Source organism: Rhizobium sp. Root708, assembly GCF_001429725.1.
Lineage (GTDB): Bacteria > Pseudomonadota > Alphaproteobacteria > Rhizobiales > Rhizobiaceae > Rhizobium.
On record NZ_LMHV01000012.1, the window covers coordinates 391526 to 446196 of the forward strand.

General features: G+C 60.4%; 63 protein-coding genes and 2 tRNA genes (1 of these 65 cut by a window edge). 44 read left to right on the forward strand and 21 right to left on the reverse strand.

The window, feature by feature from the left end; genetic code table 11:
• On the reverse strand, window positions 1-247 hold the 5' portion of the coding sequence (locus ASE04_RS12345) for a hypothetical protein (RefSeq protein WP_056817467.1). 14 nt of this gene lie to the left of the window's left edge; only the first 247 of its 261 coding nucleotides appear in the window; its start codon is at window positions 245-247; its stop codon lies beyond the left edge, outside the window.
• A gap of 222 nt (window positions 248-469) precedes the next feature.
• A tRNA-Thr gene (locus ASE04_RS12350) sits at window positions 470-544 on the reverse strand.
• Window positions 545-694: 150 nt separating this feature from the next.
• Between ASE04_RS12350 and ASE04_RS12355 the strand changes: the two genes are divergently transcribed.
• From ASE04_RS12355 to ASE04_RS12410, 12 genes are all read left to right on the forward strand, one after another.
• Complete coding sequence (locus ASE04_RS12355; protein ID WP_056817470.1) at window positions 695-889, forward strand: hypothetical protein; 195 nt, start codon at window positions 695-697, stop codon at window positions 887-889.
• Window positions 890-992: 103 nt separating this feature from the next.
• Window positions 993-2285, forward strand: coding sequence for a UDP-N-acetylglucosamine 1-carboxyvinyltransferase (gene murA, locus ASE04_RS12360; RefSeq protein ID WP_056817473.1), 1293 nt, complete (start codon window positions 993-995; stop codon window positions 2283-2285).
• 116 nt (window positions 2286-2401) lie between these two features.
• Window positions 2402-2839, forward strand: coding sequence for a DUF2948 family protein (locus ASE04_RS12365; protein WP_056817477.1), 438 nt, complete (start codon window positions 2402-2404; stop codon window positions 2837-2839).
• 36 nt (window positions 2840-2875) lie between these two features.
• Window positions 2876-4174 carry a histidinol dehydrogenase gene (gene hisD, locus ASE04_RS12370; RefSeq protein ID WP_056817480.1) on the forward strand — a complete coding sequence of 433 codons (1299 nt, stop codon included), beginning with the start codon at window positions 2876-2878 and terminating at the stop codon, window positions 4172-4174.
• Window positions 4175-4177: 3 nt separating this feature from the next.
• Window positions 4178-4651, forward strand: coding sequence for a UPF0262 family protein (locus tag ASE04_RS12375; protein WP_056817484.1), 474 nt, complete (start codon window positions 4178-4180; stop codon window positions 4649-4651).
• The gene (locus ASE04_RS12380) at window positions 4648-5133 is read left to right on the forward strand and encodes an arsenate-mycothiol transferase ArsC (RefSeq protein WP_200960710.1); all 486 of its coding nucleotides are present in this window, start codon (window positions 4648-4650) and stop codon (window positions 5131-5133) included. Before ASE04_RS12375 ends, ASE04_RS12380 begins: the two co-directional genes overlap by 4 nt.
• Before the next feature lie 118 nt (window positions 5134-5251).
• Window positions 5252-5470 (forward strand): translation initiation factor IF-1, encoded by a 219-nt coding sequence (infA, locus tag ASE04_RS12385; protein WP_003545338.1) that lies wholly within the window; start codon window positions 5252-5254, stop codon window positions 5468-5470.
• Between the two features lie 55 nt (window positions 5471-5525).
• Window positions 5526-6146 carry a Maf-like protein gene (locus ASE04_RS12390; RefSeq protein WP_056817489.1) on the forward strand — a complete coding sequence of 207 codons (621 nt, stop codon included), beginning with the start codon at window positions 5526-5528 and terminating at the stop codon, window positions 6144-6146.
• Window positions 6147-6178: 32 nt separating this feature from the next.
• A complete protein-coding gene (gene yacG, locus ASE04_RS12395; protein WP_056817492.1) occupies window positions 6179-6388 on the forward strand; it encodes a DNA gyrase inhibitor YacG in 210 nt (69 codons plus the stop codon).
• A gap of 181 nt (window positions 6389-6569) precedes the next feature.
• Window positions 6570-6645: transfer RNA gene (locus tag ASE04_RS12400), tRNA-Phe, on the forward strand.
• A gap of 166 nt (window positions 6646-6811) precedes the next feature.
• Window positions 6812-7072 (forward strand): hypothetical protein, encoded by a 261-nt coding sequence (locus ASE04_RS12405; protein WP_056817495.1) that lies wholly within the window; start codon window positions 6812-6814, stop codon window positions 7070-7072.
• Window positions 7073-7198: 126 nt separating this feature from the next.
• Complete coding sequence (locus ASE04_RS12410) at window positions 7199-7456, forward strand: hypothetical protein (RefSeq protein WP_056817498.1); 258 nt, start codon at window positions 7199-7201, stop codon at window positions 7454-7456.
• Between the two features lie 6 nt (window positions 7457-7462).
• Here ASE04_RS12410 and ASE04_RS12415 read toward each other — a convergent pair whose 3' ends face one another.
• Window positions 7463-7711, reverse strand: coding sequence for a hypothetical protein (locus ASE04_RS12415; protein ID WP_056817500.1), 249 nt, complete (start codon window positions 7709-7711; stop codon window positions 7463-7465).
• Between the two features lie 183 nt (window positions 7712-7894).
• Between ASE04_RS12415 and ASE04_RS12420 the strand changes: the two genes are divergently transcribed.
• Window positions 7895-8299 carry a hypothetical protein gene (locus ASE04_RS12420; protein ID WP_056817502.1) on the forward strand — a complete coding sequence of 135 codons (405 nt, stop codon included), beginning with the start codon at window positions 7895-7897 and terminating at the stop codon, window positions 8297-8299.
• A 59-nt stretch (window positions 8300-8358) separates the two neighbouring features.
• Here ASE04_RS12420 and ASE04_RS12425 read toward each other — a convergent pair whose 3' ends face one another.
• Window positions 8359-8565 carry a hypothetical protein gene (locus tag ASE04_RS12425; RefSeq protein ID WP_056817504.1) on the reverse strand — a complete coding sequence of 69 codons (207 nt, stop codon included), beginning with the start codon at window positions 8563-8565 and terminating at the stop codon, window positions 8359-8361.
• Window positions 8566-8789: 224 nt separating this feature from the next.
• On the opposite strand from ASE04_RS12425, the gene ASE04_RS12430 reads away from it, so the two are divergent.
• Both ASE04_RS12430 and ASE04_RS12435 read left to right on the forward strand, forming a co-directional pair.
• Window positions 8790-9218 carry an OsmC family protein gene (locus ASE04_RS12430; RefSeq protein WP_056817507.1) on the forward strand — a complete coding sequence of 143 codons (429 nt, stop codon included), beginning with the start codon at window positions 8790-8792 and terminating at the stop codon, window positions 9216-9218.
• Window positions 9219-9363: 145 nt separating this feature from the next.
• Window positions 9364-10263: a DMT family transporter gene (locus ASE04_RS12435; protein ID WP_056817511.1), complete on the forward strand. Its 900-nt coding sequence runs from the start codon at window positions 9364-9366 to the stop codon at window positions 10261-10263.
• Window positions 10264-10268: 5 nt separating this feature from the next.
• On the opposite strand, the gene ASE04_RS12440 is transcribed toward ASE04_RS12435, so the two are convergent.
• The 7 genes from ASE04_RS12440 to ASE04_RS12475 all read right to left on the reverse strand — a co-directional run bounded on the left by ASE04_RS12440 (window position 10269) and on the right by ASE04_RS12475 (window position 20074).
• Window positions 10269-11291: a polysaccharide pyruvyl transferase family protein gene (locus tag ASE04_RS12440; RefSeq protein WP_056817513.1), complete on the reverse strand. Its 1023-nt coding sequence runs from the start codon at window positions 11289-11291 to the stop codon at window positions 10269-10271.
• 49 nt (window positions 11292-11340) lie between these two features.
• Window positions 11341-12831: a lipopolysaccharide biosynthesis protein gene (locus tag ASE04_RS12445; RefSeq protein ID WP_056817516.1), complete on the reverse strand. Its 1491-nt coding sequence runs from the start codon at window positions 12829-12831 to the stop codon at window positions 11341-11343.
• 58 nt (window positions 12832-12889) lie between these two features.
• Window positions 12890-13807: a glycosyltransferase family 2 protein gene (locus ASE04_RS12450; protein WP_056817519.1), complete on the reverse strand. Its 918-nt coding sequence runs from the start codon at window positions 13805-13807 to the stop codon at window positions 12890-12892.
• 473 nt (window positions 13808-14280) lie between these two features.
• The gene (locus tag ASE04_RS12460; protein WP_443216859.1) at window positions 14281-15837 is read right to left on the reverse strand and encodes a VOC family protein; all 1557 of its coding nucleotides are present in this window, start codon (window positions 15835-15837) and stop codon (window positions 14281-14283) included.
• Window positions 15838-15899: 62 nt separating this feature from the next.
• Window positions 15900-17513: a response regulator gene (locus ASE04_RS12465; protein ID WP_056817530.1), complete on the reverse strand. Its 1614-nt coding sequence runs from the start codon at window positions 17511-17513 to the stop codon at window positions 15900-15902.
• A 4-nt stretch (window positions 17514-17517) separates the two neighbouring features.
• A complete protein-coding gene (locus tag ASE04_RS12470) occupies window positions 17518-17940 on the reverse strand; it encodes a response regulator (protein WP_056817532.1) in 423 nt (140 codons plus the stop codon).
• Entirely contained in the window at window positions 17927-20074 is a 2148-nt protein-coding gene (locus tag ASE04_RS12475) for a PAS domain S-box protein (protein WP_443216860.1), read from the reverse strand. The genes ASE04_RS12470 and ASE04_RS12475 overlap by 14 nt, the downstream gene beginning before the upstream one ends.
• A gap of 179 nt (window positions 20075-20253) precedes the next feature.
• Here ASE04_RS12475 and ASE04_RS12480 point away from each other — a divergent pair, with 179 nt between their 5' ends.
• The 3 genes from ASE04_RS12480 (at window position 20254) to ASE04_RS12490 (ending at window position 22164) form a co-directional block, all read left to right on the forward strand.
• Window positions 20254-20622 carry a response regulator gene (locus tag ASE04_RS12480; protein ID WP_056817539.1) on the forward strand — a complete coding sequence of 123 codons (369 nt, stop codon included), beginning with the start codon at window positions 20254-20256 and terminating at the stop codon, window positions 20620-20622.
• A 386-nt stretch (window positions 20623-21008) separates the two neighbouring features.
• Window positions 21009-21713 (forward strand): response regulator transcription factor, encoded by a 705-nt coding sequence (locus ASE04_RS12485; RefSeq protein ID WP_056817544.1) that lies wholly within the window; start codon window positions 21009-21011, stop codon window positions 21711-21713.
• Window positions 21714-21726: 13 nt separating this feature from the next.
• Window positions 21727-22164, forward strand: coding sequence for a response regulator (locus tag ASE04_RS12490; protein WP_056817546.1), 438 nt, complete (start codon window positions 21727-21729; stop codon window positions 22162-22164).
• Here the strand turns inward: ASE04_RS12490 and ASE04_RS12495 are convergent.
• The 4 genes from ASE04_RS12495 to ASE04_RS12510 form a co-directional block, all read right to left on the reverse strand.
• Window positions 22161-22850, reverse strand: coding sequence for a sensor histidine kinase (locus ASE04_RS12495; protein ID WP_056817548.1), 690 nt, complete (start codon window positions 22848-22850; stop codon window positions 22161-22163). The two genes, ASE04_RS12490 and ASE04_RS12495, sit on opposite strands and share 4 nt — an antisense overlap.
• A 93-nt stretch (window positions 22851-22943) precedes the next feature.
• The gene (secD, locus tag ASE04_RS12500; protein WP_056817550.1) at window positions 22944-25496 is read right to left on the reverse strand and encodes a protein translocase subunit SecD; all 2553 of its coding nucleotides are present in this window, start codon (window positions 25494-25496) and stop codon (window positions 22944-22946) included.
• Window positions 25497-25588: 92 nt separating this feature from the next.
• On the reverse strand, window positions 25589-25972 hold the full coding sequence (locus ASE04_RS12505) for a hypothetical protein (RefSeq protein WP_056817552.1): 384 nt from the start codon (window positions 25970-25972) through the stop codon (window positions 25589-25591).
• 214 nt (window positions 25973-26186) lie between these two features.
• A complete protein-coding gene (locus ASE04_RS12510) occupies window positions 26187-27608 on the reverse strand; it encodes a glycosyltransferase family 39 protein (protein ID WP_056817554.1) in 1422 nt (473 codons plus the stop codon).
• 645 nt (window positions 27609-28253) lie between these two features.
• Here ASE04_RS12510 and ASE04_RS12515 point away from each other — a divergent pair.
• The 13 genes from ASE04_RS12515 to visR all read left to right on the forward strand — a co-directional run bounded on the left by ASE04_RS12515 (window position 28254) and on the right by visR (window position 40244).
• Window positions 28254-29864, forward strand: a complete 1611-nt coding sequence (locus tag ASE04_RS12515; protein WP_056817556.1) for a globin-coupled sensor protein — start codon at window positions 28254-28256, stop codon at window positions 29862-29864.
• 63 nt (window positions 29865-29927) lie between these two features.
• Complete coding sequence (locus tag ASE04_RS12520; RefSeq protein WP_056817559.1) at window positions 29928-30224, forward strand: STAS domain-containing protein; 297 nt, start codon at window positions 29928-29930, stop codon at window positions 30222-30224.
• On the forward strand, window positions 30221-30586 hold the full coding sequence (gene cheY1, locus ASE04_RS12525) for a chemotaxis response regulator CheY1 (protein WP_003545492.1): 366 nt from the start codon (window positions 30221-30223) through the stop codon (window positions 30584-30586). The genes ASE04_RS12520 and cheY1 overlap by 4 nt, the downstream gene beginning before the upstream one ends.
• Before the next feature lie 17 nt (window positions 30587-30603).
• Complete coding sequence (locus ASE04_RS12530) at window positions 30604-32871, forward strand: chemotaxis protein CheA (RefSeq protein WP_056817561.1); 2268 nt, start codon at window positions 30604-30606, stop codon at window positions 32869-32871.
• A 4-nt stretch (window positions 32872-32875) separates the two neighbouring features.
• Window positions 32876-33343, forward strand: a complete 468-nt coding sequence (locus tag ASE04_RS12535; protein WP_056817563.1) for a chemotaxis protein CheW — start codon at window positions 32876-32878, stop codon at window positions 33341-33343.
• Entirely contained in the window at window positions 33340-34251 is a 912-nt protein-coding gene (gene cheR, locus ASE04_RS12540) for a protein-glutamate O-methyltransferase CheR (protein ID WP_056817565.1), read from the forward strand. Before ASE04_RS12535 ends, cheR begins: the two co-directional genes overlap by 4 nt.
• Window positions 34248-35291 (forward strand): protein-glutamate O-methylesterase CheB, encoded by a 1044-nt coding sequence (gene cheB, locus ASE04_RS12545; protein WP_056817567.1) that lies wholly within the window; start codon window positions 34248-34250, stop codon window positions 35289-35291. Before cheR ends, cheB begins: the two co-directional genes overlap by 4 nt.
• Window positions 35291-35680 (forward strand): response regulator, encoded by a 390-nt coding sequence (locus ASE04_RS12550; RefSeq protein ID WP_056817569.1) that lies wholly within the window; start codon window positions 35291-35293, stop codon window positions 35678-35680. Before cheB ends, ASE04_RS12550 begins: the two co-directional genes overlap by 1 nt.
• On the forward strand, window positions 35677-36231 hold the full coding sequence (gene cheD, locus ASE04_RS12555) for a chemoreceptor glutamine deamidase CheD (RefSeq protein ID WP_056817571.1): 555 nt from the start codon (window positions 35677-35679) through the stop codon (window positions 36229-36231). The genes ASE04_RS12550 and cheD overlap by 4 nt, the downstream gene beginning before the upstream one ends.
• Window positions 36232-36243: 12 nt before the next feature.
• Window positions 36244-36636: a chemotaxis protein CheT gene (gene cheT / locus ASE04_RS12560; RefSeq protein WP_056817573.1), complete on the forward strand. Its 393-nt coding sequence runs from the start codon at window positions 36244-36246 to the stop codon at window positions 36634-36636.
• A 105-nt stretch (window positions 36637-36741) separates the two neighbouring features.
• Window positions 36742-38430, forward strand: a complete 1689-nt coding sequence (fliF, locus tag ASE04_RS12565) for a flagellar basal-body MS-ring/collar protein FliF (protein ID WP_056817575.1) — start codon at window positions 36742-36744, stop codon at window positions 38428-38430.
• Between the two features lie 308 nt (window positions 38431-38738).
• Window positions 38739-39485 (forward strand): transcriptional regulator VisN, encoded by a 747-nt coding sequence (visN, locus tag ASE04_RS12570; RefSeq protein WP_056817577.1) that lies wholly within the window; start codon window positions 38739-38741, stop codon window positions 39483-39485.
• Between the two features lie 12 nt (window positions 39486-39497).
• On the forward strand, window positions 39498-40244 hold the full coding sequence (gene visR, locus ASE04_RS12575; RefSeq protein WP_056817579.1) for a transcriptional regulator VisR: 747 nt from the start codon (window positions 39498-39500) through the stop codon (window positions 40242-40244).
• Between the two features lie 27 nt (window positions 40245-40271).
• Here the strand turns inward: visR and ASE04_RS12580 are convergent, their stop codons facing one another.
• The 6 genes from ASE04_RS12580 to motA all read right to left on the reverse strand — a co-directional run bounded on the left by ASE04_RS12580 (window position 40272) and on the right by motA (window position 45430).
• Entirely contained in the window at window positions 40272-40712 is a 441-nt protein-coding gene (locus ASE04_RS12580) for a hypothetical protein (protein WP_056817581.1), read from the reverse strand.
• Window positions 40713-40716: 4 nt separating this feature from the next.
• Complete coding sequence (gene flhB / locus ASE04_RS12585; RefSeq protein ID WP_056817584.1) at window positions 40717-41796, reverse strand: flagellar biosynthesis protein FlhB; 1080 nt, start codon at window positions 41794-41796, stop codon at window positions 40717-40719.
• A gap of 126 nt (window positions 41797-41922) precedes the next feature.
• Entirely contained in the window at window positions 41923-42963 is a 1041-nt protein-coding gene (gene fliG, locus ASE04_RS12590) for a flagellar motor switch protein FliG (RefSeq protein ID WP_056817587.1), read from the reverse strand.
• A gap of 29 nt (window positions 42964-42992) precedes the next feature.
• Entirely contained in the window at window positions 42993-43547 is a 555-nt protein-coding gene (gene fliN, locus ASE04_RS12595) for a flagellar motor switch protein FliN (protein WP_056817592.1), read from the reverse strand.
• 62 nt (window positions 43548-43609) lie between these two features.
• Window positions 43610-44551: a FliM/FliN family flagellar motor switch protein gene (locus ASE04_RS12600; RefSeq protein WP_056817598.1), complete on the reverse strand. Its 942-nt coding sequence runs from the start codon at window positions 44549-44551 to the stop codon at window positions 43610-43612.
• A gap of 6 nt (window positions 44552-44557) precedes the next feature.
• On the reverse strand, window positions 44558-45430 hold the full coding sequence (gene motA, locus ASE04_RS12605; protein ID WP_056817600.1) for a flagellar motor stator protein MotA: 873 nt from the start codon (window positions 45428-45430) through the stop codon (window positions 44558-44560).
• A 251-nt stretch (window positions 45431-45681) separates the two neighbouring features.
• Between motA and flgF the strand changes: the two genes are divergently transcribed.
• The 13 genes from flgF to fliP all read left to right on the forward strand — a co-directional run bounded on the left by flgF (window position 45682) and on the right by fliP (window position 54631).
• Entirely contained in the window at window positions 45682-46416 is a 735-nt protein-coding gene (gene flgF, locus ASE04_RS12610; protein WP_056817713.1) for a flagellar basal-body rod protein FlgF, read from the forward strand.
• Window positions 46417-46433: 17 nt separating this feature from the next.
• The gene (fliI, locus tag ASE04_RS12615; RefSeq protein WP_056817602.1) at window positions 46434-47825 is read left to right on the forward strand and encodes a flagellar protein export ATPase FliI; all 1392 of its coding nucleotides are present in this window, start codon (window positions 46434-46436) and stop codon (window positions 47823-47825) included.
• An 11-nt stretch (window positions 47826-47836) separates the two neighbouring features.
• A complete protein-coding gene (locus ASE04_RS12620; RefSeq protein ID WP_056817604.1) occupies window positions 47837-48388 on the forward strand; it encodes a hypothetical protein in 552 nt (183 codons plus the stop codon).
• A gap of 159 nt (window positions 48389-48547) precedes the next feature.
• Window positions 48548-48940, forward strand: coding sequence for a flagellar basal body rod protein FlgB (flgB, locus tag ASE04_RS12625; protein WP_056817608.1), 393 nt, complete (start codon window positions 48548-48550; stop codon window positions 48938-48940).
• Between the two features lie 2 nt (window positions 48941-48942).
• Window positions 48943-49359, forward strand: coding sequence for a flagellar basal body rod protein FlgC (gene flgC / locus ASE04_RS12630; RefSeq protein ID WP_056817614.1), 417 nt, complete (start codon window positions 48943-48945; stop codon window positions 49357-49359).
• On the forward strand, window positions 49359-49685 hold the full coding sequence (locus tag ASE04_RS12635; RefSeq protein WP_056817715.1) for a flagellar hook-basal body complex protein FliE: 327 nt from the start codon (window positions 49359-49361) through the stop codon (window positions 49683-49685). The genes flgC and ASE04_RS12635 overlap by 1 nt, the downstream gene beginning before the upstream one ends.
• 19 nt (window positions 49686-49704) lie before the next feature.
• Window positions 49705-50493 (forward strand): flagellar basal-body rod protein FlgG, encoded by a 789-nt coding sequence (gene flgG / locus ASE04_RS12640; protein ID WP_056817617.1) that lies wholly within the window; start codon window positions 49705-49707, stop codon window positions 50491-50493.
• 17 nt (window positions 50494-50510) lie between these two features.
• A complete protein-coding gene (gene flgA / locus ASE04_RS12645) occupies window positions 50511-50993 on the forward strand; it encodes a flagellar basal body P-ring formation chaperone FlgA (RefSeq protein ID WP_056817619.1) in 483 nt (160 codons plus the stop codon).
• Window positions 50990-52111 carry a flagellar basal body P-ring protein FlgI gene (locus tag ASE04_RS12650; protein ID WP_056817621.1) on the forward strand — a complete coding sequence of 374 codons (1122 nt, stop codon included), beginning with the start codon at window positions 50990-50992 and terminating at the stop codon, window positions 52109-52111. Before flgA ends, ASE04_RS12650 begins: the two co-directional genes overlap by 4 nt.
• A complete protein-coding gene (locus ASE04_RS12655; protein ID WP_056817717.1) occupies window positions 52111-52659 on the forward strand; it encodes a MotE family protein in 549 nt (182 codons plus the stop codon). The genes ASE04_RS12650 and ASE04_RS12655 overlap by 1 nt, the downstream gene beginning before the upstream one ends.
• Window positions 52656-53372: a flagellar basal body L-ring protein FlgH gene (gene flgH, locus ASE04_RS12660; RefSeq protein WP_056817623.1), complete on the forward strand. Its 717-nt coding sequence runs from the start codon at window positions 52656-52658 to the stop codon at window positions 53370-53372. Before ASE04_RS12655 ends, flgH begins: the two co-directional genes overlap by 4 nt.
• Before the next feature lie 9 nt (window positions 53373-53381).
• Window positions 53382-53897 (forward strand): flagellar basal body-associated FliL family protein, encoded by a 516-nt coding sequence (locus tag ASE04_RS12665; RefSeq protein WP_056817625.1) that lies wholly within the window; start codon window positions 53382-53384, stop codon window positions 53895-53897.
• On the forward strand, window positions 53894-54631 hold the full coding sequence (gene fliP / locus ASE04_RS12670; protein ID WP_056817627.1) for a flagellar type III secretion system pore protein FliP: 738 nt from the start codon (window positions 53894-53896) through the stop codon (window positions 54629-54631). Before ASE04_RS12665 ends, fliP begins: the two co-directional genes overlap by 4 nt.
• Window positions 54632-54671: the final 40 nt, after the last annotated feature.

Genomic DNA, 54671 nt, shown 5'->3' on the forward strand with positions numbered 1-54671 from the left:
GCGTGGTTCTGGTCACGACGCGTCCGTGCTCGTGATAGCGCACGGTCTTGGTCCGGCAGTCGTAACGAACCGGGTGATGGCGATACCGGTCGCGCGAATGATAGTATCTGTCCGAGTGGCCGTAGTACGGGCGATGATGGTAGCCAGGTTCGCCGACGGTAACGCTGAAGCTGTCGGCAAAAGATGGCGCCGCGGTCGCTGCAAGCGAGCCGATGGCGATGACGGCTGCGGTAATTAGCTTTCTCATTTTGCACTCCGTTATGTAGCCTTGGTTCAACGCATATGTTGCGTGATTGTTTCAGGCTAGACGGAGGGCCATGAACCTAAGCTGATGGTCTCGTTCATGAAACGGTCATTTTAGGAGGTAGGAAAATGATAGCGTGCCTGCGTTTTGCGCGCGAAATCTGCGCTGGGCATAGCGACAGCCAGCCCGGGAGGGCTGTCATCGCGTCATTTTTTTCAAGAAAACTGGTGCTGCCGAGTGGGATTGAACCACCGACCTCACCCTTACCAAGGGTGTGCTCTACCACTGAGCTACGGCAGCAGGTGCGACGCGCAACCGAAGCGGCTGCATTGCGTGAACGGGGCGGCTATTGCCACAGCTTTCGCATGAGTGCAAGCTGCAATTTCCATTCGCGTGCAGAATAAACGTATCCCACTTTTGGTTCCGCGCGAATTCGGCTAAGTCTCCCGCATGAGCGAAGATACTGAAAACAGCCAGCACAGCCGCAAAGCCGAGATCGAACGCCAGGCGAAACTGCGCCGCGAACGGGCCGCCGAAAAACTTCGGGAAAACCTCTCCCGCCGAAAACAGCAGACCCGCGCCCGCCGTTCAGGGCAGGCGGACGAGACGAATGGACTTCCTGCCGCAAAAATGGACGAATCGTAATGTTCGGTTCACGGCGAATTGAAGCCACCGCTAATTTCGTCTAAACACCCGCATCCTTTTAAAGACAGTCTTTCGGAAAGGCGGGCATCGCCCGTAAGTGCACATGGATCGTATCAGAATTGTCGGCGGTAATGAGCTTAACGGCATCATTCCGATTTCCGGCGCCAAGAATGCCGCCCTGCCGCTGATGATTGCGTCGCTGCTGACCAGCGATACCCTGACGCTCGAAAACGTGCCGCATCTGGCCGACGTCGAGCAGCTGCTGCGCATTCTCGGCAATCACGGCGTCGACGTGTCGGTCAATGGCCGTCGCGAACGCCAGGAAGACAGCTACTCGCGCACCATCCACTTCACCTGCCGCACCATCGTCGATACCACAGCTCCCTATGAGCTGGTTTCGAAGATGCGCGCTTCCTTCTGGGTTATCGGGCCGCTGCTCGCCCGCGAAGGCCAGTGCCGTGTGTCGCTTCCGGGCGGCTGCGCGATCGGCACGCGCCCTGTCGATCTGTTCCTTGAAGGTCTGGCCGCGCTCGGCGCCAACCTCGAGATCGACGCCGGCTACGTCAATGCGACGGCGCCGAAGGGTGGCCTGATCGGCGCCCGCTACACCTTCCCGAAGGTTTCGGTCGGCGCAACGCACGTCATGCTGATGGCGGCGACGCTTGCTCGCGGCACCACTGTCATCGGCAACGCCGCCCGGGAGCCTGAAGTGGTCGACCTCGCCAACTGCCTGATTGCCATGGGCGCGAAGATCACGGGCGCAGGCACGAGCACGATCACGATCGAAGGCGTTACAACACTGTCGGGCGCACGCCACCGCGTTCTGCCGGATCGTATCGAGACCGGCACCTACGCAATGGCCGTTGCCATGACCGGCGGCGACGTCGTCCTCGAGAATACCGATATGGCTCTTCTCGACACCGCGCTGGAAACGCTGCGCCGTGCCGGCGCGGAGATTTCGGCGACCAACAACGGCATGCGCATCCGTCGCAACGGCGCCGGCATCAAGCCGGTCGATGTCGTCACCGATCCATTCCCGGGCTTCCCGACCGACCTGCAGGCACAGTTCATGGCGCTGATGACCCGCTCGACGGGCGTGTCGCACATCACCGAAACGATCTTCGAAAACCGGTTCATGCACGTTCAGGAACTGGCACGCCTCGGCGCGAAGATCTCGCTTTCGGGCCAGACGGCCAAGATCGAGGGCGTCTCGCGGCTGAAGGGTGCGCCTGTGATGGCCACCGATCTGCGCGCCTCGGTCTCGCTCGTCATCGCCGGCCTTGCTGCCGAAGGCGAGACGACGGTGTCACGCGTCTATCATCTCGACCGCGGCTTTGAGCGTCTCGAAGAGAAGCTCACCCGTTGCGGCGCGATCGTCGAACGCGTCAGCGAGTAAGCGAAGCCGTTCCTTCGCCTTTGATCTTGGTTGCGCATTGTGTTTGCGCGCCTTATGTCCCTTGTCTGACGGCATCGCCAATCCGGCGATGCCCTTGCGAAGGGGATGCAGCCTGAATGACCGACCTGAAGCTTGTTGCGCTCGATAGCGAAGATCTGGCCGTCGTTTCTGCGCACATGCAGGACAGCGTTTTCAAGGTTGCCGACATCGCCTGGTCGCCACGGGAAGAGCAGTTCTCGATCGCGGCCAATCGCTTCGTCTGGGAAGATGCCGGAACGAAACGGAAGGGCTTCGAACGTCGCCGCGCGGCTCTTGCCTTCAAGCGCGTCCTCGCCGTTCGCTCCGTCGGCATCGACCGCGAGAGCCGTGACGAAGTGCTGTCGCTGCTCGCCATCAGGTTCGAGCAGAAGGGCGAGGGGCCCGATGGCACGATCGAACTCGCCCTTGCCGGCAGCGCAACGATCGCCCTCGACGTCGAATGCATTGAAGTTCAGCTTGCGGATATCGGCGGAGCGTGGGAAACCGGCTCCAAGCCGCGCCACCCGGGCGCGTAATCCGCATCGATCGTCATACGAAAAGGAATATCGGCGTTGGCACTCTGGCTTGATCAGCAATCCGAAGGCTTCGAGCGGCAGTTTGCCGCCTTCCTGACGACGAAGCGGGAAGTCTCGGAAGATGTGAATACGGTCGTGCGCGCCATCATCGAGGATGTCCGCCAGCGCGGCGACGCCGCCCTTGCCGAATACTCGAAGAAGTTCGACGGCATCGATTTCGCGATCACGCCGATGCGTGTCAGCGAAGCGGAGATCGACGCCGCGGTGGAGGCGGTGCCCGCCGAAGTTCTCGGCGCCCTCAAGGTGGCCGCCGTGCGCATCGAATCCCACCATCGCCGGCAGCTGCCGAAGGATGATATTTACGAGGACGACCTGGGTGTCGGGCTCGGCTCGCGCTGGACGGCGATCGAGGCTGTCGGGCTCTATGTGCCCGGCGGCACCGCGAGCTACCCGAGCTCGGTCTTGATGAATGCCGTGCCGGCCAAGGTCGCGGGCGTCGATCGCATCGTAATCGCCGTGCCGGCGACCGGTGGCATGGTCAACCCGGCGGTGCTCGCGGCGGCAAAGCTTGCGGGTGTCACCGAAATCTATCGCATCGGCGGTGCCCAGGCGATCGCCGCGCTGGCCTATGGCACGGAAACCATCACCCCGGTCGCCAAGATCACCGGCCCCGGCAACGCCTATGTAGCGGCTGCCAAGCGCCACGTCTTCGGCACTGTCGGCATCGACATGATCGCCGGACCGTCGGAGGTCCTGGTCATTGCCGACAAGGACAACAATCCGGACTGGATTGCCGCCGACCTGCTCGCCCAGGCGGAGCATGATGCCGGCGCGCAATCCATCCTGATGACCGACGATGCCGAGTTCGGCCGGTTGGTGGAAGCCGCTGTCGAACGGCAGCTGAAGACCCTCAACCGCGCGGACACGGCGGCGGCGAGCTGGCGTGATTTCGGCGCGGTTATCCTCGTCAGCAACTTCAAGGACGCCATCCCGCTCGTCAATCGCATCGCGCCCGAGCATCTGGAGCTGGCTGTCGCCGATCCGGACGCGCTTCTCGACCGCGTCCGCAATGCCGGCGCGATCTTTGTCGGCGCGCATACGCCGGAGGTGATCGGCGATTACGTCGGAGGTTCGAACCATGTGCTGCCGACGGCGCGCTCGGCTCGTTTTTCGTCCGGCCTTTCCGTTCTCGATTTCGTCAAGCGCACCTCGATCCTGCGCCTTGGTCCCGAACAGCTTCGCACGCTCGGGCCGGCCGCGATCGCGCTTGCCGTCTCCGAAGGCCTCGACGCGCATGCGCGTTCGGTCGCGATCCGTCTCAATCTGGAAAGGTGAGGGATGGCGGCGGGCGATTACCGGCTTTGCGACGTCGTTCTTGACGACACCATCGGCCGATCGACGCCCGATGTCGAGCATGAGCGAGCCGTCGCCATCTTCGACCTTATCGAGGAAAACAGTTTCACGCCGCTAGGCCACGCCGGCGGCCCCTACCGTCTGAACATCTCCCTGGCGAACGCCAAGCTGGTCTTCTCCATCACGACCGAGGGCGGCGAGGCGGTCGCGACGCATATTCTCTCGCTGACGCCGTTCCGCCGGATCGTGAAGGACTACTTCATGATCTGCGAAAGCTATTACGAGGCGATCCGCTCGGCGTCGCCGAGCCGCATCGAAGCGATCGATATGGGCCGGCGCGGCATTCACAACGAGGGTTCGCAGACCCTGAAGGATCGGCTGAACGGCAAGATCGACGTGGATTTCGATACCGCCCGGCGGCTGTTCACGCTGGTCTGCGTGCTTTACTGGCGCGGATGACAACGATGGAACCGGAAGCCGAAAAACGCGAGGGGATACGACCGGGCGCGGTTCTCTTCATGTGCGGCATGAATGCCATCCGCTCGCCGATGGCCGAAGCCCTGGCGCGTCATCTTTTGCCGGGAAATACCTATATACGCTCGGCGGGTGTCCGCGCCGGCGAGCGTGATCCTTTCGTCGATGCGGTGCTGGATGAGATCGGGCTGTCGCTCGGGCGCCATCATCCGCACACGCTGGAGGAGCTCGAGGATGACTACTTCGATCTCATCATCACGCTGTCGCCGCAGGCCCATCACGCGGCGCTCGAATTGACGCGCTCGAACGCGGTCGACGTGGTCTACTGGCCGACGATGGATCCGACTGTTGCGCAAGGCACGCGCGAGCAGATTCTGGACAGCTACCGAGAGGTTCGCGACCATCTGCGCGAACTCATCGAGAGCCGGCTACTCAGCAGAAATGGTATTGCCGCGCAATCGGCGTGAAACAAATAACGTAAAGCCGCTCAACGAGGTTCACAAACCCCTGCTGATTGTGTAGTTTCCGCCCAAATTTTGGCGCGGCTACCGCCGCCAATTCAACCTGTAGGAAGAAAACCCTTATATGCCTAAAGAAGAAGTCCTCGAATTCCCGGGTATCGTCACTGAACTTCTGCCCAATGCGACGTTCCGCGTGAAGCTCGAAAACGAGCACGAGATCATCGCCCACACGGCAGGCCGCATGCGCAAGAACCGCATCCGTGTTCTGGCGGGCGACAAGGTGCTCGTGGAAATGACGCCTTACGACCTTACCAAGGGCCGCATCACCTACCGTTTCAAGTAAACGCGGACCGAAAGCTCAGGGCTTTCGTCTTCATTCGCCCGGTGGTCGAGGTTTCATGGCGCTCAAATACAAGCTCATTTTGGCTTCCGGCTCGCCCCGTCGGGTCGATCTGCTGAACCAGGCGGGCGTCGAACCATCGCGCCTGATGCCGATGGATATCGACGAGGCGCCGAAGAAATCCGAGCATCCGCGTTCTCTCGCGCGTCGCCTTTCGACCGAAAAGGCCGAAGCTGCGCTCGCGGCGATCAAGGGCGACATGACCTGGAAGGGCAGCTATATCCTGGCGGCCGACACGGTCGTTGCCGTCGGGCGGCGTATCCTCGGCAAGGCTGAGTTCGCGGACGAAGCGTCCGCATCGCTGTATCTGCTCTCGGGACGCAGTCACTGGGTTTACACGGGCGTCTGCCTGATAACGCCGGATCGCAAGATCAGACAGAAGATCGTCGAGACCAAGGTGCGGTTCAAGCGACTGTCGGGTTTCGAGATCGAGAACTACCTGGCCTCCGGCCAATGGCGCGGCAAGGCCGGCGCTTACGGTATCCAGGGACTGGCCGGCACGTTCGTGCAGAAGATGGTAGGTTCCTATACCAATGTCGTCGGTTTGCCACTTTACGAAACCATTTTGCTTCTGACCGGCGAGGGCTTCGACGTCCACAGCCGGTGGCCCGAGGCTTGAAGCCGGCGGGTCGAAAACCCGAAGGATGAACCATGCCCGATGAAAACAGACCGAGCGCCAAGATCGAACCGCTGCGCAAGGCGCGCCCGTGCCCGGAGTGCAGCACGCCCTCGCAGCGCGAGCACTATCCTTTCTGCTCGAACCGTTGCCGAGAACTCGATCTTTCGCGCTGGCTGAAAGGTTCTTACGCGATACCTGTTGCTGAAGATGAGACGAAAGCCGAGTACCCCGACGAGAACTGATCGCCTTTCCCACGCGGGAAGCCGTTCAATTTGTTGAATAATTTGGAAAATTCACAGGCCTGTCAAAAAACTCTCATTTGGCGCTTGCCATGGCCGAACAAGATGTTATAACCCCGCTCGCTTCCGGGGAAAACCAAGCCCCCGCAGCTCTCAAGTACGAGGGGTGTGCCGAAGCAGGAATGCCCAGATAGCTCAGTTGGTAGAGCAGCGGATTGAAAATCCGCGTGTCCGTGGTTCAAATCCGCGTCTGGGCACCACTCCTAAAATCCGATTATCTGACTGGTTTCGCATCTTCCGGCATTCTCATTGTGAGTCTTGTCGCGGTTCACATGATTTGCTGTCGCGGCTTCTGGACTCTGACGGGTTACAGCCTGTAGGGCTTGGACATGGTTCATCTGGCGGCGGATTCGGAGCGGCAAGGACATGGCTAAGAAGCAGAAAATCGAGCATTCGGAACTGTCCGGTGAGTTCACAGATGACGATGTCACCGTGCTGGTCGATATCTCTCGCCCGGCCGGAACCAATGGCGACTGGAAGCTCGAAGTGGTGACGCAGGACGAGGATCTGATCGAGTGGGAAGAGGGTTTCGCGACCGATCGCGAAGCCTTCGATGAGTTTCTGGCCACAGTCGAACGCGAAGGCATCAGGACCTTTCTGGAAGACGCAGATCCGTCGGTCCACTAACTTCTCCCGGTGAAATGTCGCTCTATAGACAAAAAATGTCGTATATGATAAATCGCGAAAATAATACGAAACTAAAGTGAGCGACTTCGAAGATTAGTGCGCGAAAAACGCGCCGGGAACAGCCAAATGAAAGCGTCGGAATACAGAGCCGCTATTGCAGTGGTCGGACTGACTGCTGCTAGGGTGGAGAAGTTGTTCGGTGTGGATCAGCTGACCAGCCGCCGTTGGGCGTCGGGTGAACTGGAGGTTCCACGCGTTGTTTCGCTCTGCCTGCTTCTCATGGCATCTCACAACACATCGGTTGCTCAGGCGCAGATCTTGGCGGATGGCGAGGATGCGTCCCTGGTCGGCTATCTCGCCGCCGGTCACGAGCACGCCGCCTGAATCGTCTCAGGCGGCTGACGTCTTCGCCATCTGTCTCAGAACGTCCAGGAGAGCCTTGGCGTCGTCATTGGCGGCCAATGCGTGCAGGCGTTCCTCCGCGAGGCAGACGATCGCTTCCAGGCACTCCCGTTCGCCCCAGGTGGCAGCCATCGATGCCGCCACGAGATCCTGAAACGCGAATTGAATGGCATCCTGGCAGCGGACATCCCGGTCCGGATCGTCATGGGTGACAAACGGCTTGTAGATGTCTCTCATCTCATGCCCCGCATATTGGCTGTGGCAGCATTATAACAGCTTGGTCTTAATAAAGTCCTGACGGAATGCGGGATGTGTCATCAAAACGCACAGTAAGAGCGGCATCGGTGGATAACCGGTCTCCATTCTCATCGGGTCGATACGATGGTAATACTGTCGCTCCCAAAGAGGAGGGGAAAATCTATGCCACGGATCGCGCAGCTATATTTCAAGACGGCAATCCTGTTTCTTATCGTCGGGATAGGGATGGGTTTGAACATGGCCATTTCACAGGATCACAGCGTCATCGGAGCGCACGCCCACTGTAATCTGCTCGGCTGGGTAACAATGGCGATCTTCGGGGGGTATCACGCGCTCAATCCGCGCAAGGCCGAGCGACGCCTGGCCATGATCCAGTACTATGTCTATACGGCCGGCCTCGTGCTGATGATCCCGAGCCTCTATCTGTTCCTGCTGGGGAACATGGCGATGGAACCTGTCGTGGCGGTCGCATCCATAATAACGTTCATCGGCGTCCTGCTGTTCGCCGTCATCATCTTCACGGGCGAACAGGTCGCCGTGACACCGTCTGCGCATTCCTATCGCTGAAACGAATGCCGACGTATAAGGCCCGGCGGGCCCGCTTACGCGGGTCGGTCGGTTTTTGCCTAGTGGATCACCTGGATCCTGATCTGCTCCTTGGTGGCATAGTAGTGACAATCGCTCGCCGCATCGCCAACGAAAATCACGTCGCCGTCGGAATCGAACAAACCCCAGCAGGGTTCGTCGTCGACATAGACCTTTCGGATGTAACCGAAGGGCTCGGCATCAATGATGATGGTGGGTGCAACAGCAACGGTCTCGAGTGCTCGCATGGATAACTCCAATGAGTCATTTCTGTTTTAGTGCATGTTCATATTGCATCTCGAAGCTGACCCGGAGCTATCCCGAAAAATAGGGATGGGAAACTGACCTTGACGATCGGGCCTCTACGCGAAGCGATTCGAGGCGCAAAACAGTCGCGGATGCTGGCCAAAGTGCGTTGCAGCGGCGGTCGGAAGCCCCTATCTAGCGTATAGATTGTCGTAAAGGGTTCTCCATGGCCGATTTGAAGGTTCGCACTCGTCCCGTTGGCGCAACGGCTGTTCTCGGACGCACGGGTTTTCCACATGTTACATCGGCGACGAAGGGCGAAATCGATATCGTCACCGGCCCGTCGCAGCCGGGATTCAACCCCCTCGATCTCCTCTATTCGTCCTTGGCTGCCTGCCTGGTCTTGAGCGCGCGCATGGCTGCAAGCCAGTTCGGCGTTCTCGACAAGATCACCGAGATCACTGCTGACGTCACAGGCGAGAAGGCGACCGAAGGTCTCTCCCGGGTACAGAAGTTCAACATCGCCTTCGCCATCAACGGCGATCTCGATGAAGAGATGCGGTCGAAAATCGCCCATGCGGCGGAAGACGAAATCTGCACGGTCAGCAACACGATCCGCGGCAATCCCGAATTTTCCACCGTCGTCTCGGGCTAGCCACTGAAAGACTGATGTCTTTCGGTCGCGCGTTGCGGAATAGCGTCGCGCCTGTCGCTCCTCGGCTATCATCGCACGGACGTATCTGCTACTCGGCTGCAACTGGCGCCGCTGCGATCGAGGCGGCGCGGAAAGCACCGAAAGCATGTCTGAAGCCGTTTCCGCAGCATCCCCGTCGTCGCCATCCAACCGCTTCGCTCTTGCCGCCCTCATTCTCGGCGGCGCGGCGATTGGCGGTTCGCCGATCTTCGTGCGTCTATCGGAGGTCGGGCCGATGGCGACCGCCTTCTGGCGTGTCGCGCTTGCGCTCATTCCGATCTTTGCATTCTCGCTGATCAGAGGCGGCAAGGATGCGGGACCGAAGCCGCAAAACCTCGCCGATTACGGTCTGCTCGTGCTTCCCGGCGTCATTCTCGCGATGGATCTCGCCGCCTGGCACCTCTCCATCACCATGACATCGGTTGCCAACGCCACGCTGCTTGCCAATCTGGCGCCCGTGTTCGTGACGGTGATCGGGTTGCTGTTCTTCCGCGCCTCGGTCAGCCGGATTTTCGTTTTCGGGCTTGCTCTCGCCCTTGCCGGCGTCGTCATCCTGAAAGGCGGGCCATCCGCTCTCGGAAACGGCGATCTGAGAGGCGATGGGGTCGCGATCATCGCCGCGGTTTTCTACGCAGGTTACATTCTCTCGATCGGCAGGCTGCGCAGCCGTTTCGACACAATCCGCATCATGCTCTGGAGCACGGCGTCCGCGGCAGTCTGCGTATTTCCGTTCGGTTTCTTCTTCGAAGATCACATGCTGCCGGCGACGGCCTACGGCTGGTCCATCGTTTTTGGCCTGGCGTTCATAAGCCACGCCAGCGGCCAGGTGGCCATCGCCTACGCGCTGGCCTACCTGCCGGCTGCATTCTCGTCGCTGACGCTGTTGCTGCAGCCGGTCGTCGCCGCCATCCTTGCGTGGATCCTGCTCAGCGAGCCGATCGGCCTCATGCAGGCGCTCGGCGGCGTCGTCGTTCTCGCCGGGATCATGATCGCCCGGCGAGGCTGATTGGATCAGGCGACTGCTGCCCGCGTCTGCATGCGCCGTGCGTCGAGAATGGCCAGCGCCTCGTCGACGGTCGATGCCAGTTCCGCTTTCTCCGTGTTGCAGGTATTCCAGGCTTCGATGAAGCTGCTGGTCTTGCCGTAGCTGTTGTCCAGCACGCAATGGTCGGCGCCGATCAGCACGCACATGATGTGCCCGTGCATGCGGTCGGTAATGACCTGCCGCGCCGAGCCCAAGAGCGCCACGCCGCGATCGAAGCGCTGCTGCGCGCGCTCGCGATAGGCGAGCTCCGTCATGCGCGCGCGGCCGCCGATCTTGCCTGAAAGCAGCCCTTTCAGAATGGCCGCGTGCTTGGTCTGCTTCTGGAAATCGGCGGGCTCATCCGGCCAATCCGATTTCACCGTCCCCGGGCGCTGCGTCGCCGCCGTCAGGTCCTGCGGCGTGCCGACTTCCTGGTCTTCGCGCAGGTTCAAGAGCAGCTCATGCTGCGGCACCGGCTTTGCGACCGGTCCGATGCAGAAGGCCATGTCGGGGCACAAGCGCGTCTCGCACTGGAACCAGCGCTGCGCGAAGGCAAGGCTCTTCTTGTCGCGTACCAGAAGCGTGAACTGGCCGTGCTTCTCGATCGCCCGCGCCGTGCTGTCGACGTGTTCCTGATCCTTGAAGTGGATGGTCTGCGGCAGCTGCACGATCGGCCGTCCCTTGTGGCGCTCCAGCATGCCTTCGCGGAACTGGCGGTAGCCCGCCCAGATATCACCGAAATTGCCGCCGCCATGCAGGAAGATCCGGCCGTCGCCAATGGCGCCGAGCATGCGGTCCTCGTCGAAGGTCGGGATTTCGGTCACATAGGACGGGCGCGAGCGCTTCTTGTCGAAGTATGCAAGCTCGCCCAGCCAGATCGCGCTGTCGCCGATATTGTAGTGGTTCGGAAAATCGAGAAGAGCATAACGCTCCGAGGGGTCGAATACATCAGATAGGTTCTTCTCGATCACGCCTTGCAGGCGGTTGATGATCGTCAGGTTGGATTCCATTGAAGGCTCCTTGTTTTAGGGACAAGAGGTCCGAAAGTAATGCGCGGGCTCAAGCCTGCGCGTGTTTGCGAAACGGATTGAGCGACATTGCAAGCGCGATGTAGGGGCGGATGACCGACCGGCCGAAGATCGGCAGGAAGGCGAGATAGATCACCGCGCCAAGCCCGATGCTGAGGCCGAGCGACAGCCAGCGGTTCTGGATATGCTCGACGATGACAGGGTGAGCGAACCAGACGCCGGCCGCCATCAGCAGAGAGCCGCACAGCGGCAGCGCCACGGCCTTCAGCGTGCTCATCGCATCGATATTGGCGAAACGCGCCAGCACATATTGCTGGTACGGCAGCGTCAACCAGGCCCGCAGCGTATAGCCCGCCGCAACGGCAACGACACCGTAGGGCACGAGCAGCCAGGTCAGCACCAGCGTCGCGGCAAGCTGAAGGGCAGCCACCGAGAGGATCGATTCCGCGCGGTTGACAGCGGACAGCGCCGACGAGGCGAAGAAGTTCATCACGAACGGCACGGCCATCAGCACGAGAACCGTGGCGATGTCGCCGGCATTGCCCCACTTGTCGCCAAACAGCATGGCGATCATGTCGTTGGACAGAGCGCCGAAGCCGAGCAGCAGCGGAATGGTGCCGAGTGCCGCCGCGCCGACGATCTTGTTGTAGGCGTTGCGGAAGGCGACACGGTCGTTCTGCAGCCGCGACAGCGTTACCAGCGCGACACTGCCGATCGGCGCGAGAACTGCCTGTCCGATCAGCTCGATCAGGCGCCAGGCGATGCGGTACCGGCCGACTTCGACCGGGCCGTACCAGCGTGAAATGAAGATATCCTGCACGCGGGCGAGCAGCATCCACATCAGCTGCGTGACGACAAGGCTGATGCTGAACAGGAAGACCGAGCGGAACAGCGGCACGTTGAAGCGGAACTTCGGCATCCAGGGATAGGCGACCCAGCCGAGCAGCACGGTGACGGCGGCGTTGACGGCGGTCTGGGCGACCAGCGCCCACACGCCCCAGCCCATGAAGGCGCAGGCGACGGCGGTGATGCCGGAAAGCAGGCTGGCGGCGATCGCCTGGGCTGCGAGGTTCTTGTGGCCGAATTCGCGTGCGAGCCGCGCATTGTGGATGACGGCAAGCGACGACACCGGCAGCAGTGGCGCCAGCCAGCGCAGGATTTCCGACACTTTCGGATCGCGGACCAGATCGCCGTAATAGGGCGCGAAGACGAAGACGACGGCGGCGACGATGGCGCTGAAGGCAATGGTTGCCCAGAAGGCGGTATCGGCCAGTTCCTCGTCGAGATCGAGCTGGCGCGTGATGGCATCGCCAAGGCCAGCATACGCAAGAACGCGACCGATCTCGACGAACAGGCTGGCAAGCGCAAATGTCCCGAAATCGCCGGGACCGAGAATGCGGGCCAGGATGACGAAAATGATGAAGGTAGCTACCGTACTCCAGGCAACGCGGACGACCGACCACAAAACGGAGAGGGCGGTCTTCTTTTTCAGTTCGGCGTGGGCAATTGCCGTATCTGCCATTCACTGTCCATTCGAATAGGCGCGGCGAGCGCGCGTTGATCGTGTCGGCGTGGGTCTGTCAGGCGGGTTTCTGTGTTCGTGGGCTGCGCCAGTAAGCGATCATCCCAACCAGATTGTCGCGCAGCTGGCTGCGATAGGTCAGGCCGAGTTCACCATCAAGTTTGCGTTTGCCGATAGCTTCCAGCACGGCCTGCCGGATATCCCATCGAAGCATGCCCCGCATGTTCGACTGGCGGTCGAACAGATATTTCGCATAGAGCGCGCCGTTGCCGAAGGCATAGCCGCTCTGCAGCTTCTTGACGTCGCCGAGTTCCCGGCGCCCGTGGAAATGCTTGACGGCAAAGTCCGGCAGATACTCGACCCGTATCCCGGCGTTGAATGCGCGGTGGACGTAATCGGTATCCTCACCGGAGCGGAAGGGGGAACCCGCGCCGAAACGCGAATCGAAAAACCCGACCTTGTCGGCCACGGCGCGGGGAAAGGCCATGTTGGCGCCGTGGATGAAGCCGCCGGCATGCAGATCGCTGGTAAGCACCGCCGGCTCCAGCTCCGGCTTGATGGTGACAGGCAAATCCCTGGCATCGCCAAGCTCGATTCGTCCGCCGCGCATGACGGGTTCCCGATCGGCCGCGAATAGGGCGGCGATGCTGCTGAAATAATCGGGGAACACTTCGCAGTCGTCGTCGGTAAAGGCGAGCACGCGACCTGTCGCGGCGCCCATTCCGCTATTGCGCGCGACCGCAAGGCCGGGCGTTGCCTCGTAAATGAGCGTCGTCTTCAGCGGTGCATTTAGAGCCCACTCGCGAACGACGTCGGAGGTGGAATCGGTAGAGCCGTTGTCGACGAAAACGAGCTCCAGCCGCAAATAGCTTGCCTGGCGCGCCGCGACAGAAATGGCATCCAGGCAGTTCGTCAGTCCATATGCCCGATTTCTCGAAGAGATGATCAGGCTGATGTCCACGGGCTGAGGAGGCATGCAATTTCCCCTTCTGCGATCGATGTCGAAGCGGAGGATAGGGCGCACATCCGCGTTCGACAAGGAGCATTTTGCGTTGCAGCAAAATAGTACATGGCGTTGAAAAAACAAAAGAATGTGGTGATTTCTAGCCGATATATTGATGCCGAACAGAATGCGGATCGACTGTTCCAATAAAGGTCGCGACGATCACGGATGAAGATAAAATATCGGAAATATAAATATCGGAAGAGAGGCGTTGTTCTCGTTGACGCGATGTTTTGCTTCATCGCAAGTCGCGGCGGTCGTGGCGATACTTGCCTATGCTACGCTGCGCTGCAATCGGCTGAAAATGCGGCTACGGCCATGTGGCTTTCAAGCTTAGCGGCCGACATCTCAAGAATTGTCGAAGATGTTTTCGTTTCGCAACGCGCAATCAGCGCTCGCAATGACAGGAAATCGCCGACAAACTTCGGCGATTTCGCGCGTTCATCTCACTGAATGCCGCCGTCAAGCCATTTGCGAATGACCGGAACGTCTGAATCCCCGAGCTCGTGACCGGTGGGAAGAATGCTCGAATCGACGGTGGCGCCGGATTTCTTCAGCCGATTCTCCAGCTCGCTCGCATATTTCCCGTAGGCATCCGTCTTGCCGCTGATCACCAGCAGGTCTGTGCCTTTGAGATCCGCCGTCGGGAATGACGTCAGCACCGGCATCGAGCGCAGGAGCACGGCTTTATGGACAAGGTTTGGATGCAGGTAGAGCAGTGAATTCAGCAAGTTGGCGCCATTCGAATAGCCGACGTAAACAAGCTTGTTCGGATCTAGGCCGTAGGATTTGACCGCCCCTTCGATGAAGGAAGCGAAGGCTTCGGCCTCGTTCTTGATGTCCTGCTGATCGAAGGAGAATGGGGTGATTCGCTTGTACCAGCGCGGAATACCCTCTTCGGTCGCTCGCCCGCGGACGCCAAGCAGCGTTGCGCGCGGTGCCACCTTGTGGAGAAGCGGCATCAGCGTCGTTTCGTTGCCCCCTGATCCGTGCATGAGGACGAGGACGCTGCCATCAGGGTCCGGCGGCATGTAGAAGCGATGAACGAAAGGCAGGTCGCGATAGTTGACGCGCGGCTCACCGGGCATGGAGAACTGCGGCAAGGCGACCTTCAGGTCGTTGAGGTCGGTGATCGGGTCCTTGGGGAGGAAAAGCTTGCTCCCGAGCGTTGCTTCCGGCTCGTCGACCGTCATGCCGGGCTTGTCGCTTGCCAGTTCGATCAACGAGCCACCGGGTTCGCGCACATAGAGCGACCGGAAATATTTCCGGTCATGCATGGTGGTGGTGTGGATACCGTCCTTTTCCAGAGCATTGTGCACGCCGACGAGAACCTCGTCATTGGCGGCCCGGAAGGCAACATGGTCGAAGGTTCCGGTTCCGGGCGCTCCCGCCCAGAATCCCTTCGCATTGCGCACGTCGATGATGTCTCCGGTCTCGGAGGTCAGGCGATCGATGTTGCCTTGGTTGGCGGCAAAGCGATAACCGAAATGGCCCTCGATGAAGGCGCGGGTCTCGGCCGGCTGCTCCGTCAACATGGTCGCGCCACGGACGCGCTGGATTGCGTGCTCGACGGGGACGCCGGCGCCATCCCACACCGCTGGCGAGACGACCTGCCGCGTACCGGCAAGCTTGACGATGATGTTGTCGGGATCCTTCAGCCGAAGCACGGGCTCGCCGAATTCATCTGCCGGACCTTCGGTACGGAAGCCGAAGCTCATGGCCCGGGTCAGCCAGTAGCCGATGCTCGCCGGATCGATCGCCAGCGACAGCTCGCTGAGCTGGCCATGCCCCGCCCGTCCTTGCGATCCATCTTCCCAGACGAGGAAAGTGACCAGCGAGCCGGGGGTGCCGAGCGCATCCCCATAAAAGAGGTGCAGCTGCGATGCGTCTTCGAATCCGGCGGTCTGCTTGACCAGCCTCATTCCGAGAAAGCCGGCATAGAAGTCGACGTTTGCCTGAACTTTGCGGGTGATGAGGGTAACGTGATGGATACCAGAGACCATGGAATGCAGTCCGGATTGCATGGGAGAAAGGATGAGTGCCAGTAGTAGGGTCGATATAAGCGTCATGCTGCCGATTGTGGAGGTTGCTGTGAACGTTCTGCACATAGAACTAGGGCATCGCCGTTTGGCTGCAAATCGAGCGTGTCGACGTTTTCGATCGCGAGCTCGAGCTGCTGCAGTGTCGGCGGCTTGACCATATAGGCACATGCGCCGAGCGCCTTGGCGCGTTCCATGTCGTCCTCGTCGCTGGACGTACTGAGAATACAGACCGGGATATCGCGCAGCCGGCGATCCGCCGACAAGGCGCTCAGAACCTCGAAGCCGTCCATGATCGGCATGTTGATGTCGAGCAGCATCAGATCGACCGACGGCGCATGGTGGTCGGCCAGCCGCTCCTCCAGCAGCCGCATCGCATCACGGCCGTTGGCCGCGACGTGAAGGTTGAAGGCGACCTTTTCCCGCTTCATCAGCTTGATCTTCAGAATCTGGACATCGGCTGGACTATCTTCGACAAGCAGCACCTCGGCAACGCGTGCCGGATCGGCGCTGCGCTCAATAGGCTTACCGCTCTCCGCGGCGGATGACGAAGGCTGCTCCGCCGGCGATGCGAGCGGGATTTCTACGATGAAGACGCTGCCGCGCTCACTCCTCTGCTCGCACCATATCGAGCCGCCATGAAGCTGGGCGATACGGCGGCAGATCGCGAGCCCGAGGCCGGTCCCCTCGATACCGCGTCCGACCAGCCGCTTGAAAGGCTGGAAGATCAGTTCGCGATATTCCGGATCGATGCCGGGGCCGTTATCGCCGATCGAGAGGCGGCACATCGCGCCGTCGATCCTCGCCGATATCTGCACCTGCGGCATTCCTGAATCGCAATAGTGGATGGCGTTGGAGACGAGGTTCTGCAGCAGCTGGACGAGAAGCGTCGTGTCGCCCATCACCTCCGGCATCGTCGTCTGTCTCAGGATCGTCGCGCTCCGGCTACCGATCTGTTCGCTGAGATTGCTTTCCACTCGGGCGAGAACCGAGGAGAGCTGCACCGGTTTCAATTCCAGATCGCTTGAGGCCTCGAGCTTGGTGAAGCCCGAGACCTTCACGATGAGGTCTTCCATGTGCCCGGCGGCGTTCAGGACGTAGTCGAGCAGATCCCGATCCTCGCCCGATAGGGTCGGCGAGACCTGCAACAGCTTTGAAAACGACCTGATGGTCCGCAGCGGCTCTTTCAGGTCATGCGCCATGGCGCGTGTGAAAATCTCCAGGGATTGCCGCTTGTATTCGAGCTTTTCCTCCAGCTCGCCGTGCATGATCGCGCCCTGGATACAGCGATGCAACGCCTCCGGAGAGAGCATGTCCTTTGTCAGGTAGTCGCGGGCGCCGCCCTTCATGACTTCGACGGCGATCGTTTCACTGCCCTGGCCGGTCAGCATCACGATGTTTGCCATCGGATCCCGCTTCAGGATTTCTTCCAGCACGCCGACGCCGTCACGGCCCGGTAGCGAGTAATCGAGAAGAATGCAGGCGGGGCGTTTTTGCTCGTTGAGCGCCAGACCCTCGTCGCCGTTCTCCGCCTCGAAGACCGTGTAGCGCGTACCTGGCACGCGCGAGAGCATCCGCCGATACAATTCGCGGTCATCGATATTGTCGTCGATAATCAGGACCGGAATGTCGTCTGCCACTTCGTCACCCCTCCAAAGGCAGGATGGCAATCTCGAACCAATACTCCTTCAAGCGCTGAATGGCCGCAAACAAACCGTCGAGGTCTACGGGCTTCTGCACATAGGTGTTGGCGCCGAGCGCGTAGCAACCCTCGATGTCGCGTTCATCGTCCGATGTGGTCAGGATGACGACCGGAATCTTGCGCCAGTTCTCGTTCGATTTGATCATCTCCAGTGTCTTGCGACCATCGAGCCCCGGCATGTTCAGGTCGAGCAGGATCAGGCCCGGTCGCGGCATCGTCTCGAGAAGCTCGAGCGCCTCGTAGCCCGAAGAGGCCCAGTGCACCGGGTTTTTCAGGTTTGCCCGCTTGAAGGCGCGAATGGTTGCTTCGAAATCGTCCTCGCTGTCTTCGACGATGAGGATCGGTTGTGTCTCACGCTGCGGCATGCTGGTTCTCGCGTTTGTGACCGAGTGTAAAATAGAAGGTGGTGCCCTGGCCGATTTCGGATTCTAGCCAGATGTCGCCCTCGTGGCGAGCGATGATCTTGCGAACAAAGGTAAGCCCAGCCCCGGTGCCGTCATCGGATTCCTGCGACTTTTCCAGCCGTTTGAAAATACGGAAAATATCTTCGTAGAATTCCTTGGGGATGCCCTTGCCGTTGTCGCGGACGAAATAGACGTCTTTCGTCACGAGGCCGGTTTCGTCGCGGAGCTGGTCGAGGTGACCGATCGTGACAACTGGCTCCGGCTTGTCATTGTACTTCACCGCGTTGGTGATGAGGTTGCGGTAGACTTCGGTAAGCCGCAGCGCATCGCAGACGACAGCAGGCAGTTTCCCCTCGACGACGACCTTGGCGTGGCGTTCCTCAAGGTAGAGCTCCATCGTCGAAACCACGTCTTTGATGATCCCTTCGACGTCGGTGCGCTTGATCGCGAGCTGCTGGCGGCCGATGCGCGAGAAGTACAGCAGGTCGTTCACCAGCTTCTCCATGCGCTGGCTCAGGCGCACGATGCGGTTGAGACGCCTGACGCCGTCCTCGTCGAGCACCTTTTCGTAATCCTCGAGGAGAAAGCGGGAATGGTTGTGCATCCCGCGCAACGGCTCCTTCAGGTCATGCGAAGCGATGTAAGCGAACTCGTCGAGGTCGGCGTTGCTCCGCTCGAGGTCGGCCGTGTAGGCCTGAAGCTGGCCGAACATCGTCTTCAACTGCTCTTCGTGCGCGACGCGTTCGGTGATGTCGCGGAGGATGGCGACATAGGTGACGATCGTGCCGGTGGTAAACGTGCTCACCGAAAGATCGAGCGGAAATTCCTCTCCGTTGCTGCGCCGGCCCAAAACGGTGCGGGTCGTACCGATGATCTTCTTTTCTCCGGTCTCTGCGTGATGCGAGAGGTAGCCGTCATGTTCGGCCCGGTAGGGTTCCGCCATCAGCATCTTCACGTTCTTTCCCATGACATCGGCCACATCGTAGCCGAACATGGCTTCCGCGGCAGGATTGAACATGGAGATCCGCCCCTCGGTGTCGGCGGTGATGACGGCGTTCGGCGTGTTGCGTGTGACGCTGTCGAAGCGGATGCGTTCGGCTGTCAGGTTGGCGCTGTTGCGGTGGAAGTAGGAGATGAAGATCGCGACCAGCCACAGGGTCGTGATGGTGATCGCTCGGTTCGTCGCTTCATAGACAAAGCCATCACCCTGGCGGTTGATGGCGAAGAAGCCAAGCAGGATCAGGATGGAGCAGGCGAAGGCGAGCGAGAAAGGCGCGGAACGCGAGCTGAACCACAGCGATGTGAGAACCAGCGGGACATAGAGCACGCCGCTGGCAACGCCGAGCGGCGTATAGAGATCGACCAGCAGGCCGAGCATGCAGATGGCGGCCGGGAACCAGACCGGCATGTCGCCATGGCTATGGGGCTGAAGCCACCATGAGCGTACCAGCATCGCCAACCCGAGAAGCACGACGCCGAGCGCGGTCTGAACCGCCATGCCGATGTTCGGCCCCCAGCGATAGATATACTCCGCTCCCACCGCGTACCCGGCGAGTGCCGCCAATCCAAGGCCCATCACCACATAGCCGATCAGTTCCTCGACCAGCGGCGCCTTGATGCTTCGATCCGGCGGCGTCAATGCCAGCGAGAGGCTTGCGATAAACAGGATGATCGCGCTGTTGGGCGCCATACCGCCGCCGACCACGGCCGCGAAATGCGGTTCGACGATCAGGCTTGCCAGGAACTGCTCGGTGATCTGCACATGATGGCCGATGAACACCAGTTCGATCAGCCGCGTGCCGCTGAGCGCCGTCGCAAGCGAAAACAGCAGGAAAGCTGCCATTTGTGACCGCTCTCCGCGCTGGACGGAAAAAATCAGCCCGCAGCCGACGATCGAGAAGCAGATTGCCGTCGTCAGCGCCATGGCCGATGAGCTGGGCACAATCGTCAGCATCTCCCGGATCTGCCACACCCAGCCATTCACCACGGAGGCACCGAGCAACAGAATGACGGCGCCGAGAATCGCTACCGTCAGGCGGTGGCGGTGCTGCAGCCTTGCGGCCCCCGTATTTCGGCCGCTGAACGGCTTAGCCACTTCACTGCTCTCCCAACCTTTTGGTGTATCTATTGTTGGAAGCCGAGATTATGCAATAACCAATAGCCACGGCCGGCGAGTTTCCACACGTCACCCAAAAACGGCCGGAGTTTGATCCCTATCATATGGCAGCGCCTCGCTTGATGTAGTTTGAGACAAGGCAGTTGAAGCGAGGTGCGATGCCAGCAGTACTTTACGTCGACGACAGCAGCGACGATCTGTTCTACGCGAGATATACGCGCGACAAATGGCAGTTGGATATCGACCTCACCTGCTTCTCCACGACGCAGGCGGCCCAGGACGCCCTGGAGGCCCTGCTTGCCGCCGGAAAGCCGTTGCCGGATATCCTTATCGTGGATCTCTACATGCCGTTGGAGAGCGGAATAGGCCTGATTGCCCGGCTGCGGGCGGACACCCGCTTCAAGTCGATGCGGTTGGGTGTCTGCTCGGGATCCGATGCCAGGGAAGACCATGACCGGGCGATCGCCGCCGGCGCGGATTTTTACATGGAAAAGCCGCTGGACCTGAAATCGGTAGCCGCACGGTGAAAAAACTGTTGGCATATCGCATCGGTTGCAGCCGCGATTGACACGCGCCGACCGCTGTCTAAGATCATGCCAAGCAAGAAGTAGTGAGAGAGCCGATCGCCCCGTGTTTGCCGCCACAAACTCAGCCAACCCCTTGACTGTCAGGCTGTCGGCTCTCTCCGATGCCTACATTGGCACCGCCCTCCGCAAACAAGGGGTATTGAATGCGGAAAGATGCAAGACTTCGGTGAGATTTGGTCTGGGCGTATCGACCCCTCGTGATCGCCCCCCGTTCCTATCTCTTTCCTCCATAGTCTCGTCGATGCTATTAACTGTCCCGATTTAGGACGGGTATCCCCAAATCTTGGGATAAGCCTATGTCATTGGATAAAACCAGGTAGGGTGGGATGAGTAGCGCAGCAGCAATTCCGTTTCATACCGGCCCCGAACTGGCGCGGGCGATCAACCGAACGGATTTCTTTCGCCTGCTGAAAGCCGAGGCGCACCACTATCAGTTCGAGACGTTTGCGCTGGCCCGTGTCTCCGAAGTGTCGCCGCCATTCAGCGCCCGCGAGATGGTCATCACGAACGTCCCGGAGCGGAGGGCGGGCCTCTTTATTTATGCGCTGTCCCAGGCGCTTGGCCGGGTGAAAACCAATGCGGCGCAGTTTCTGGCGACACCGCTGACCGGCAAAGGCAGTCTGCCGGAGAACTACCCGACAGATCTTGTGCTGAACGAATTCGACACCAACTCCTTCCTGCTGATCCCGTTGTTCACGCCGGAGGGACGCCGCTACTGCGTCGCCTTCAGCGGTGCGCGACAACCGCCAGAGGAAACCGAGATTGCCGAAATCCTGCTCGATACGATGCGCATCTTCGGCAAGTTCTACGAAGAGATTCTCGCGCAGGAGATGTCAGGCCGCCTGACCCAGCGTGAGAACGAGGTCGTCAAATGGACGAGTGAGGGCAAGACCTCGGCCGAGATCGCCATCATCCTGGGGCTGTCGGAGCATACGGTGAACTCCCATATCGCGGCGGCTGTCCGCAAGCTCGATGCGGTCAATCGCGTGCATATGGTCGCGATCGCCTTGCGCATGGGTCTGGTTTCTTGAGGAAGAGAACGGCATGAAGCGTGCAGTCAGGCAGAGATCGGCCGTCAATGTGCTGTTCGTCGACGACGAGTTTATCGAGTTTCGCTCGCTGAAGAAGAAGGTCGCGGATCAGACGGAGCCGCAGATCAACCTCGACTATGCCCAGTCCGTGGACGATGCGCTCACCAAGCTTGGCGACGTCAAGTTTGATCTCATTCTTCTCGACAACCGGCTCATGCCGAATTCCGATTTCCGCGAAACCGTGCCCAAGCTGCGCGGCAGCGGCTACACCGGTCCGATCGGCGTGGTTTCCACCGATGTCTCGGACGGCTATTTTCAGCAGTTTCCCGAATACGGAGTGGATTTCCGGGTGGGCAAGGACGAGATCGACGCCGACACGCTGCAACACATCATCCGCGAATATGTCGATTACGATGTGCCCGAATTCTGGAAGGACGACTACAACAGCTAGCGCGCGCCCGGCAGCGTTATCGTAAAGCGATTTCCTGGTTCGCCGGAGTGGTCGAGATGTGCGTCGCCGCCGAGTGCGGTCGCGAGGTCGCGGACAACGGCAAGCCCGAGTCCTGGACTTGGCACTATTCCCTCGACAGGCGCCGCCCAGAAGGCGTCGAAGATCTTGTCCCGATGATCAGGATCGATGGCGGGGCCGTTGTCGGAAACGCGGATCGTGCATTGCGAACCGCTGACGTCGGCATCAATCCTTACCCGCACGGGTCCATCGCCGTGATGGGTCAAAGCATTGGCAATCACGTTCTTCAGAATGAGCCGCAGAATCGATCGATCCGAGCGAACGGTCGGAAGCGCTCCGGTCTCCAGCGCCGCCTCCGGCATCGCGCTCCGTTGCTCCAACTCCTGCCAAATCTCGGCCACCAGCGGCTCAAGTTCGACATCGGAAACTGCAATTTGCGGCGCCCCCGCTGCAAAGCTCATGAGCGCCTTGGTGAGCTTCTGCGCTGCTTGCGCCTTGTCGAGGATGGTCCGCAGGCTTTTCACCTGGTCGGCATCGATCGAGCTCTCCAGGTCTTCCAGCAGGATTTCCGCATACATCGCAATGTGTCGCAGCGGCGATTGCAGGTCGTGCGATGCAATTGCCAGAAAGCGCTTGATCCGTTCCTCGTTCGATGCCGGCTGCGACATGTTCGATCCTCCAACCCCAGGCCGCGGACAATAAAAAGTAGGCGCCGGTTCTGCAACCGACGCCTACATCTTTTTCACCGTAACAACCTGAATTTAGCTCGCGGACTTGCGTCCAGCTTCAGGCGGCAGGATTTCCGCGTCGTCGGCCTGAGTTGCCGCGACTGCCTTGCCGTGGCGGCGACGCCAGTCACCGAGGAAGAGCAGGATCGGTGCAGCGATGAAGATCGAGGAAGCGCCGGCCACGAGGATGCCGAAGACCATCGGGATCGCGAAGCTCGAGACCGCGCTACCGCCCCAGATAGCCATCGGCAGCAGGGCGAGGAAGGCCGTCGCGTTGGTGTAGAGGCTTCGTGCCAGCGTCTCGTTGATCGACCGGTCGATGATTTCGCGCAGCGGCATCGACTTGTAGAGACGCATGTTTTCACGCATGCGGTCATAGACCACGACCTTGTCGTTCACGGAGTAGCCGACGAGCGTCAGGATGGCGGCGATGGCCGTCAGGTTGAAGTCGAGGCCGGTCAGCGCGAAGAAGCCGATCGCCTTGGTCACGTCGAGAATGAGCGTGACGATGGCGCCGACTGCGAATGGCCATTCGAAGCGGTACCAGATGTAGAACAGCATCGCCAAGCTTGCGATCACGACCGACAGGATGCCGGCCCAGGCAAGCTCGCCGCTGACCTTCGGACCGATGACGTCGGTGCCGGTGACGGTTGCCGACGGGTCGATCTTGATGATCTCCGCCTTCAGCTTTTCAACGGCTGCCGTCTGTGCTTCCTCACCGCCGTCCTGACGCTGTGCGCGCACTGCCATGGTGTTGTTGTCACCATAGGACTGCAGCGAAACCTCGCCGAGGCCAAGGCTGTTCAGGCCTTCGCGGAAGCGGCCGAGATCACTGGCCTCGGCGGTCTTCACCGACATCTGGATACCACCACGGAAGTCGACGCCGTAGTTGAGGCCAGGATGGAGGAAGAGAACCACGGAGGCGATCGACAGGAGCGCCGAAACCGTCACGCCGAAGAAGCGCGCCTTCATGAACTGGATGTGGCGGCCATAAGGGTTGAACATCATCGGGATCAGCGGCTTGATGTTCAGGACCTTGAGCTTACGACGACGGGTGATCTCGATCATCGTGACGCGAACGAAGGCGACCGATGTGAACATCGAAATGATCAGGCCGAGCGCCATGGTGACCGCGAAACCGCGAACCGGGCCAGTGCCGAACCAGAACAGGATCGCCGCTGCGATCAGCGCCGTCATGTTGCCGTCGATAATCGTCGAGTAAGCGCGGCGGAAGCCGGTGTCGATAGCCGCGAAGGCGCTCTTGCCCTTGCGCGTTTCTTCACGGATGCGCTCGTTGATGAGAACGTTCGCGTCCACCGCAAGACCGATGCCGAGAACGACACCCGCGATACCTGGCAGCGTCAGCGTCGCGCCGACGAGCGTCAGTGCCGAGAAGGTCAGGATCGTGTGGATCAGCAGCGCGAAGTTCGCGAGGAAACCCCACTTGCCATAGAGGATGAAGATAAAGACCGCGACGAGCACGAAGCCGACGAGACCAGAATAGATACCCATGCGGATCGCGTCCGCGCCGAGGTCGGCGCCGACGGTGCGCTCTTCGATGACAGTCAGCTTGGCGGGCAGGGCGCCGGCGCGCAGCATGGCGGCAAGCGTCGTTGCGCTGTCGGCCGAGAAGCTGCCGGAGATCTGGCCGGAGCCGCCGGTGATCGGTTCCCGGATGACGGGCGCGCTCAGCACCTTGTCGTCGAGGACGATGGCAAACGGATTGCCGACGTTCTGGCGGGTAATGTCGGCGAAGCGCGTTGCGCCGGCGCTGTCGAAGCGGAAGCTGACGACCGGCTCATGCGTGTTCGGGTCGAAGCCGACGCGGGCATCCGAGAGGCGGTCGCCGGAGATTTCGACGCGATCGAGAACCGGATAGCTGTTGCCCTGCTCGTCCTTGAGCATGGTCACGCCCGGTCCAGGCTGGTTGTTCGGAGCGAGCATGTGGAATGACATCTTCGCGGTCGAGCCGAGAAGCTGGCGAAGGCGGGACGGATCCTGTGCGCCCGGAAGCTGCACGAGAACGCGGTTCCCGCCGATACGCTGGATCGTCGGTTCGGCAACGCCCACCTGGTCGACGCGCTGGCGGATGACTTCAAGGCTCTGCTGAACGGCGGAATCGACGTTGGCAGCGATGCCTGCCGGCGAGAAGGCGACGAGGATATTGCCGCCGCTGGTCGTCACAGCAAGATCGGACTGACCAGCGCTGAGGCCGGTGGCAATGGCGTTGCCGAGCGTCTTCAGCTGCGTGACGGCCTCGTCGTTCTGCGCCGGATCGGTCAGGGTGACGACGATCTGGTTCTGATTGCGAACGACTGACTTCGTCTGGATGTTCTTCTCACGAAGGACGCGACGGGTATCCTGGAGGAGAGACTGCAGACGCTCGCGGGTCAGGTCCGCCTCGTCGACTTCTAGAACGAGATGCGAGCCGCCGCGCAGGTCGAGACCAAGCGAAACCCGGTTGTGCGGCAACCACGAGGGCAGACGGTCGAGGGTGGATTGCGGCAGTGCGTTCGGCAAAGCGATCAGAATGCCGAGGAGAATGATCACCGTATAGGTGAACACCAGCCATGGTGAATTACGCATGTTGTTGTCTATCCTTGATAACGCTTGAGCCTGCGCTCCCCGCGCAGGCGGCGTGTCTTAAAAGCAATGGAAAGCGCCGCATTGGCGCGCATTCATGCCGCGATCGCCGGAGGACCGTGCGAATCGTAAGCCTTGCCATCCGCGGCGCGAAGCTGCGGGCGGAAGGCAACGGGATATGTGGGGTCCCCGAACGCAAGGAGCGCAATTCCAGGGATTGCTCCGACTGCGGCGTTGCCGGAATCGTAAGGAGCATATTTCGGCGTCGCCTTACGCTCGGCGGCCAGAATACCGCGGACGGCATCGCGCACGCTGACCTGCAGCGGCTGGCCATCCTTGCTGGACGAGGAGACAGAGTTCGGGCCGCGCGTCGGGCCGATGACGAAGTTGCCGCCGAGCAGCAGGCCGAGATAGGCGAAAACGGCGACGACCAGGGAGAGCGCAACGCGACTGCTCATGCGGCGCGCGTCGAGCCTCATCTCTTGATCGTTTGGATTTTCAGCCTCGTACCGGCTCAACGGCGCAAAAGTCTCTCATTTTTATCGGGAGAAGGCGTTTCCTCGACTGAGATTGTAACAGTCTCGGCCTCGTCTTCATAGGGCACACTGTCATGATGCACTTGGGCCAGCCGGTCAACCGTGCCCATGGCAATTTCCCGCTCTCCCGGGTGCTCAGGCGTGTTTTGCGCCGAGTTCAATTGACCGAGAGGCAGCTCGACGGCAGCTTGTATGCAGTGATCGTCTTGCCGCGATAATAGCCGTCATTCGCCTGCCATGACCGCATCACCTGCTGTCCGGAAGGGCAGGTGAATGGCTCGTTCGTCACGAAGAGAACATCCTGGCTGGTGGTCGCCGGCAGCGCGAACGTCTGCTCGTAGTAGTTCTCCGGGGCGCCCTGCGGCGGTCGCGCAAAGATCGTCAGCGGCTCGTCCCTGAGCGTATGGAACATGTCCGCCAGCAGGTCCCTGTTGTCGCTGACGATGATCGAGACACCGGACTGGCGCGCTAGATCGGCAGCTTCTCGGCTGATTTCGCTCCGGCCAAGGTAGCGTTTCATTACTTCGTCGCCGTTGGGCAGGACGAGTTGATGAGCGAAGATGGTGGCCAGTGGGAAAAGGACACTTGCAGCACCGTTGATACACAAAGAGATGCGCAGTCCCTTTGGCCACAGGCGTTGCAGCAGCCAAACGGCAAGCAGCGTTCCCGCCACATAGGCCGTTACCGCCCAATTCGCATAAGCCTTGGCGATCAGCGCCTGGAGAGTGATCAGCGCGATTACTGGGGCCGAGAGCCAGATCAGCAGCTGCTCGAACGGCTTGCTGCGTCCGGTGAGTGCGCGGTAGGTCGCCCAGAGGAGTGCCGCGAACACGATCGGTCCGACGACGCCGAACTGCGCGGCGAAGAACTCGAGGCCGCGGCGTGGATCAATTCCGATGGTGCTCCAGTGCGCGATGTTCGTCGTGTGCTTGACGGTCGTCGCATCGTGCGTGACGTTCCACCAGAGATTTGGCGAAGCGACCAGCAGGGCGGTCAACACCGCTATGAAGAAATCGCGCCAGGATATCCGGGCGGACGGCAACAGGATCAGTGCCAGCAGGCCGCCGGGAACCACGAAGAGAATTGCATACTTGGACAGGAACGCGCAGCCGACGCCGAGCCCCATCACCAGCGCGAGTGCCACGGACCGGCGCTCGCGCAGCCCGAAATAGGCAAACAGCGCGATCGCCAGGAAAAACAGCAGCACGACGTCTGTCGAAAAGAACACCGACGACAAGGCCACGCCAGGCAGGGTGATGTAGGTTGCCCCGACCCAGCCTTCGACCTCCGGCCCGATGAAACGTTTGCCGATCTTCATCAGAACCAGAGCCGTCGCCATGTGCACCAGCGGGCCACAAAGCCTTATCCAGAAGATCGACGTCGATCCGGCGAGATCCGTCATCAGGCGAATGACCCAAGCGATCATCGGTGGTTTCGAATAATAGCCGAAATCGAGATGCTGTGACCAAAGCCAATACTGCGCTTCGTCGACGAACAGGTCGGTGGTGTCGAAGTGAAGCGCGATCACCCGCCAAAGGGTGACGGCGATGATGACGAAGAGACCTTGCCGTGCGGACATCAGCCGGATTTCCAATTGAACCGGCCTCCGATCCGCTCGATCGGCATGACCATGGCGCTAGGGGGGCGGCGCTCTCGTAGCGGCTAATTGTGACGGAAATTCAAAGGACGCGAAGGGTAGGGGCGATCCGGCTGGCTGCGAAGCTTTCGAGAATCGCGACCGCCGCAAGAACCGCTATGGCGAGGAAGCAGGAGCCCAGTCCGAGAACAATCATTGCCCAATCCTTTTGACGTCATGTCAGGGTATTGGGAGCCGTATATCACGAAGCTTGCTTCGAACTTGTAGCAAGCCGGCAACGCCCGCCCCAGTAATTCATAGATGGTTATTCGCATTGTTGCGAAAGTAGGTGTTCATAAAATGCGCATTAACTTTCACGCAAGGAATTAACCATAAACATTGCACGACACGTCGGAATGGGAAGTTTGACTCGTTCCCACCAGGCATGACGCCGAACCGTCGTACCGGATCGATCCGGTATCCATCTCTCAAAGCTTTGCAGGATGCATTGATCGGGAAGCCGTGGTCGCCGCTTTAGTGGGCGTCGGGCAGCCACCCTATTCGTGTTCCGTTGGACAAGGCGGGCGTTTTCAGACCGGTCGCAAGAGCGCCCGGGCAAATGGTTGGGGACAGGCGTTGGGGCAGGAAATGCCATCGGATCAGGCTCGAGGAGCACAGGCAGGCAGCCTGCGCGATCGCCTGCGCTTTGTCGGCCTCGATGCCGATCAATGCGATACCGTGCGCCGCAACCGCCTGCTTCTGCAGCAGCACCTCACCGTCGGTCTGCGTGATCTCTTCCAGAAGCTCCAGTCGTTTCCGGACGCCGCTCGCAATTTCGAGAGCGAACGGCAGGTCGAACGCCTGCATGATTTGCAGACCTCCCATTGGGATGTGCTGACGGATGCCCGCTTCGACAGTCTCTATGCCGAACGGGTCAAGGTTCTTTCTGATTCCGAAACCAAGATGGGTCTCGATCCGCGCTGGCATGTCGCCGGCCACGGTGTCGTGCTCGAGCATATCGTCTCAGGCCTCGCCAACGACCTTGCCGGACGTCCCTTCCTCCCAGGCGCCAAGCGCCGTGCACGCGAGATCACCGATCTGATGACGGCGGTGATCCGTCTGGTTATGGTCGACGTCGAAATCGCCGTTTCACTGCGCTTCAACGCGTTGCGCGCCTCCCAGCAACGACAGCTTGCCGACCAGCGTAGTGCCGACAAGGCTGAAGTTACCCGCATTTTCGCTGACGTGATTGCCGGGCTCGCGGAACGTGACCTGACCGTCCGCGCCGAAGTCGAACCCCAAAGCGCGCACCGCGACATAGCCGAGGCGCTGAACAGCGCGCTCGATACGCTCCAGCACGAATTCATGAGCATCAGCGAGCGTACGGCAACCGCCGAAACCTCGGTCCAGGCGCTTGGCGATGCCAGCCGGCGCATCGCAGCCGATACGTCGGCCCATGCCGAAGAACTGGTCGCTTCGTCCTCCATGCTATCAGGTCTTTCCGACAGCGTGCGCCGCGGCGCAGTCGATAGCCGTGCCGCCGAGAAGGCCGCGGCTTCGACGCGTCATGCGGCCGAGGAAAGCGGACAGGTCGTCGGCCGGGCGATATCCGCCATGGCCGATATCGAGAAATCCGCCGAGCGCATCGGTCAGATCATCGGCTCGATCGACGAGATCGCCTTCCAGACAAACCTTCTTGCGCTCAATGCAGGTATCGAAGCGGCGCGTGCCGGCGACTCCGGCCGAGGCTTCGCTGTCGTTGCCCAGGAAGTGCGCGCGCTTGCGCAGCGCTCCGCCGACGCGGCCCGTGAAATCAAAACCCTTGTCAGCACGACGAAATCCCAGGTTGACGCCGGCGTGCAGATGGTCGGTCGCACCCAGGATTCGATCGGCAACATCGTCCGCCAGGTAACCGAGATCAACTCCGCCATCGCAACCGTCGCAGGCCAGGCCGGCGACCATGCGGATGCGCTCGATACAGTGGTCTCCGAGGTCAGGGGATTGGGCGCGCGTCTCGGCAACTCGGCCGGTGCGGCGCTGCATTCGGCCGGCGGTGCAGACGATCTGCATACCGTGATCGTCGAGCTCGGCAAGACGGTGCGCGAGTTCCGCATCGCCCGCCAAAAGGCAGAAGCCGACCAGAGGGCGAGGCGCGTGATCGAAACGCAGCCAACCGTCGCGGCGTTCGAGGAACAGGACGATTCATTGGACTTCATCCGCCCGGCTATCGGCCTCGGTGGAGGGCGAAATGTTTACTAAAACAATGGAATATGACCGCGGCTCACCTTTGCGTGGCCAGGATCAGGGGACAAGGAAAAGCTGATGGCAGCAAAGAAGAATGGGAAGACGCTGAACCTGTCAGCGATCATCGACCTCAACGAAGCGTCGTCCATGCGTGACAAGTTTCTGTCGCTTCGTGGCAGCGCCCTTTCCATTGATGCTTCGGCTGTCGAGCGCGTCGGCACCCTCGGCGCGCAGGTTCTCATGGCAGCCGCCAAGACCTGGGACCAGGACAAGCTCGCGTTCACCTTCAGCAAGGCTTCGGACGCATTTCAGAAAACAATGCAGCTGATTGGTGTCGATATCCACCATCTGCTCGCCAAGGAGATCCGGCAATGAAGAAAAAAGTGCTTACCGTGGATGATTCACGGACGATCAGGAACATGCTTCTCGTCACCCTCAACAATGCGGGCTTCGAGACGATCCAGGCCGAAGACGGCATCGAGGGCCTCGAGGTTCTGGAAGAATCCAACCCTGACGTCATCGTCACCGACATCAACATGCCGCGTCTCGACGGTTTTGGCTTCATCGAAGGCGTTCGCCGCAACGAAAAGTATCGCGCGATCCCGATCCTGGTCCTGACGACCGAAAGCGACGCGGAAAAGAAGAACCGCGCGCGCCAGGCCGGTGCGACCGGCTGGATCGTAAAGCCTTTCGACCCTGCCAAGCTGATCGATGCGATTGAGCGTGTAACCGCTTAAACCCAGGAATTTCTCCTATGGATATGAACGAAATCAAAGAGATCTTTTTCCAGGAGTGCGAGGAGCAGCTCGCCGAACTGGAATCCGGTCTTCTGAAAATGAATGATGGCGATCGCGATCCGGAAACCGTCAATGCGGTGTTCCGTGCCGTCCATTCGATCAAGGGCGGCGCTGGCGCCTTCGGTCTGGATGATCTCGTCGCTTTCGCGCATGTCTTCGAGACCACACTTGATTGCGTTCGTTCCAACAAGCTTGAGCCGACCCAGGACGTCCTGAAGGTCATGCTGAAGTCGGCAGACGTCCTGGCTGATCTGACCAACGCTGCCCGCGATGGCGGCAGCGTTGATGAAAGCCGCAGCCGCGGTCTGGTGAAGGAACTGGAAGCGCTCGCCAACGGCGAGCTGCCGACGGCTTCCGCCGCCGTGGAAGCTCCGGCACCAAAGGCCGCACCCGTTGCCGCCGCTCCCGCGCCGAAGCCGACCGACGACAGTGGCTTCGAGCCAATTCCCTTCTCCTTCGACGACTTCGGCGACGAAGAGGAGGCGGGTTCCGATATCCCGGCCTACGAAATCATCTTCAAGCCGCGTTCGGACCTCTATTCCAAGGGCAACGACGCCACCCTGCTGCTCCGCGATCTCTCCCGTCTCGGCGAGATGAGCGTCTACTGCAACATGGACGCGCTGCCGAGCCTCGATGAGCTCGACCCGGAAGCCGCTTACTTCTACTGGAACGTCACGCTCAAGACCGACAAGGGCGAGGACGCGATCCGCACGGTGTTCGAGTTCGCCGAGTGGGACTGCGACCTGCAGATCACCGCTGCCGAAGCCAAGGCGGCTGTTGCCGACGCCGAAGAGCTGCCGATGATCCCGGTTCCCTTCGATCTGTCGATCCTCGATGATGGCGCTGCCGAAACCGCGGTCGCGCAGCCGAGGAGCGATGCAGCCGCTGCCGTGGCTACCGCCGAGACTGCTTCGAACGTCACGCAGATTGCTGCAGCCCGTGTCGAAAAGAAGGAAACCGCCAACGCTGCCGCCGCAAACGCTGCCGCAGCCGCGCAGAACAACGCCGCCGCCGGTGCCGGTCAGACGATCCGTGTCGATCTCGACCGCGTCGATCGCCTGATCAACCTCGTCGGCGAGCTCGTCATTAACCAGGCGATGCTCTCGCAGAGCGTCATCGAAAACGATACGACCGGCACGTCATCGATCAACATGGGTCTCGAGGAGCTGCAGCAGCTCACCCGCGAGATCCAGGATTCGGTCATGGCGATCCGCGCGCAGCCGGTAAAGCCGGTCTTCCAGCGCATGTCGCGTATCGTCCGCGAAGTCGCGGATATGGTCGGCAAGTCGATCCGCCTCGTGACCGAAGGTGAAAACACCGAAGTCGACAAGACTGTCATCGACAAGCTCGCTGAGCCTCTGACCCACATGATCCGCAATGCCGTCGACCACGGCATCGAAAGCCCCGAAAAGCGCACTGCCGCAGGCAAGGATCCCGAGGGCACGATCAAGCTCACCGCCAAGCATCGTTCCGGCCGCATCCTGATCGAGCTTCAGGACGACGGCGCGGGCATCAACCGCGAACGCGTCAAGCAGAAGGCCATCGACAACGACCTGATCTCGCCGGACGCCAACCTGACGGACGAGGAAATCGACAACCTGATCTTCGCGCCGGGCTTCTCCACCGCCGACAAGATCTCCGACATCTCCGGTCGCGGCGTCGGCATGGACGTCGTCAAGCGTTCGATCCAGGCACTCGGTGGCCGTATCAACATCACCTCCAGGCCGGGCCACGGCTCCGTCTTCACGATGAGCCTGCCGCTGACGCTCGCCGTTCTCGACGGCATGGTTGTCACGGTCGCCGGCCAGACGCTGGTCGTGCCGTTGACCGCTATCGTCGAGACACTGCAGCCGGAAGCCGCCGCGATCCACTCTTTCGGTGCGGGCCACCGCCTGATCTCGATCCGCAACAGCTTCTGCCCGCTGGTCGATGTCGGTCGCATCCTGAACTTCCGCGCCACCCAGGCCAATCCGGTGGATGGCGTTGCCCTTCTCGTGGAATCCGAAGGTGGCGGACAGCGCGCGCTCATGGTCGACGCGATCCAGGGTCAGCGTCAGGTCGTCATCAAGAGCCTCGAGGCGAACTACACGCATGTTCCGGGCATCGCTGCCGCAACCATCCTCGGTGATGGCCGCGTGGCGCTCATTCTGGACGTCGATGCTGTGGTCGGTGCTTCGCGCGGTCAAGCGCTGAAGCAGGACGTATCGCTGGCAGCGGTGGGTTGAGATTATGTCGTACGCCGTAAAAAGTCTGAATGAGGCGGATCGCGAACTGATCGCGTTCCGTGTCGGGGATCAGGAGTTTTGCGTAAACATCATGTCGGTTCGCGAGATCCGCGGCTGGACGCCGGCAACGGCTATGCCGCACTCGCCTTCCTACATGAAGGGTGTCATCAACCTGCGCGGTGCCGTGTTGCCGATCATCGATCTGTCTGCCCGCCTGGGTATGACGGCCGCTGAACCGACTGCGCGCCACGTCATCATCGTGGCGCAGGTCCGCACCAAGGTGGTGGGCCTGCTGGTCGATGCGGTATCCGACATTCTGACCGTCAACCAAGAGCATGTGCAGCCCACGCCTGAGATCGCTTCCGAACTGCAGCGCCAGTTCGCGCGCGGTATCCTGGCGATCGACAAGCGCATGATCTGCCTCCTCGAACTCGAGGCGATTTTCCCGGATATCGAAAGCGAAGCCGCATGAATGTCATGAGTGCAAAGGACGCGCGGCAGGGCAGTCCCGACGAGGTATTGGCGAGCGGCGAGTATCCGCTGACCCGCCGTGACCTCACGGAAATCGCCGCGATGATCTACTCGGATGCCGGGATCTACCTGAACGAGACCAAGGCCTCGCTCGTCTACTCGCGTCTGTCGAAGCACATCCGCAATCTCGGCCTGTCGGGCTTCCGGGAATATTGCTCACTGGTGTCGTCGCCGGCGGGGGCAGCCCCACGCCGCGAGATGCTCTCGCATCTGACGACGAACTTCACCCGCTTCTTCCGCGAGAACCATCACTTCGAGCATCTGCGTGATCACGTGCTGCCCGAACTGCTGCATCGCGCCAAGACGGGTGGCCGCGTGCGCATCTGGTCGGCTGCCTCGTCGGATGGGCAGGAGCCCTATTCGATCGCGCTGACGGTTCTTTCGATGATGCCCAACATCGCCGACTACGACTTCAAGATCCTCGCGACCGATATCGACCCGAAGATCCTGGCAATCGCTCGTGCCGGTGCCTATGACGAGAACGCCCTCGAAACCGTGTCGCCTGCCATGCGCAAGCAATGGTTTAGCGAAGTCAACGTCCAGGGCCGGCGCAAGTTTCAGGTCGACGACCGCGTCAAGCGGCTGATTACCTATAACGAACTGAACCTGATGGCGCAGTGGCCGTTCAAGGGCAAGTTCGACGTCATCTTCTGTCGAAATGTCGTCATCTATTTCGACGAGCCGACGCAGATGCGCATCTGGTCTCGCTTCGCCGAACTGCTGCCGGAAGGTGGCCATCTCTATATCGGCCATTCCGAGCGCGTGTCAGGCGACGCCAAGAACGTCTTCGACAACATCGGCATCACGACCTACCGCTATACGACCAAGGGCGTGGGGAGGAAGGCATGAGCGTACCCGCACGTGTTCTCGTCGTCGATGACTCCGCCACCATGCGTGGATTGATCACCGCCGTGCTCAGCGCCGACCCCGAGGTCAGCGTCATCGGTCAGGCCGGCGACGCACTTGAGGCGCGCGAGGCGATCAAGAAGCTCAATCCCGACGTCGTGACCCTCGACATCGAGATGCCGAACATGAACGGCCTCGATTTCCTCGAGAAGATCATGCGCCTGCGCCCGATGCCCGTCATCATGGTCTCGACGCTGACGCACCGCGGTGCCGACGCCTCGCTGGCAGCACTCGAAATCGGCGCCTTCGATTGCGTCGGCAAGCCGCTGCCGGGTGATGCACGCCCGTTTGGCGACCTCGCCGAGAAGGTGAAGGCTGCTGCCCGTTCGCAGCGGCGTCAATACACGCAGCCCGCGCCCGCCACGCCGCCGCCAGCCGTTGCCGATTTCCGCGTCGGACGCAAGATCGTTGCGATCGGATCGTCGACCGGCGGCGTCGAGGCCTTGATCGCCGTGTTGCAGAAATTCCCGGCGAATTGCCCGCCGACCGTCATTACGCAGCATATGCCGCCGACCTTCACGAAGAGCTTCGCGGAGCGTCTCAACCGGCTCTGTGCTCCTGTCGTGCAGGAAGCGACCGACGGCGCGCGTCTCGAGATCGGCAAGATCTATCTTGCACCGGGCGGCGAACGCCACTTGCAGGTCACGAGCGCGCACGCTCCCTGCTGCCGCCTTATCGAGCGCGACCCGGTGAACGGTCACAGACCGTCCGTCGATGTGTTGTTCGATTCGGTCGCCGAACTGGCCGGCCGCAACGCGGTCGGTGTGATTCTGACTGGTATGGGGCGCGATGGTGCCGCGGGTCTTCTGAAGATGCGCCACGCCGGTGCACGCACCCTTGGCCAGAACGAAAAGACCTCCGTGGTCTATGGAATGCCCAGGGTCGCTTACGAACTTGGTGCCGTCGAGCAGCAATTGCCCCTCAATGCTATCGGCGAAGAAATCTTAAAAATGACAGCCGCCCGAAAGGAAGGAACTGACTAATGTCAATCGCAGAGAAAATTAAAGTTCTGATCGTCGACGATCAGGTCACCAGCCGTCTGCTGCTCAGCGACGCTCTGACCCAGCTCGGCTTCAAGCAGATCACGTCCGCCGGCGACGGCGAGCAGGGCATGAAGATCATGGCCCAGCAGCCGCATCACCTCGTCATCTCGGACTTCAACATGCCGAAGATGGATGGCCTCGGTCTGCTCCAGGCGGTCCGCAGCAACCCGGCGACGAAGAAGGCTGCCTTCATCATCCTGACGGCCCAGGGCGACCGCGCACTCGTCACCAAGGCTGCTCAACTCGGTGCCAACAACGTGCTGGCCAAGCCCTTCACGATCGAGAAGATGAAAGCGGCTATCGAAGCCGTATTTGGAGCATTGAAATGAATGTCGAGGTTGCAGCCCGCCGCGTGCACATCATTCAGGGCGAATGGAAGGTCCTGAATGATCCGAACGCGGTCTTGACGACCATTCTTGGTTCGTGTGTGGCTGCATGCCTTCGGGATCCCGTGGCCGGCGTTGGGGGAATGAATCACTTTCTTCTGCCGGGCACTGCTAACACGCCGATGACCGGCGGCGATGCCACGCGTTACGGCGTGCATCTGATGGAACTGCTGATCAACGGTCTTTTGAAGCAGGGCGCGCGGCGCGACCGCCTGGAAGCCAAGATCTTCGGCGGGGCAAAGACGATCTCGACGTTCTCGAACGTCGGCGAGCAGAATGCCGCGTTTGCCGTGCAGTTCCTGAAGGATGAAGGCATTCCTGTCGTGGGCTCCAGCACGGGCGGCGATCACGGACGCAAACTTGAGTACTGGCCGGTTTCCGGTCGGGCTCGGCAATACCCCCTGACGGGTGCGGAAACACAGAGAACCGTCGCGCTCGAACAGCGCCCGGTGGCTCCGCAAAAGCCGGTCGAAAGCAGCATCGAATTCTTCTGAGGCGAAATACGGATGACCTTCAATACGCAATCGGACCAGCCATCGCCTTCAGAAGCGCTCCCCGACGTTCTCATGCGGATCGTTTCGGAGCTGCATGATGTCGCCTACCTGATCGAACGGATCGAACCGCAGCTTCTGGAGCTCGGCGGCGGCGCCGCGTTTCTCAATTCTCCCGAAAGCATGAAGGTCATGCAGGGCATCGATCTCGCCGTCCAGAAGACGCGCGGGCTCGCGGAGTTCATCGACACCATCACCGGCGAAATACCGCAGAGCTGGGTGGTCGATGTCGCGACGGCACTCAGCCTGGTGAAATTGAGCGAAATGCAGCGTGCGCTGGGCGGTGGCATGCGTCACGGGCATTCGCAGCCTCTCAACAAGGCCGCAGGCGATTTTGACTTCTTCTGATTAGACGTTCTCGCACGATCACGAAACGCTCGCACAAGTTTCGAGGTCTATAGCCGAATGAGGCAATAGGCCAAGCTATGTCGATGACGATCGTGCGAGAACAGAATGAATCTGTTAAATCAATTACTTCAGATCTTTAAAAACTTCGGCTCACTAGGGCGGAACAAGCTGCTGGCGTTGGCCGGCGTAGGCGTCGTATCCGTCGCTCTCATTTTGGCTGCGGCCTTTCTCGTCAACAAGCCTGCGCAGGAAACGCTCTATGTCGGCCTCGACGCCGCCGATCTGAACCAGATCAGCATGGCGCTTGCCGAATCGAATATTGCCTTTCAGACCGGCACTGATGGCACCAGCCTCAGCGTTCCGGCCGGCATGACCGGCAAGGCCCGCCTCCTTCTCGCGGAGCGCGGTCTGCCAAACAGCGCCAACGCCGGCTACGAACTCTTCGATAACGTCGGCTCTCTCGGCCTGACGTCCTTCATGCAGGAAGTCACCCGCGTCCGCGCCCTCGAAGGCGAAATCGGCCGTACGATCCAGTCGATCAACGGCATCATGGCAGCGCGCGTTCATATCGTCATGCCGGAAGTCGGCAACTTCCGGAAGGCTGAACAGAAGCCGACAGCTTCCGTCATGATCCGCGCCAGCGCCGGGACCGGCCGCAGCGCCGCCAGCTCCATCCGCCACCTCGTCGCGTCCGCCGTTCCTGGCCTGGATGTCGGCGACGTTACAATTCTCGATTCGGCCGGACAGCTTCTCGCCTCGGGCGACGACGCAAGCAACAACACCCTGAACCGTTCGCTCACCATCGTGCAGAACGTCCAGGGCGAGGTTGAGTCCAACATCGACAAGGCGCTCGCACCGTTCCTCGGTATGGACAACTTCCGCTCCAGCGTCACCGCCGAGCTGAACACCGACAGCCAGCAGATTCAGGAAACGACATACGATCCGGAATCGAAGGTCGAGCGCTCCATTCGTACGACCAAGGAAGCCTCGCAGTCCCAGCAGAAGCAGTCCGACAACGCGACGACGGTGGAGCAGAACGTCCCGCAGGCGGCGCCTGACTCGGGTGGCAGCAACGGTCCCGAATCGCAGGACAAGTCCGACAAGAAAGAAGAGCAGACCAACTACGAGATCAACAGCAAGACGACCGCGACCACGCGCAACAGCTATCGCGTCGACAAGCTCTCCGTCGCCGTCGTCGTCAACAAGGGCCGTATCGCCCAGATGGTAGGCGAACCGGCCGACCAGGCGAAGATCGACGCCTACCTCGCTGAGATGCAGAAGATCGTGGCGTCGGCTGCTGGCATCAACGGAACCCGCGGCGACGTCGTTACCGTCACGGCGATGAACTTCCTCGAGAACCAGCTTCTCGAAGACACCGGCAGCGGCGTCCGCGTCATGGACATGCTGAGCCGCAACCTCGCAGGCATCATCAACTCCCTGGCCTTCGTCGCCGTCGCATTCCTCGTCATCTGGATGGGTGTCCGTCCGATGGTCCGCAGCATGACGGGCGGCGCCTCGATCGGTGGCGACACCTCGGTCGAAAGTGCCGGCCTGGAGCTGCCCGACTTCGCACCTGCGGTTGGCGGCGAAGGTTCCGGCGCTCTTATGGAAGGCTTCGGATCCGATTTCGGCTTCGACAGCACGGAAGATCTGCTCAGCCTTGGCGACGACGACGGCAACTTCAACCGCCGCGTCAAGGAAGGCCCGGAGCGCAAGCTATCGAGGATGGTCGAAATCAACGAGGAGCGCGCCGCGAAAATCCTCAGGAAATGGGCAGTCGAGAACGCTGCTTAAGCAAGGGGCCGGGAAACCGGCCCTTTTTTGTTGCTTAATTGTCGCCATCCACAGGATGCGATTCGCGTCAAACGCGAATCGTGTTGCCAGCCGACCTAGAATCATCCTAATTTTAATATGCTTTTAACGATTTAGATCGACGTGCGAATCGGCGCACAAAATGTAGCCAAAGTAAATCCCAAGAACTCGGAGATGGTACTTTTTAGTGTCTGTCGTAATCTTGGATGATTCGCGGAGAAGCTGCATATCTGTTTAAAAACCGCGGATCGAACTTATGCCGTGATGGTTTTCAGCCGCAGGATTTGCCAATGGACATGCATATATTGCAAGCTCTCAAGAGCGATACGCACACGGCAAACTTCGTTGGCCTTGCCGCGACCAACCTGTCATCACGCGACGAACTTATTTGTCAGTTGAGCGAGGCTGTCGGCACGGGTAGGTTGCAGCCCGGGCTTCGTATCCTGACCGACTACGTGGGTGCATCGCATTACCTTCTTGCGCGCGCCGACCTGGTGCAGGAAGCTGGCCTTGACTTCGTGGTATCGTCCGACTGGCCGTTCGACCTGGTAACCAATCTGGCGGAAACGTTTGTAGGCGGCTTTGCGCGGGCGACGGAGCTCGAGAAGTGCATGCAGCTCTTCCGGCCGCAGTTTGCCATGCTGCCGGAGACCGCCGACGTTCCCGATGGCGCCAGCAAGCAATACTGTTCACTCCTCTTCAATATCGGCCGCTCGCGGCTCGCCCTGATGTTCCTGTTCGATGATGGATTCATCCTTTCGCAGGAGCGGCTGAGGGATGTCGGCCTGTTGACGGCTTACTTCACCAGCCTGCTGCAATGCGGCGTGGCCAAGAGCGATCGGGATTTCGAACTGACGGATCGCGAACTGGAGTGCCTCTTCTGGATCGCAGAGGGCAAGACCAGCGACGAAATCGCGATGATCCTCGGCATCTCGCGCAACACCATCAACAACTACATCACCAGCGTCATGCGGAAAACGGCAACGAAAACACGTTCCGAAGCCATTGCCTTCGCTGTCCGTAACAATCTCGTTTAAGGGGACGGCCCAATGGCGCAACCATCCAGCAGGACGATCGGCACACCGGAGACATCACGGGGCGTGCGCGTCGGCAAGGTGACGAGCCGCTCCGATCTCTTCCCGCGGTTGATCGCCATGCAGAAGCTGGCCGACGCGCAGAATTTCGCTGTCTTTCGCGTCAATGGATCTGGCCTTCCTGCCAAGCAGCGCCTGGTCTGCGAACTCGAGAACTGGGGTGCCACCAACGCTGGCGCCTGCAAGGCCTTCGTGGACGCCCACGGCGACGCGCTGCTCGAACACATCGAGAAGTCGCTGCTGCCGCTCACCTGGGCGGGCAGCCACGATGCTGGCGTTCCCAATGCATCGGGAATGGCGCCGTTCGTGGAGCGGCTGGCGGCCGGTCTCGTGCCGTTCTCCGGCATGGCTTTCCCGGTTCGGCTCGGCGCGATCGGTAACGGCTTCGTGATTTTCGCCGGCGATGATCTCGATCCGCCGAGCGACATGATCGTCGAGCTGCACGGGCGTGCCTGCCACATCATGATCGATCTGCTCTCGCTGGACGAGCGGCGCGTCAGCGCCGCCGAGGCTCTGAGCGAGCGCGAGATTGCCTGCCTGCAGCTTGCTGGCGACGGCCGGATCAGCGAAGAGATCGCCGAGAAGCTCGGCTTGTCGGTTCACACCGTCAATGCCTATCTCGGCTCGGCAACCGTCAAGCTGGATTCGGTCAACCGAATTCAGGCAATCGCCAAGGCAATCCGGCTCGGCTACATCAGCTGAGATCGGATTAGCGACGGTGATTTGAGGTTAGCTGGCGAGCGCCTGGAGCGATGGCGCGATGTAGCGCGATTGCAGTAGGCTCCGTTCCAGAAAAGCCGTGTTCTCGTCGGGATCGACGGACGGGTTTTCGAACGCGATGTGGTTGATCTCGATGCCTGCGTGTTCGGCGGCGAGCGTCAGCTGGGCGTAAACGGTGACACCGCGCGGCTTGATCTCGAGATCGATAACGACCTCCGGCTTGCCACCCCATTCCAGCGTATAGCTGCCGCCATGGCCGAAATTGACGGTGCCGGGATGGAAAAACATCTCGGCTGCCGACGATACGAGATCGGAAAGATTGCCGTAGTACTCAAAGCGCAGGATCGAAATCAGGTCCGAGGCATCGAGGAGACGAAGCTCCGTCGCCACGGGGCTGATTGCTTCAGCAAGAATTCTCTCGCGCTGGGTAGAGTAGGGGCATTTTTTCATTCGGCTATCTTACCCGTTGGTTCTTGGCTTTCGCCGCGTAAACCCGATGAATGAGTTCGGCGACTGCCTTGTAGAATACAGACGGGATCACACTATCCACCGAGACTTGCGCAAACATGGAGCGTGCGAGCGGCGGATCTTCAAAAACGGGAATTCCGTTCGACTCTGCCATCTCTCTGATTTTCAACGCAATTAGGTCCTGTCCCTTGGCAACGACGACTGGAGCGTCGTTTTCTTCGCGTACATAGCGCAGCGCCACGGCAAAGTGGGTCGGGTTGGCGATGACAAGCGTGGCGCGCTGAACGTCGGCAATCATTCGGCGGCGCGCACGGTCGCGCATCAGCGAGCGCTGACGGCTTTTGACGAAGGGGTCGCCCTGGGATTGCTTGTTTTCTTCCTTGATTTCGTGCCGCGTCATTCGCAGTTCGGAGAACCAGTGATAGCGGGTCCAGAAGAAGTCGGCGATCGCCACCACAGCCGTTGCGATGAGAACGACGATGGTGATCTTCTGCATCCCCGACATCATCCGGGTGAAGATGGTCGAAGGGTCGGAGAACATCGCGTCGATCGCGCTGAAATACTCGCTCTTCATGATGAAGAACATGACGACGCCGACGATGAAGATCTTGACGAGCGATTTGCCGAACTCGATCAGGCCAGGCAGGCTGAACATTCGCGTAAAGCCCTTGGCGGGCGAGATTCGCGAGAATTGCGGCCGGATGCGTTCGAGAACCGGTCGCGGCATGTTCTGCGCGACCGAGGCCGCGACGCCGAAGGACATGAACAGAATCATTGCCGGCGCCAGGAGCGCGGCGCAAACCCAGCCGAGATGGACAAAAAGCGACATAACGTCGGGCCCGGTCTCGATCTTCCACTGATCCGGCTGCTCGAAGATATCCTTCAGCGCCGCACCCGTGCGACTGAGCGCGTCGGGCAGAAAGAAGATCAGATACACGTAGCTTGCGAGGACCGTGGCGAAAAGCGGCAGCTCGCGTGAGAAAGGCACGTTACCTTTGTCCGCGGCGTCGGTTTTCTTTTTCTCGGTCGGGTCTTCTGTTTTGCTGTCCTTGTCGTCATCGGCCAAGGTCGCGGCTCTCCATCAAAAAGAAAAGGCCGCACCTGAGCGCGGCCTTTCCAGAAATAGCTGGGACGGGAGATCCGATCAATGCGGCCGAACCGCCGCAGTCGTTCTGTGCACAACAGAAGCGGCTTAGGCGGCCTCGGCGCCTCCTGCCTCTGTTTCCTTGAGCTGGATCTGACCGGAATTCGACAGGCGAATCGCTTCCTGCGCGATGGCGCGACGGGCAATCGCAATCTCGCGAGGATTGATGCCGGTCGTGCCGCTCTGCAGATCCGATTCGATCATGCGGCGCTGGCGCGGGCTGATCGAGGCGAGAACGATCTCGCGCATCTCTCCCGAGGCGCCGCGAAGCGCCATCGTGAGGATATCCGCGGAGATATCGTTGAGCAGCATGACGCGGCTGCGCTGCGGCATGAGCATGAGGTCTTCGAAGAGGAAGATCTTCGGGCGGACCTTGTTGACCGATTCGCGGCTGATCGATTCGAGCGAGGTGAGCAAGGTATCGACCTGCGGCTTGTCCATCTCGTTCATGAGTTCGGCAACCTTCGTCGAGCCGATCGCATTCTTCTCGGCGTCGATTTCCGCCAGCAGCGACATCACCTGCTTTTCGATGATCTGCGCCGCCTTCGGGCTGACTGCCTTCAGGTTGACGGTACGGTTCATGATGTCGGCTCTGCGGCTGTCCGGGATCTGCATCAGAACCTTGGCGCCGAAGGAGGAGGGCATCATGGAGAGGATATAGGCAACGGTCTGCGGATGTTCGCGCAGCAGGAACTTGCCGATGAAGGCGGGATCGCCTTCGCCGAGGCGGTCCCAGATGGACGTTTCATAGGCCTGGAAAGTCGTGCGGCGACCAAGCAGGCTGTCGACTTCGTCGGGTGTCAGGCCTTCTTCGAGAATGCTCTCGATTGCCCGCGCGTTGTCCATCAGACCGGCGCCCTCGGTGAAGAGGTCCTCGAACTCCGCAACGAGTAGCAGAAGTTCATCCGGCGGGATGGCGCGCAGGGTCTGGGCCGATCCGATGATCGTCTGCAGCTCTGCCTGCGTGAAATATTTCAACAGTCTGCCTGCAACCCCTTTCCCCATAGCGAGGAGAACGGCTGCTGCTTTCTCAGCCTGGGTCAACGGTTTCTCGGCTAGAGCGCCGCCGAAATCGTCAAAGTCCATCATGGTCTAACCTCTCCGTCCCTGCACCGGGATCAGGCTTTTTTGGTACTCAGAACTTCTATCAGTTTTACGCCAAAACGTGTGTCGTCATTTTCAAGAACGGTGATCTCGCCGCGAGCAATCTTGCGGCCGTTCACCATGATTTCCACCGGCTCGCCAATCTTCTTGTCGAGCGCGATCGTTGCACCTTCGTTCAGGTTCATCAGACCCGAGACCTGCATCCGGCTGCTTCCGAGCATGATCTGAACATCGATCGGGATGTCCATGATCAGATCGAGGTTCGACTGCAATGCGCTTCCGAGCGGTGCCGGCTGCCCGCCGGACGTCGTGAAGGACGAATCACCGAAATCGGACGAACCGCCGAAATCGCCACCGAATGCGTTGTCCTCGGACCCACCGAGGTCGCCGCCGAAAGCTGCCAGATCGGTGCCTCCGAACGCGGCATCGTCACCGAACTCAGGCAGGCCACCGTCCGCATCGGTCTTGAGAACGCCGCGCAGGTCGTCGATAGCCTGATCCAGCTCGGCCTCGTTGCCTGGGAGCTCGGGTGAGAGATCGCTGTTCTGCTGTGTCTTCTTCGTCGCCATGAAATCACTATTCCAGTTGAAACTTGCCTCAACCTGCCTTGAGGCAGGCAGGTGTAAATGGACTAATTCATCAGGTGTCGGATGAGGTCGTCATCCGAATTGATCGTATCCTTGACCCGGACGGTATAATTCTCGCCGGAACGCCCGAATTCGCACACATACAGTTCCTTGCCGTTGGCGCTGACGTCGACACGGACGTCGCCATTGTCGTGGAACGGTATCACGTCGCCTGCCGCGAGCTTCGAGATGGTTCGAAGCGTCAGCTCCTGCAGACGGATTTTTGCGTCCAGAGTGACCTGGGAACGGCGAACCTGTTCCGTGATCTGGTCGGTCCACTCCGATGACTTGGCAGACTGGTTCTTCGCGCGCGGCGCCGTAACGGTCGTCTTCAGAAGAGCAGACTGCGGTACGATCAGCGCGAACTCGGACACGATACCGGAAAGCTTGATCGACATGTTGATCGCGGCTGCGAATTCGTCCGGCTTGTCCTCGGCGGGTTTCGGCCTGTCTTCGATCGCATGCGGCAGCTCGAGGGCGGGTTCGAAACCGCCAGGCGCGTCGACTGCCGAACGCAGGACGTTGGCGATCTTCTCGAACACCGTGACCGCAAGCTCCAGCTCTATCACCGAAAGGATACGATCGGCAGGCTGCTCGACCGTGTCAGGCGATGCGCCAAGCAGATGCTCCATCAGGGTGATGATGAAACCGTTGCCGCAGGCAAGCGTGATATCCTGCGACCAGTTGCGAAGCGAAGCGTTGACGAGCGTGTGGCTGTCGCCGAGATCCGCGATAAGGTCGTTCCTGTGGCCGCTGTGGCAGCCGAGATAGGCAACCTCGACATCGAGGCTGGTCTCGCTCTTGATGACATCCGGCAGGAACCCGCAGTAGACGTCGCCGAAGGCGGCACAGAGCTTTTCGACCGTCGCCTTGTCGCCGAGCCGACCGGTCAGCTTTGCCAGCAAGGCCTCGTTGATGACGGGTTTTGTTTTGAGTGGAGCGTTCATGTGGGTTTACGCCGCCTTGTTCTCGCCGCCCGGGTTCATCATCTCCTGCTCGACCGCGTCGATGGACGGACGCTCGTATGCCGAGATCGTCTTGCGGCCGTATTCCAGGGCGACCTGCGGCACGGAGCCGTTCATGTAGGCCAGGAGGGTCTGTTTGACGATGACGTAGAGGCGGTGCTGCTTCGAGCGAACGATCTTGATCTGCGAGACGATGGGCGAGCAGACGCAATAGGAGAGAAGAATACCGAGGAAGGTACCGACGAGTGCCGAGCCGATCAGGTGTCCGAGCACTTCCGGTGAATCGTTGATGTGCGCCATGGCTTTGATGACGCCGAGAACCGCCGCGACGATACCGATGGCCGGAAACGCGTCGCCCATGGTCTGGATGGCGTGATACGGCTTCATCTTGTCGTGGAGGATGGTGTTGATCTCTTCATCCATCAGCGCTTCGATTTCGTGCGATCGGGCATTGCCGATGATGATCAGGCGGACGTAGTCGCAGATGAAGGCCGTCAGTTCCTTGTTCTTGAGAACCGTTGGCGCGGACTGGAAGATCGAGGATTCTGCCGGATTGTCGATATGTGCTTCGATTTCGTTGCGGGACTTCGTGCGCAGGTCGCGCATCAGCGAATAGAGAACGCCGAGCGTATCGAGATAATTGCGTTCCTTCGGCACGGTGTGCTTGAAGGCTTCGCCCAGCGCCTTGCCGGAATCCTTCACGACTTTCATGGGGTTACCCATGATGAAGCTTCCCAGGCCGGCGCCCCCGATGATGACGAGCTCGAAGGGCTGCCAGAGCGCGTCGAGGTGACCGCCCATGGCCATGAAGCTGCCGATGATGCAGCCGCAAACAATCACAAATCCGATAATGATATTCATCGTCAGTCCAAACCTGATCGTTATTTTCAACCGAAGGGATAGGAGCGCTGGCTTGCGTGAGGCTGATGATTGCCTTGCAGATCAAGCTTTTCGCATGCCAGTTTCGCACAAGGATTTGCTGTCAGGTTGAAGGTGACGAATGGGTATCCGTGCCCGTTTCTGAGATGCCGCCTCAGCGAGATTCGCGCCGAACCAATTTGAAAGCGCCCGGATTTCGTACCGTTCATCGCCAATGCCAGGAGCCTATCTGGATGCAATCCGGTCTTTATGTTTCGCTGTCGTCGCAGATCGCACTCGAACGTCGCCTCACCACGATCGCCGACAACATGGCAAACGTGAACACGACGGGCTTCCGGGGCACCGAGGTCAAGTTCAACGAGCTTCTTGGCGAGACGGGCAACAAGATCAATGCCAAGGTTGCGTACGTCTCCCAGGGCAACGACTACCTCTCCGGCGATAGCGGCGAACTTCAGCACACCGGCAACATGCTCGACTTTGCGATCAAGGGCGACGCGTGGTTTTCGATCGATACGCCTGCCGGCAAGGTCCTCACCAAGGACGGCCGTTTCACCCTGAAGGATTCAGGCGAACTGGTCACGGTTCGTGGCTATCCTGTCCTTGATGCGGGCGGCTCGCCGATCCAGCTCGACAAGGCCGGTGGCGAACCGAAAGTCGGCGCCGATGGCATGATCTACCAGAACGACAAGCAGGCCGGATCGCTGGGTCTCTTCGAGGCCGACATCAGCAAGGGCTACCTGCGCTACGAAAACAGCGGCGTCATGACGACCGACACGCCGCGCGCCGTTACAGACCGCTTCAACGTCGGCGTCCAACAGGGATATCTGGAAAACTCCAACGTCAACGCGATGCGCGAAATCACGCAGCTGATCGAAGTCAACCGCGCCTTCGAAAGCATGACCTCGCTGACCAAGGACAGCGAGGATTCCTTCAACGAGGCAATCAAGACGCTCGGTGGCAGCCGCTGAGCCAGAAAGTCTGACGCATGTCGAATTCGCCTCTCGTTGAAGACGTTCTCTCGCCGAAGCTCGCGCATCTCGGCAGCCTTGTCGCGCGCTATGCAAAACCGGAATTCCTGGTCGCGCCCGGCGGGCACGTGCAAACCATTGCTGCAGGGCACTATACCGTCACCGGCCTGTCACGGCATGTCCGCCTGGGCGAGTTCGTTGCTCACAAGTCGTCGACCGGCGTGCATCTCGGTGAAGTTGTCCGCGTCGAGCCCGATCTCACCTATGTCTGCCCGATCGAACCGGGCGAGCCGATCGGTATCCACGACACCGTCATTCGCAAGGGTGCCTTTCGCATTGCGCCATCCGACAGCTGGTGCGGACGCACGATCAACTCGCTTTGCGAGCCGATCGATGGCCTCGGTCCCGTCGTCGAAGGGCTGACGCGTCGCTCGATCTCCAACAATGCGCCGCCCTCGATGACGCGTCAGCGCGTCGAGAAGGGCTTCAAGACCGGCGTGCGCGCGGTCGATATCTTTTCGCCGCTCTGCCTTGGCCAGCGCCTCGGCATTTTCGCCGGCTCGGGCGTCGGCAAGTCGACGCTGCTTTCGATGCTTGCGCGGGCGGATGCCTTCGACAAGGTCGTCATCGCGCTTGTCGGCGAGCGCGGCCGCGAAGTGCGGGAATTCATCGAAGACACGCTCGGCGCCAACATGAAGAAGTCGATCGCTGTGGTTGCCACGAGCGATGAGAGCCCGATGCTACGTAAGATGGCGCCGCTGACAGCCGTGACGATCGCCGAGCATTTTCGCGACCAGGGCGAGAACGTGCTGCTGATCGTCGATAGCGTCACGCGCTTTGCACACGCCATCCGTGAAGTCGCAACCGCGTCAGGCGAGCCGCCGATTGCCCGCGGTTACCCCGCATCGGTCTTTACCGAATTGCCGAGGTTGCTGGAACGCGCCGGCCCCGGTCCGGAAGGCACCGGAACGATCACGGCGATCATCTCCATTCTCGTCGACGGCGACAATCACAACGATCCGATCGCCGACTCCACGCGCGGCATTCTCGACGGCCATATTGTTCTGCAGCGCAGCCTCGCCGAGGAAGGGCGCTACCCGCCGGTCGATCCGCTGGCGTCGATCTCACGTCTCGCCCGCAAGGCCTGGACGCCGGATCAGGAAAAGCTGGTGTCGCGCCTGAAGACGCTGATTCACCGCTTCGAGGAAACGCGCGACCTCAGACTGATCGGTGGTTATCGCCAGGGTGCCGACCCGGATCTGGACATGGCGGTGAAGCAGGTACCGATTATTTACGATGTTTTGAAACAGTCCCCGGGAGATGCTGATTCGAGGGATGCCTTCGCCGATCTGGCGAGCGCTCTGAAGGCTGCCGCCGGCGCCGGCAACCAGCCCGGCATTCGCAGATAGAGAGGCGACCCGTGACCGATTTCGACGATGATGAAAAGATCGCGCCGCTGAAGCCGAAGGGCCGCAGGACGACGATGCTCGACCGGACCTTGACCGTCACCGGTCTGTTGCTGGCGGGCGCCTCGGCATTCTTTCCGTGGTACGTCTTCTTCAACGAAGACAAGTTCGGCATCAACGTCGCACAGGGCGACCGCACGCGCGAGCTCCCGGACTGGCCGGCCCGCAACGTCTTCAGCGTGTCTCCTCTGGCGATGGCGAACAAGAACCCGCCTGAAAAGAAACCCGAGCTGCCCATCGATCCGTTGACGACGGCGACGGTATCGAGCATCGGCAAGGAAGACGACAAGGGAATCCCGGCTGAAGATCAGCCATTCCCCGGCAAGTCCAGCTTCCGCCTCCTGCACGTCGCCAACGGCCGGGCGCTGATCGAAGACAACTCGGGCATGTATGTCGTCCGCGTCGGCTCGATTCTCCCGGATGAGAGCCGCCTGGCAACGCTTGAAGAACGTGATGGAAAGTGGGTCATCGTGACGTCGAAAGGCGATGTCTACCAGCGCAACTGACTCTCTCGACGAAATTTCATCAGAAGGCCCCGCCCAATCCAGGCGGGGCCTTCGTCGTTTTGGCGTGCATGAAGCATCGCCGCCAAAGAACCGGCTCTTCCGTAAGTCTGACGCAAGATTACCGCCGTAGGTTTGCGACAGTAAAAACGGAGAGTTCCCATGCAACCGATTCAACTGTTCGACTTGGCCTCGCGGCAGGCGGAATGGCTGACGATCCGGCAGGAGGTTGTTGCCGGCAACATCGCGAATGCGAACACGCCGAAATTCCGCGCGAAGGACATCACGCCTTTCGAGGCCGTTCTCGACAAGTCGGACGTTACCATGGCGCGCACCAATGCGGCGCATCTGACCGGTAACGACCTGAGCACGAAGAGCGACATCGACGTCAAGGATGCAAATCTCGATCAGGAAATCGGCGTGCAGGAGTCCGGCAATACGGTTGGCCTCGCGGAAGAACTCTCCAAGTCCGGTGAAATCAAGCGGCAGTACGAGCTGAACACCTCGCTCGTCAGCTCGTTCAACCGGTTGATGCTCATGACGGTGAAGAGCTAATTATGGATCCTTTGTCAGCAGCCCTTAAAATTGCCGGATCGGGCCTCGAGGCGCAGTCCACGCGCCTTCGCATCGTTTCGGAAAACATCGCGAACGCCCGTTCGACCGGCGATACGCCAGGCGCCGATCCCTATCGCCGCAAGACGATTACCTTCGGTGAGTCGGTCGATCGCGCATCCGGCGTCAACACGGTCAACGTCAAGAAGCTCGGTGTCGACGAATCGAAATTCACCACCGAATTTGATCCGAGCAATCCCGCCGCCGACGAGAAGGGCGTGGTCAAGCTGCCGAACGTCAACATGCTCATCGAGATGGCGGACATGCGCGAAGCGAACCGCTCCTACGATGCCAATCTGCAGACCATCAAGCAGTCGCGCGACCTCATCTCCCAAACGATCGACCTTCTGAAGAGCCAATGATGATTAGCAATGTGAACAATATCAGCTCCTTGTCGATGACGCGCGATCTCGCGGGTGTCGATCTCGGAAAGACGACGGCTTCCTCCGCAGCCGAAAGTGCAGCCAGCGATGGCAGCTTTGCCTCGGTGCTCAGCAACGTCGCCAATGGCGCCGTCAACACCCTCAAGAACGCCGAAAGCATGTCTTTCGCGGGCATCAAGGGGACCGCCACGACACGTGAAGTTGTCGATGCGGTCATGCAGGCACAGCAGACGCTTCAGACGGCGATCGCCATTCGAGACAAGGTCGTTTCGTCCTTCCTCGAAGTCACCAAGATGCAGATGTAGTTGATTTAAGGACGAAGCCATGAGAGCGCTTGCCATTGCTGCCACGGGTATGGATGCCCAGCAGACCAATCTTGAAGTCATTGCCAACAACATCGCGAACATCAACACGACCGGTTTCAAGCGTGCCCGTGCCGAATTCACGGACCTGCTGTACCAGACCGAGCGTGCCAAGGGCGTGTCGAATCGCGCCAACCAGGCGATCGTTCCCGAGGGCGCCAACATCGGTCTCGGTGTTCAGACATCGGCCGTCCGCAACCTGCACATCCAGGGCGAATTGGCGCAGACCGGCAACGATCTCGACGTCGCGCTGGTGGGCCGCGGTTTCTTCCAGATTCAGGCGCCTGATGGCACGACGCTCTACACCCGCGCCGGCGCCTTCAACAAGAACGAAACCGGCCAGATCGTAACGGTCGACGGATACACCGTCGCTCCGACGATCACGATTCCGACGGGCTCGACCGAACTGACGATCAGCCGCTCGGGGGAGGTGACCGCGAAGCTTCCGGGCGCGACGGCAGCAAGCACGCTCGGCCAGCTGCAGATCGCCGACTTCGTCAACGAAGCCGGCCTCCAGCCTCTCGGCGACAACCTTTATGCCGAAACGCCAGCGTCCGGTCAGCCGGTTGTCGGCACGCCCGGCGAAGAAAACTACGCCTACCTGAAGCAGAGCTATCTCGAGTCGTCGAACGTCGATCCGGTGAAGGAAATCACCGAACTGATCTCGGCTCAGCGCGCCTACGAAATGAACTCCAAGGTCATCACCACAGCCGACGAGATGGCCTCCATCGTCAGCAAGAACCTGAAGTAACAGGGAAGAGCCGAAACATGATGTTTTGCCGGGTTGGAACCGTTCGCGGATGGACATCCGCCATCGCAATCGTTGTCACTGCCTTATCCGCACCGAACGCCTGGGCGTCCGGCATGGGTCTAGCGGTCGTACCGACAGCGATCATCTACCCCGGCGATACAATCTCGAGCGCCCAGGTGCAGGAAGTCGAGGTCACAAACCCCAATCTGGTCGGCGACTATGCAAAGTCGGTCGGGCAGGTCGAGGGAATGATTTCGAAACGAACCTTCCTGCCGGGGCGGACGATTTCCCTGTCGGGCCTGCGCGAACCGTACACGGTGACGCGCGGCTCTTCGATCCGTTTGGTCTTCACGCTTGGCGCGATGATGATCTCCGCAGCCGGTTCGCCTCTTGAAGACGGCATGACCGGGCAGATGGTCCGCGTTCGCAACATGGATTCCGGCGTCATTGTCAGCGGCACGGTGCTTGCCGACGGCACAATCCACGTGGCCGCAAAATGAAGATAATCTCCCGCCTTTTCATCGCTCTTGCAGTCTTCTCGTCGAGCTTCGCCAATGTGGCGCCGGCCGCCACGATGACGTCGCGGATCAAGGACATTGCCTCGCTTCAGGCAGGCCGTGACAACCAGCTGATCGGCTACGGTCTGATCGTTGGTCTTCAGGGTACGGGCGACGGCTTCAGAGCCTCGCCGTTCACCGAGCAGTCCATGCGCGCCATGCTGCAGAACCTCGGCATTTCCACGCAGGGTGGGCAGTCGAACGCGAAAAACACCGCCGCCGTCATGGTCACGGCCAATCTGCCGCCGTTCGCCAGCCCCGGCAGCCGCATCGATGTGAACGTCAGCTCGCTTGGCGACGCGACGTCGCTGCGCGGCGGAACGCTCATCATGACGTCGCTTTCAGGCGCCGATGGCCAGATCTACGCCGTTGCGCAGGGATCGATCGTCGTTTCCGGCTTTTCGGCGCAGGGGCAGGCATCGAGCGTTACCGAAGGCGTGACGACGGCCGGCCGCGTGCCGGGCGGCGCGATCATCGAGCGTGAACTGCCGTCGCGCTTCAAGGATTCGGTCAATCTCGTCCTGCAACTGCGCAACCCGGATTTCTCGACAGCGGTTCGCATTGCCGATGTCGTCAACGGCTATGCCAAGTCCCGCTTCGGCGGTCCTGTCGCCGATGCGAAGGATGCCCAGGAAGTCATCGTCCAGAAGCCGCGCGAGGCCGATCTGACGCGCCTGATGGCCGACATCGAAAACCTGTCGGTCGAGACCGATACGCCGGCCAAGGTGGTGGTCAACGAGCGTACCGGCACCATCGTCATCGGCGCTGATGTACGCGTCTCACCGGTTGCCGTGAGCTACGGTACCCTGACCGTGCAGGTCACCGAGACTCCGCAGATCATCCAGCCTGAGCCGTTCTCCCGTGGTGTGACCGCGGTCCAGCCGCAGACGGATATCGCCGCGCAGAAGACGGGCGGCAAGGTGGCGCTGCTTGACGGTCCGGATCTCAAGACCCTTGTCGCGGGCCTCAACAATATCGGCGTCAAGCCTGACGGCATCATCGCGATCCTTCAGGGCATCAAGTCGGCCGGGGCGCTGCAAGCGGAGCTCGTACTGCAATGATGACGAAGGCGAGTGGCCAGAACACAGCCATTTCCGATCTGCTGCGGCGCGTCGCCTTGCCGGCCGCCGCACTGGTCATGCTGACGATCCCGGGCGCTTTCGCGCAAGAGGCTCGTCCTTCTGCCGGCGGTGAGCTGACCTCCGAGGAAGAAATCAAGCAGTTCTGCACGAATATCGCCGACCCGGCGCGCGACCAGCGCTATCTCTTGCAGAAGCAGGAGCTTGAGAAGCTGCGTACCGACGTGGATAGCCGCATCGTTGAAATGCAGAAGCGCAAGGAAGAATACGAGGACTGGCTGAAGCGCCGCGACAACTTCCTGAAGCAGGCGGAAGCTGGTCTCACTGACATCTACAAGAAAATGAAGCCGGACGCTGCCGCAACGCAGCTGCAGGAAATGCGGATCGAAGTGGCGGCCGCCGTCATCATGCGGCTGAACCCGACACAGTCGAGCCTCATCCTCAACGAGATGGATCCGAAAAAGGCTGCCGTCATCGCCAACATTATCGCAAGCGCGTCCGATCCAAATACGTCGAAGGATCCATCATGAAGAAGTATTTCCCGGTCGCCATCGCCGCCGTGGCCATGCTTGCCGGCTGCCAGTCGCCGCAAGCCGTCAACGAGATCGGTCGCGCGCCTGCGATGAGCCCGATCGGCAGCGGTCTCGCATATGGTCAGACGCAGCAGATGTCGATGTATCCGAAGCAGCCGCGCCAGGTGGCGCAGGGCTATTCGCTCTGGAGCGATTCACAGGCAGCTCTTTTCAAGGACGCCCGCGCTCTCAATGTCGGTGACATCCTCACCGTCGACATCGCCATCAACGACAAGGGTTCGTTCGACAACGAGACCAACCGCAGCCGCACGAACTCGAGCGGGCTGAGCTGGGATGTCGCGGCCAACGTCCTCGGCTGGAACCCGTCGTCGAAGACGGATATCACCTACGGATCGGACACCAGCACTGACGGCAAGGGCAAGATCGAGCGCACCGACAAGCTGACGCTGATGGTCGCCGCCGTCGTGACCGGTATTCTCGAGAACGGAAACCTCGTGATCAGCGGCTCGCAGGAAGTCCGGCTGAACCAGGAACTTCGCATTCTCAACGTCGCCGGTATCGTGCGTCCGCAGGACGTCAATGCGGACAACCAGATTTCCTACGACAAGATCGCCGAAGCGCGCATCTCCTATGGTGGCCGTGGTCGCCTGATGGAAGTGCAGCAGCCGCCTCGTGGCCAGCAGGCCATCGATCTCTTCTCGCCGCTCTGAGGCTGATCCATGGCAGAAGCAGAGGCCGCCGAAGGCCAACCGAAGAAGAAATCGGCCGCAATGATGACGATCATCGGCGTTGCCGTGCTGACGCTACTGGGCGCCGGCGGCGGCTGGGTGGTCGGCGGCATGGTTTCGCCGAACGTCAAGGCCGCCGCTCAGGAAGAGCAGGCAAAGGAATCCAAAGAGGCCTCGGCCAAGAAGGAAGGCGAGGGCGGGCTGCCGCATATATCGACGGAAGCAAACAACGTCGTGCAGCTCGAGCCGATCACCTCCAACCTCGCCTATCCGTCGGAGAACTGGGTGCGGCTTGAGGTCGCGCTCCTCTTCTCCGGCCCGCCTGATGTCAAGCTTGCCGAGGATATCCACCAGGACATCCTTGCCTATATCCGCACCGTTTCGCTGCAGCAGATCGAAGGTCCGCGCGGCTTTCAATATCTTAGGGATGACGTCCAGGAACGTGTTGACCTCCGCGCGCAGGGACGCGTATCGAAGGTCATGTTCAGGACCTTCGTCATCGAATGATTCGATTCCTTCTGCTTTTTGCTGCCATGATGGCGGTACCGGAGCTGGCGCACGCCCAGCAATTGCCGACGAACCTGTTGAACCTGCCGGTCGACGGTTCGGTTGCAGCATGGATCATCAGGACCTTCGGGCTGCTAACCGTTCTTTCGGTCGCGCCGGGCATCCTGATCATGGTCACGAGCTTTCCGCGCTTCGTCATCGCGTTCTCGATCCTTCGTTCCGGCATGGGCCTAGCGTCCACGCCGTCCAACATGATCCTGCTGTCACTATCGCTGTTCATGACCTTCTACGTCATGCAGCCGACCTTCGATCAGGCATGGCAGACTGGCGTCCAGCCACTTCTTTCCAACCAGATCAATGAGCAGCAGGCCATCGAACGCATCGCCGAACCGTTTCGCACGTTCATGAGCCTGAACACCCGTGAAAAGGATCTGGCGCTCTTTGTCGATCTCGCGCGGGAACGAGGCCAGGAGGTCGCGACAGGCGACAAGACCGACTACCGCGTGCTCGTTCCGGCCTTCATGATCTCGGAAATCCGTCGTGGCTTTGAAATCGGCTTTCTCGTGGTTCTCCCGTTCCTGGTGATCGACCTGATCGTGGCAACCATCACCATGGCCATGGGTATGATGATGCTGCCGCCGACGTCCATTTCGCTGCCCTTCAAGATTCTGTTCTTCGTCCTGATCGACGGCTGGAACCTTCTCGTCGGAAGTCTGGTTCGCTCGTTCCACTGATAGAGCGATATTCTCCAGGCCGCGCTTCGGTGCGCTGTAA

Coding starts and splice junctions, on each gene's coding strand:
- ASE04_RS12355 (WP_056817470.1), top strand. CDS start 695: ATGAGCGAAGATACTGAAAACAGCCAGCACAGCCGCAAAGCCGAGATC.
- murA (WP_056817473.1), top strand. CDS start 993: ATGGATCGTATCAGAATTGTCGGCGGTAATGAGCTTAACGGCATCATT.
- ASE04_RS12365 (WP_056817477.1), top strand. CDS start 2,402: ATGACCGACCTGAAGCTTGTTGCGCTCGATAGCGAAGATCTGGCCGTC.
- ASE04_RS12375 (WP_056817484.1), top strand. CDS start 4,178: ATGGCGGCGGGCGATTACCGGCTTTGCGACGTCGTTCTTGACGACACC.
- ASE04_RS12380 (WP_200960710.1), top strand. CDS start 4,648: ATGACAACGATGGAACCGGAAGCCGAAAAACGCGAGGGGATACGACCG.
- infA (WP_003545338.1), top strand. CDS start 5,252: ATGCCTAAAGAAGAAGTCCTCGAATTCCCGGGTATCGTCACTGAACTT.
- ASE04_RS12390 (WP_056817489.1), top strand. CDS start 5,526: ATGGCGCTCAAATACAAGCTCATTTTGGCTTCCGGCTCGCCCCGTCGG.
- yacG (WP_056817492.1), top strand. CDS start 6,179: ATGCCCGATGAAAACAGACCGAGCGCCAAGATCGAACCGCTGCGCAAG.
- ASE04_RS12405 (WP_056817495.1), top strand. CDS start 6,812: ATGGCTAAGAAGCAGAAAATCGAGCATTCGGAACTGTCCGGTGAGTTC.
- ASE04_RS12410 (WP_056817498.1), top strand. CDS start 7,199: ATGAAAGCGTCGGAATACAGAGCCGCTATTGCAGTGGTCGGACTGACT.
- ASE04_RS12415 (WP_056817500.1), bottom strand. CDS start 7,711: ATGAGAGACATCTACAAGCCGTTTGTCACCCATGACGATCCGGACCGG.
- ASE04_RS12420 (WP_056817502.1), top strand. CDS start 7,895: ATGCCACGGATCGCGCAGCTATATTTCAAGACGGCAATCCTGTTTCTT.
- ASE04_RS12425 (WP_056817504.1), bottom strand. CDS start 8,565: ATGCGAGCACTCGAGACCGTTGCTGTTGCACCCACCATCATCATTGAT.
- ASE04_RS12430 (WP_056817507.1), top strand. CDS start 8,790: ATGGCCGATTTGAAGGTTCGCACTCGTCCCGTTGGCGCAACGGCTGTT.
- ASE04_RS12435 (WP_056817511.1), top strand. CDS start 9,364: ATGTCTGAAGCCGTTTCCGCAGCATCCCCGTCGTCGCCATCCAACCGC.
- ASE04_RS12440 (WP_056817513.1), bottom strand. CDS start 11,291: ATGGAATCCAACCTGACGATCATCAACCGCCTGCAAGGCGTGATCGAG.
- ASE04_RS12445 (WP_056817516.1), bottom strand. CDS start 12,831: ATGGCAGATACGGCAATTGCCCACGCCGAACTGAAAAAGAAGACCGCC.
- ASE04_RS12450 (WP_056817519.1), bottom strand. CDS start 13,807: ATGCCTCCTCAGCCCGTGGACATCAGCCTGATCATCTCTTCGAGAAAT.
- ASE04_RS12460 (WP_443216859.1), bottom strand. CDS start 15,837: ATGGTCTCTGGTATCCATCACGTTACCCTCATCACCCGCAAAGTTCAG.
- ASE04_RS12470 (WP_056817532.1), bottom strand. CDS start 17,940: ATGCCGCAGCGTGAGACACAACCGATCCTCATCGTCGAAGACAGCGAG.
- ASE04_RS12480 (WP_056817539.1), top strand. CDS start 20,254: ATGCCAGCAGTACTTTACGTCGACGACAGCAGCGACGATCTGTTCTAC.
- ASE04_RS12485 (WP_056817544.1), top strand. CDS start 21,009: ATGAGTAGCGCAGCAGCAATTCCGTTTCATACCGGCCCCGAACTGGCG.
- ASE04_RS12490 (WP_056817546.1), top strand. CDS start 21,727: ATGAAGCGTGCAGTCAGGCAGAGATCGGCCGTCAATGTGCTGTTCGTC.
- ASE04_RS12495 (WP_056817548.1), bottom strand. CDS start 22,850: ATGTCGCAGCCGGCATCGAACGAGGAACGGATCAAGCGCTTTCTGGCA.
- secD (WP_056817550.1), bottom strand. CDS start 25,496: ATGCGTAATTCACCATGGCTGGTGTTCACCTATACGGTGATCATTCTC.
- ASE04_RS12505 (WP_056817552.1), bottom strand. CDS start 25,972: ATGAGGCTCGACGCGCGCCGCATGAGCAGTCGCGTTGCGCTCTCCCTG.
- ASE04_RS12510 (WP_056817554.1), bottom strand. CDS start 27,608: ATGTCCGCACGGCAAGGTCTCTTCGTCATCATCGCCGTCACCCTTTGG.
- ASE04_RS12515 (WP_056817556.1), top strand. CDS start 28,254: ATGCCATCGGATCAGGCTCGAGGAGCACAGGCAGGCAGCCTGCGCGAT.
- ASE04_RS12520 (WP_056817559.1), top strand. CDS start 29,928: ATGGCAGCAAAGAAGAATGGGAAGACGCTGAACCTGTCAGCGATCATC.
- cheY1 (WP_003545492.1), top strand. CDS start 30,221: ATGAAGAAAAAAGTGCTTACCGTGGATGATTCACGGACGATCAGGAAC.
- ASE04_RS12530 (WP_056817561.1), top strand. CDS start 30,604: ATGGATATGAACGAAATCAAAGAGATCTTTTTCCAGGAGTGCGAGGAG.
- ASE04_RS12535 (WP_056817563.1), top strand. CDS start 32,876: ATGTCGTACGCCGTAAAAAGTCTGAATGAGGCGGATCGCGAACTGATC.
- cheR (WP_056817565.1), top strand. CDS start 33,340: ATGAATGTCATGAGTGCAAAGGACGCGCGGCAGGGCAGTCCCGACGAG.
- cheB (WP_056817567.1), top strand. CDS start 34,248: ATGAGCGTACCCGCACGTGTTCTCGTCGTCGATGACTCCGCCACCATG.
- ASE04_RS12550 (WP_056817569.1), top strand. CDS start 35,291: ATGTCAATCGCAGAGAAAATTAAAGTTCTGATCGTCGACGATCAGGTC.
- cheD (WP_056817571.1), top strand. CDS start 35,677: ATGAATGTCGAGGTTGCAGCCCGCCGCGTGCACATCATTCAGGGCGAA.
- cheT (WP_056817573.1), top strand. CDS start 36,244: ATGACCTTCAATACGCAATCGGACCAGCCATCGCCTTCAGAAGCGCTC.
- fliF (WP_056817575.1), top strand. CDS start 36,742: ATGAATCTGTTAAATCAATTACTTCAGATCTTTAAAAACTTCGGCTCA.
- visN (WP_056817577.1), top strand. CDS start 38,739: ATGGACATGCATATATTGCAAGCTCTCAAGAGCGATACGCACACGGCA.
- visR (WP_056817579.1), top strand. CDS start 39,498: ATGGCGCAACCATCCAGCAGGACGATCGGCACACCGGAGACATCACGG.
- ASE04_RS12580 (WP_056817581.1), bottom strand. CDS start 40,712: ATGAAAAAATGCCCCTACTCTACCCAGCGCGAGAGAATTCTTGCTGAA.
- fliG (WP_056817587.1), bottom strand. CDS start 42,963: ATGATGGACTTTGACGATTTCGGCGGCGCTCTAGCCGAGAAACCGTTG.
- fliN (WP_056817592.1), bottom strand. CDS start 43,547: ATGGCGACGAAGAAGACACAGCAGAACAGCGATCTCTCACCCGAGCTC.
- ASE04_RS12600 (WP_056817598.1), bottom strand. CDS start 44,551: ATGAACGCTCCACTCAAAACAAAACCCGTCATCAACGAGGCCTTGCTG.
- motA (WP_056817600.1), bottom strand. CDS start 45,430: ATGAATATCATTATCGGATTTGTGATTGTTTGCGGCTGCATCATCGGC.
- flgF (WP_056817713.1), top strand. CDS start 45,682: ATGCAATCCGGTCTTTATGTTTCGCTGTCGTCGCAGATCGCACTCGAA.
- fliI (WP_056817602.1), top strand. CDS start 46,434: ATGTCGAATTCGCCTCTCGTTGAAGACGTTCTCTCGCCGAAGCTCGCG.
- flgB (WP_056817608.1), top strand. CDS start 48,548: ATGCAACCGATTCAACTGTTCGACTTGGCCTCGCGGCAGGCGGAATGG.
- flgC (WP_056817614.1), top strand. CDS start 48,943: ATGGATCCTTTGTCAGCAGCCCTTAAAATTGCCGGATCGGGCCTCGAG.
- ASE04_RS12635 (WP_056817715.1), top strand. CDS start 49,359: ATGATTAGCAATGTGAACAATATCAGCTCCTTGTCGATGACGCGCGAT.
- flgG (WP_056817617.1), top strand. CDS start 49,705: ATGAGAGCGCTTGCCATTGCTGCCACGGGTATGGATGCCCAGCAGACC.
- flgA (WP_056817619.1), top strand. CDS start 50,511: ATGATGTTTTGCCGGGTTGGAACCGTTCGCGGATGGACATCCGCCATC.
- ASE04_RS12650 (WP_056817621.1), top strand. CDS start 50,990: ATGAAGATAATCTCCCGCCTTTTCATCGCTCTTGCAGTCTTCTCGTCG.
- ASE04_RS12655 (WP_056817717.1), top strand. CDS start 52,111: ATGACGAAGGCGAGTGGCCAGAACACAGCCATTTCCGATCTGCTGCGG.
- flgH (WP_056817623.1), top strand. CDS start 52,656: ATGAAGAAGTATTTCCCGGTCGCCATCGCCGCCGTGGCCATGCTTGCC.
- ASE04_RS12665 (WP_056817625.1), top strand. CDS start 53,382: ATGGCAGAAGCAGAGGCCGCCGAAGGCCAACCGAAGAAGAAATCGGCC.
- fliP (WP_056817627.1), top strand. CDS start 53,894: ATGATTCGATTCCTTCTGCTTTTTGCTGCCATGATGGCGGTACCGGAG.